General features: G+C 72.4%; 51 protein-coding genes (2 of these 51 running past the window's edge). 27 read left to right on the top strand and 24 right to left on the bottom strand.

The window, feature by feature from the left end; genetic code table 11:
• The 6 genes from ABTY04_RS02985 to paaA all read right to left on the bottom strand — a co-directional run.
• Nucleotides 1-820, bottom strand: partial view of an acyl-CoA dehydrogenase family protein gene (locus tag ABTY04_RS02985; RefSeq protein WP_352211521.1) — the 5' portion only. The gene continues 323 nt to the left of window position 1, outside the view; the window shows 820 of its 1,143 coding nt (coding positions 1-820); the start codon lies at nt 818-820; its stop codon lies off the left edge, out of view.
• Nucleotides 821-926: 106 nt separating this feature from the next.
• Nucleotides 927-2,054, bottom strand: a complete 1,128-nt coding sequence (locus tag ABTY04_RS02990) for a 2Fe-2S iron-sulfur cluster-binding protein (protein ID WP_352211522.1) — start codon at nt 2,052-2,054, stop codon at nt 927-929.
• Nucleotides 2,055-2,588, bottom strand: a complete 534-nt coding sequence (gene paaD / locus ABTY04_RS02995; RefSeq protein ID WP_502996537.1) for a 1,2-phenylacetyl-CoA epoxidase subunit PaaD — start codon at nt 2,586-2,588, stop codon at nt 2,055-2,057. It abuts the gene before it with no gap.
• Nucleotides 2,582-3,322, bottom strand: a complete 741-nt coding sequence (gene paaC / locus ABTY04_RS03000) for a 1,2-phenylacetyl-CoA epoxidase subunit PaaC (protein ID WP_352211523.1) — start codon at nt 3,320-3,322, stop codon at nt 2,582-2,584. The genes paaD and paaC overlap by 7 nt, the downstream gene beginning before the upstream one ends.
• Nucleotides 3,319-3,603 (bottom strand): 1,2-phenylacetyl-CoA epoxidase subunit PaaB, encoded by a 285-nt coding sequence (gene paaB, locus ABTY04_RS03005; RefSeq protein ID WP_030292728.1) that lies wholly within the window; start codon nt 3,601-3,603, stop codon nt 3,319-3,321. Before paaB ends, paaC begins: the two co-directional genes overlap by 4 nt.
• Nucleotides 3,600-4,631 carry a 1,2-phenylacetyl-CoA epoxidase subunit PaaA gene (gene paaA / locus ABTY04_RS03010; protein ID WP_352211524.1) on the bottom strand — a complete coding sequence of 344 codons (1,032 nt, stop codon included), beginning with the start codon at nt 4,629-4,631 and terminating at the stop codon, nt 3,600-3,602. Before paaA ends, paaB begins: the two co-directional genes overlap by 4 nt.
• A 135-nt stretch (nt 4,632-4,766) precedes the next feature.
• Here paaA and ABTY04_RS03015 point away from each other — a divergent pair, with 135 nt between their 5' ends.
• From ABTY04_RS03015 to ABTY04_RS03025, 3 genes are all read left to right on the top strand, one after another.
• Nucleotides 4,767-5,492 (top strand): DUF5819 family protein, encoded by a 726-nt coding sequence (locus ABTY04_RS03015; RefSeq protein ID WP_502996538.1) that lies wholly within the window; start codon nt 4,767-4,769, stop codon nt 5,490-5,492.
• Nucleotides 5,480-6,661, top strand: coding sequence for an HTTM domain-containing protein (locus tag ABTY04_RS03020; protein WP_502996539.1), 1,182 nt, complete (start codon nt 5,480-5,482; stop codon nt 6,659-6,661). Before ABTY04_RS03015 ends, ABTY04_RS03020 begins: the two co-directional genes overlap by 13 nt.
• A gap of 432 nt (nt 6,662-7,093) precedes the next feature.
• Nucleotides 7,094-7,834, top strand: coding sequence for a TrmH family RNA methyltransferase (locus tag ABTY04_RS03025; RefSeq protein ID WP_352211526.1), 741 nt, complete (start codon nt 7,094-7,096; stop codon nt 7,832-7,834).
• Between the two features lie 4 nt (nt 7,835-7,838).
• Here ABTY04_RS03025 and paaN read toward each other — a convergent pair whose 3' ends face one another.
• Nucleotides 7,839-9,521: a phenylacetic acid degradation protein PaaN gene (paaN, locus tag ABTY04_RS03030; RefSeq protein WP_352211527.1), complete on the bottom strand. Its 1,683-nt coding sequence runs from the start codon at nt 9,519-9,521 to the stop codon at nt 7,839-7,841.
• A 167-nt stretch (nt 9,522-9,688) separates the two neighbouring features.
• Between paaN and ABTY04_RS03035 the strand changes: the two genes are divergently transcribed.
• The 3 genes from ABTY04_RS03035 (at nt 9,689) to ABTY04_RS03045 (ending at nt 13,643) form a co-directional block, all read left to right on the top strand.
• Nucleotides 9,689-11,245: a 3-hydroxyacyl-CoA dehydrogenase gene (locus ABTY04_RS03035; protein ID WP_352211528.1), complete on the top strand. Its 1,557-nt coding sequence runs from the start codon at nt 9,689-9,691 to the stop codon at nt 11,243-11,245.
• Nucleotides 11,242-11,832, top strand: a complete 591-nt coding sequence (locus tag ABTY04_RS03040; RefSeq protein ID WP_352211529.1) for a TetR/AcrR family transcriptional regulator — start codon at nt 11,242-11,244, stop codon at nt 11,830-11,832. Before ABTY04_RS03035 ends, ABTY04_RS03040 begins: the two co-directional genes overlap by 4 nt.
• Nucleotides 11,833-11,948: 116 nt before the next feature.
• On the top strand, nt 11,949-13,643 hold the full coding sequence (locus tag ABTY04_RS03045) for a PKD domain-containing protein (protein WP_352211530.1): 1,695 nt from the start codon (nt 11,949-11,951) through the stop codon (nt 13,641-13,643).
• 72 nt (nt 13,644-13,715) lie between these two features.
• Here ABTY04_RS03045 and ABTY04_RS03050 read toward each other — a convergent pair whose 3' ends face one another.
• Complete coding sequence (locus tag ABTY04_RS03050) at nt 13,716-14,300, bottom strand: Lrp/AsnC family transcriptional regulator (RefSeq protein ID WP_502996540.1); 585 nt, start codon at nt 14,298-14,300, stop codon at nt 13,716-13,718.
• Between the two features lie 201 nt (nt 14,301-14,501).
• Between ABTY04_RS03050 and pdhA (ABTY04_RS03055) the strand changes: the two genes are divergently transcribed.
• The 3 genes from pdhA (ABTY04_RS03055) to ABTY04_RS03065 are packed head-to-tail and all read left to right on the top strand — an operon-like array spanning nt 14,502 to nt 17,955.
• Entirely contained in the window at nt 14,502-15,638 is a 1,137-nt protein-coding gene (gene pdhA, locus ABTY04_RS03055; RefSeq protein ID WP_352211531.1) for a pyruvate dehydrogenase (acetyl-transferring) E1 component subunit alpha, read from the top strand.
• Nucleotides 15,639-15,676: 38 nt separating this feature from the next.
• Nucleotides 15,677-16,645: an alpha-ketoacid dehydrogenase subunit beta gene (locus tag ABTY04_RS03060; RefSeq protein ID WP_352211599.1), complete on the top strand. Its 969-nt coding sequence runs from the start codon at nt 15,677-15,679 to the stop codon at nt 16,643-16,645.
• The gene (locus ABTY04_RS03065) at nt 16,645-17,955 is read left to right on the top strand and encodes a dihydrolipoamide acetyltransferase family protein (protein WP_352211532.1); all 1,311 of its coding nucleotides are present in this window, start codon (nt 16,645-16,647) and stop codon (nt 17,953-17,955) included. Before ABTY04_RS03060 ends, ABTY04_RS03065 begins: the two co-directional genes overlap by 1 nt.
• 93 nt (nt 17,956-18,048) lie before the next feature.
• Here ABTY04_RS03065 and ABTY04_RS03070 read toward each other — a convergent pair whose 3' ends face one another.
• The 9 genes from ABTY04_RS03070 to ABTY04_RS03110 form a co-directional block, all read right to left on the bottom strand.
• Entirely contained in the window at nt 18,049-19,026 is a 978-nt protein-coding gene (locus ABTY04_RS03070) for an NAD(P)H-quinone oxidoreductase (protein WP_352211533.1), read from the bottom strand.
• A gap of 129 nt (nt 19,027-19,155) precedes the next feature.
• Nucleotides 19,156-20,457, bottom strand: a complete 1,302-nt coding sequence (locus ABTY04_RS03075; protein WP_352211534.1) for a molybdopterin molybdotransferase MoeA — start codon at nt 20,455-20,457, stop codon at nt 19,156-19,158.
• The gene (locus tag ABTY04_RS03080) at nt 20,454-21,323 is read right to left on the bottom strand and encodes an NTP transferase domain-containing protein (RefSeq protein ID WP_352211535.1); all 870 of its coding nucleotides are present in this window, start codon (nt 21,321-21,323) and stop codon (nt 20,454-20,456) included. The genes ABTY04_RS03075 and ABTY04_RS03080 overlap by 4 nt, the downstream gene beginning before the upstream one ends.
• Before the next feature lie 121 nt (nt 21,324-21,444).
• Nucleotides 21,445-21,978, bottom strand: a complete 534-nt coding sequence (locus ABTY04_RS03085) for a bacterial proteasome activator family protein (RefSeq protein ID WP_352211536.1) — start codon at nt 21,976-21,978, stop codon at nt 21,445-21,447.
• 94 nt (nt 21,979-22,072) lie between these two features.
• Nucleotides 22,073-24,895 carry an FtsX-like permease family protein gene (locus ABTY04_RS03090; protein ID WP_352211537.1) on the bottom strand — a complete coding sequence of 941 codons (2,823 nt, stop codon included), beginning with the start codon at nt 24,893-24,895 and terminating at the stop codon, nt 22,073-22,075.
• Nucleotides 24,892-25,674, bottom strand: a complete 783-nt coding sequence (locus tag ABTY04_RS03095) for an ABC transporter ATP-binding protein (RefSeq protein ID WP_352211538.1) — start codon at nt 25,672-25,674, stop codon at nt 24,892-24,894. The genes ABTY04_RS03090 and ABTY04_RS03095 overlap by 4 nt, the downstream gene beginning before the upstream one ends.
• A 27-nt stretch (nt 25,675-25,701) precedes the next feature.
• Nucleotides 25,702-26,349 carry a PadR family transcriptional regulator gene (locus tag ABTY04_RS03100; RefSeq protein WP_352211539.1) on the bottom strand — a complete coding sequence of 216 codons (648 nt, stop codon included), beginning with the start codon at nt 26,347-26,349 and terminating at the stop codon, nt 25,702-25,704.
• Nucleotides 26,350-26,445: 96 nt separating this feature from the next.
• Entirely contained in the window at nt 26,446-27,129 is a 684-nt protein-coding gene (locus ABTY04_RS03105) for a hypothetical protein (RefSeq protein WP_352211540.1), read from the bottom strand.
• Nucleotides 27,130-27,320: 191 nt separating this feature from the next.
• Nucleotides 27,321-28,997 carry a protein kinase domain-containing protein gene (locus ABTY04_RS03110; RefSeq protein WP_352211541.1) on the bottom strand — a complete coding sequence of 559 codons (1,677 nt, stop codon included), beginning with the start codon at nt 28,995-28,997 and terminating at the stop codon, nt 27,321-27,323.
• Between the two features lie 230 nt (nt 28,998-29,227).
• Here ABTY04_RS03110 and ABTY04_RS03115 point away from each other — a divergent pair, with 230 nt between their 5' ends.
• Complete coding sequence (locus ABTY04_RS03115; protein WP_352211542.1) at nt 29,228-30,820, top strand: protein kinase domain-containing protein; 1,593 nt, start codon at nt 29,228-29,230, stop codon at nt 30,818-30,820.
• Between the two features lie 211 nt (nt 30,821-31,031).
• On the opposite strand, the gene ABTY04_RS03120 is transcribed toward ABTY04_RS03115, so the two are convergent.
• Nucleotides 31,032-31,694, bottom strand: coding sequence for a response regulator (locus ABTY04_RS03120; RefSeq protein WP_352211543.1), 663 nt, complete (start codon nt 31,692-31,694; stop codon nt 31,032-31,034).
• 325 nt (nt 31,695-32,019) lie between these two features.
• On the opposite strand from ABTY04_RS03120, the gene pdhA (ABTY04_RS03125) reads away from it, so the two are divergent.
• The 5 genes from pdhA (ABTY04_RS03125) (at nt 32,020) to ABTY04_RS03145 (ending at nt 37,554) form a co-directional block, all read left to right on the top strand.
• A complete protein-coding gene (gene pdhA, locus ABTY04_RS03125) occupies nt 32,020-33,222 on the top strand; it encodes a pyruvate dehydrogenase (acetyl-transferring) E1 component subunit alpha (protein ID WP_352211544.1) in 1,203 nt (400 codons plus the stop codon).
• Entirely contained in the window at nt 33,222-34,202 is a 981-nt protein-coding gene (locus tag ABTY04_RS03130; RefSeq protein WP_352211545.1) for an alpha-ketoacid dehydrogenase subunit beta, read from the top strand. The genes pdhA (ABTY04_RS03125) and ABTY04_RS03130 overlap by 1 nt, the downstream gene beginning before the upstream one ends.
• 31 nt (nt 34,203-34,233) lie before the next feature.
• On the top strand, nt 34,234-35,643 hold the full coding sequence (locus tag ABTY04_RS03135; protein WP_352211600.1) for a dihydrolipoamide acetyltransferase family protein: 1,410 nt from the start codon (nt 34,234-34,236) through the stop codon (nt 35,641-35,643).
• A gap of 142 nt (nt 35,644-35,785) precedes the next feature.
• On the top strand, nt 35,786-36,715 hold the full coding sequence (locus ABTY04_RS03140) for a GNAT family N-acetyltransferase (protein WP_352211546.1): 930 nt from the start codon (nt 35,786-35,788) through the stop codon (nt 36,713-36,715).
• A 74-nt stretch (nt 36,716-36,789) separates the two neighbouring features.
• The gene (locus ABTY04_RS03145; RefSeq protein ID WP_352211547.1) at nt 36,790-37,554 is read left to right on the top strand and encodes a hypothetical protein; all 765 of its coding nucleotides are present in this window, start codon (nt 36,790-36,792) and stop codon (nt 37,552-37,554) included.
• 23 nt (nt 37,555-37,577) lie between these two features.
• Here the strand turns inward: ABTY04_RS03145 and ABTY04_RS03150 are convergent, their stop codons facing one another.
• Both ABTY04_RS03150 and ABTY04_RS03155 read right to left on the bottom strand, forming a co-directional pair.
• Nucleotides 37,578-37,994: a PPOX class F420-dependent oxidoreductase gene (locus tag ABTY04_RS03150; RefSeq protein ID WP_352211548.1), complete on the bottom strand. Its 417-nt coding sequence runs from the start codon at nt 37,992-37,994 to the stop codon at nt 37,578-37,580.
• A 73-nt stretch (nt 37,995-38,067) separates the two neighbouring features.
• Nucleotides 38,068-39,270, bottom strand: coding sequence for a DUF1266 domain-containing protein (locus tag ABTY04_RS03155; RefSeq protein WP_352211549.1), 1,203 nt, complete (start codon nt 39,268-39,270; stop codon nt 38,068-38,070).
• Nucleotides 39,271-39,676: 406 nt separating this feature from the next.
• Here ABTY04_RS03155 and ABTY04_RS03160 point away from each other — a divergent pair, with 406 nt between their 5' ends.
• Complete coding sequence (locus tag ABTY04_RS03160) at nt 39,677-40,837, top strand: IS701 family transposase (RefSeq protein ID WP_352211550.1); 1,161 nt, start codon at nt 39,677-39,679, stop codon at nt 40,835-40,837.
• A gap of 9 nt (nt 40,838-40,846) precedes the next feature.
• Here ABTY04_RS03160 and ABTY04_RS03165 read toward each other — a convergent pair whose 3' ends face one another.
• Both ABTY04_RS03165 and ABTY04_RS03170 read right to left on the bottom strand, forming a co-directional pair.
• Nucleotides 40,847-42,778, bottom strand: a complete 1,932-nt coding sequence (locus ABTY04_RS03165; RefSeq protein WP_352211551.1) for a helix-turn-helix domain-containing protein — start codon at nt 42,776-42,778, stop codon at nt 40,847-40,849.
• A 102-nt stretch (nt 42,779-42,880) separates the two neighbouring features.
• A complete protein-coding gene (locus tag ABTY04_RS03170; protein WP_352211552.1) occupies nt 42,881-43,051 on the bottom strand; it encodes a hypothetical protein in 171 nt (56 codons plus the stop codon).
• A gap of 22 nt (nt 43,052-43,073) precedes the next feature.
• Here ABTY04_RS03170 and ABTY04_RS03175 point away from each other — a divergent pair, with 22 nt between their 5' ends.
• Together ABTY04_RS03175 and pabB are read left to right on the top strand one after the other, a co-directional pair.
• A complete protein-coding gene (locus ABTY04_RS03175) occupies nt 43,074-43,814 on the top strand; it encodes a methyltransferase domain-containing protein (protein ID WP_352211553.1) in 741 nt (246 codons plus the stop codon).
• A 24-nt stretch (nt 43,815-43,838) separates the two neighbouring features.
• Nucleotides 43,839-46,040, top strand: a complete 2,202-nt coding sequence (gene pabB, locus ABTY04_RS03180; protein ID WP_352211554.1) for an aminodeoxychorismate synthase component I — start codon at nt 43,839-43,841, stop codon at nt 46,038-46,040.
• On the opposite strand, the gene ABTY04_RS03185 is transcribed toward pabB, so the two are convergent.
• Nucleotides 45,967-46,995, bottom strand: coding sequence for a transaldolase family protein (locus tag ABTY04_RS03185; RefSeq protein WP_352211555.1), 1,029 nt, complete (start codon nt 46,993-46,995; stop codon nt 45,967-45,969). The two genes, pabB and ABTY04_RS03185, sit on opposite strands and share 74 nt — an antisense overlap.
• A 302-nt stretch (nt 46,996-47,297) precedes the next feature.
• Between ABTY04_RS03185 and ABTY04_RS03190 the strand changes: the two genes are divergently transcribed.
• From ABTY04_RS03190 to ABTY04_RS03210, 5 genes are read left to right on the top strand one after another with little or no spacing between them, the layout of a single operon-like run.
• A complete protein-coding gene (locus ABTY04_RS03190; RefSeq protein WP_352211556.1) occupies nt 47,298-48,467 on the top strand; it encodes a 3-deoxy-7-phosphoheptulonate synthase in 1,170 nt (389 codons plus the stop codon).
• Nucleotides 48,468-48,496: 29 nt separating this feature from the next.
• Nucleotides 48,497-49,267 carry a 2,3-dihydro-2,3-dihydroxybenzoate dehydrogenase gene (locus ABTY04_RS03195; protein ID WP_352211557.1) on the top strand — a complete coding sequence of 257 codons (771 nt, stop codon included), beginning with the start codon at nt 48,497-48,499 and terminating at the stop codon, nt 49,265-49,267.
• A gap of 58 nt (nt 49,268-49,325) precedes the next feature.
• Entirely contained in the window at nt 49,326-50,006 is a 681-nt protein-coding gene (locus ABTY04_RS03200; RefSeq protein WP_352211558.1) for an isochorismatase family protein, read from the top strand.
• Complete coding sequence (locus tag ABTY04_RS03205; protein WP_352211559.1) at nt 50,003-51,886, top strand: anthranilate synthase family protein; 1,884 nt, start codon at nt 50,003-50,005, stop codon at nt 51,884-51,886. The genes ABTY04_RS03200 and ABTY04_RS03205 overlap by 4 nt, the downstream gene beginning before the upstream one ends.
• The gene (locus tag ABTY04_RS03210; protein ID WP_352211560.1) at nt 51,883-52,230 is read left to right on the top strand and encodes a hypothetical protein; all 348 of its coding nucleotides are present in this window, start codon (nt 51,883-51,885) and stop codon (nt 52,228-52,230) included. Before ABTY04_RS03205 ends, ABTY04_RS03210 begins: the two co-directional genes overlap by 4 nt.
• 105 nt (nt 52,231-52,335) lie before the next feature.
• Here ABTY04_RS03210 and ABTY04_RS03215 read toward each other — a convergent pair whose 3' ends face one another.
• Entirely contained in the window at nt 52,336-52,803 is a 468-nt protein-coding gene (locus tag ABTY04_RS03215; RefSeq protein ID WP_352211561.1) for an AtaL-like protein, read from the bottom strand.
• 222 nt (nt 52,804-53,025) lie between these two features.
• Between ABTY04_RS03215 and ABTY04_RS03220 the strand changes: the two genes are divergently transcribed.
• The 4 genes in view from ABTY04_RS03220 to ABTY04_RS03235 are tightly spaced (at most 25 nt apart) and all read left to right on the top strand, a layout consistent with a single transcriptional unit that may run on beyond the window.
• On the top strand, nt 53,026-53,727 hold the full coding sequence (locus ABTY04_RS03220; RefSeq protein ID WP_352211562.1) for an SDR family oxidoreductase: 702 nt from the start codon (nt 53,026-53,028) through the stop codon (nt 53,725-53,727).
• A gap of 16 nt (nt 53,728-53,743) precedes the next feature.
• Nucleotides 53,744-54,220: a transketolase-like TK C-terminal-containing protein gene (locus ABTY04_RS03225; RefSeq protein ID WP_352211563.1), complete on the top strand. Its 477-nt coding sequence runs from the start codon at nt 53,744-53,746 to the stop codon at nt 54,218-54,220.
• On the top strand, nt 54,217-55,482 hold the full coding sequence (gene aroA / locus ABTY04_RS03230) for a 3-phosphoshikimate 1-carboxyvinyltransferase (RefSeq protein WP_352211564.1): 1,266 nt from the start codon (nt 54,217-54,219) through the stop codon (nt 55,480-55,482). Before ABTY04_RS03225 ends, aroA begins: the two co-directional genes overlap by 4 nt.
• A 25-nt stretch (nt 55,483-55,507) precedes the next feature.
• Nucleotides 55,508-56,116, top strand: the 5' portion of a protein-coding gene (locus tag ABTY04_RS03235; protein ID WP_352211565.1) for a 3-hydroxybenzoate 6-monooxygenase. Its footprint extends 582 nt past the window's final position; only the first 609 of its 1,191 coding nucleotides appear in the window; the start codon lies at nt 55,508-55,510; the stop codon falls past the right edge of the window.

The raw sequence follows: 56,116 nt of genomic DNA on the forward strand, positions 1-56,116 counted from the left end.
GGACGGCGACGGCCTGGAAGGTGGCCACCGGGAAGCCGAACTGTTCGCGCTTGCCGGTGTATTGGCTGGTCATGGCGAGGACGCCTGCGCCGAGACCGAGTGCCAGGGCACAGGTCCCGGTGGCGAGGAGCTGGCGGAGCCGCTCCCCGGCACCCGGGGCGTCGATGACGTGCGTCGCGGGCACCCGCACGCCGTCCAGGGCGAGTTCGGCGAGCCGTTCCCCGCTGGTGGAGACCTGGTCGGCCAGGGTGAGGCCGGTGGCGGCGCGCGGGACGAGCGCGAGGACGGCCCCGGCGTCGCCGGTGTGGGCCGGTACGGCGATCCAGTCGGCGCCGTGCGCCCACGGGACGGCCGTCTGCAGCCCGTCGAGGGTCCACTGCGCGCCCTCGCGGCGGGCGGTGACGGCGAGTTCCGCGGGATCGTGGCCGCTGCGGCCGTGGGCGGCGGCGGTGAGGACGAGTGTCCCGCGCCCGGCTCCGGGCAGCAGGGCGGCGGCCAGTTCGGGGCTGCCGTGGGCCTGGACGGCCATGGCGGTGGCGCAGTGCTCCAGCAGCGGTACCCGGGCCAGCACCTTCGCCGCTTCGCGCAGCACCAGGCACAGGGCGATCGCGTCGAGACCCGCCCCGCCGTACTCCTCGGCAAGGACCAGGCTCAGCAGGTCCGATGAGGCGAGCCTGGCCCACAGCGGCCGGTCGAAGTCCTCGGCGACGGCCCCCGGGGTCAGCGCGGGGCTGGGCACGCCGTCCGGGGCGACGTCCGCGAAGACGGCCTTCGCCGCCTCGACGGCGGCCTGCTGCTCCTCGGTGAAGGTGAAGTCCACTGCCTGTCCTCCCGCGCGCACCGGATCCCGGTCAGGCCCGGTCCGGACCTGACGGTGCGTCAAGATAGAGCAGGCCGTCGAAAAAGCACAGCCTGAGGGCGCCGCATCAGCGGTCGAAGTCGATCTCCACTTCCTCGGTCACCGCGTGCGACTGGCAGGCCAGCACGAACCCGGCCTCCGTCTCCTCCGCCTCCAGGGCGAAGTTCCGGTCCATCCGCACCTCGCCGGTGACCAGGAAGGCCCGGCAGGTGCCGCACACCCCGCCCTTGCAGGCGTAGGGGGCGTCCGCGCGGTTGCGCAGCACGGCGTCCAGCAGGGACTCCCCGTCCTGGACCGGCCAGGTCCCGGAACGGCCGTCGAGCCGGGCCGTGACCCGTACGTGGGAGGGGGTCGCGGCAGGGGCCGGCGGAGCCGTGTCCTCGACGTGGAAGATCTCCTGGTGGATCCGGGTCCGGACGACGCCGAGCGTGCCGAGTGCCCGCTCCGCGCCCATGACCAGCCCGTACGGGCCGCACAGGAACCAGCCCGTCACGTCCGTGACCGGCAGCAGCGCGGGCAGCAGGGCCTTGATCCGCTCCTCGTCGAGGCGGCCGGACGGCAGCCCGGCCTCCTGTTCCTCCCGGGACAGGACCGTCACCAGCTGGAACCGGTCGGGGAAGCGGTCCTTGAGGTCGGCCACCTCGTCCAGGAACATCGTCGACGCCGCCGTGCGGTCGCTGCGGACCAGGCAGAACCGGGCGTCGGGCCGGGCCGCCAGCAGCGAGGCGGCGATCGACAGCACCGGGGTGATCCCGCTGCCGCCGACGATCGCCGCGTAGTGCCCGGCGGCGGGGGCGGCGGCCGGCTCCAGGACGAAGCGCCCGGCCGGGACCATCACGTCCAGCACGTCCCCGGCGGCGATCTCCTTGTGGGCGAACGTGGAGAACTCGCCGCCCTCGACCAGCCGCACGCCCACCCGCAGCGACGCCGGACCCGGGCCCGCGGGGTCCGGGGCGGGCGAGCAGATCGAGTACGTACGGCGGATCTCGGCGCCCTCGGGGGTGCTGCGGCGCAGCGTGAGGTGCTGGCCGGGGGCGTGCAGGTACTCGCCGCACAGCTCCTCGGGGACGCGCAGGGTCAGCGCCACGGAGTCGTCGGTGAGCCGGTCGACCGCCGCCACCGTCAGGGGGTGGAAGGCGCCGTGGCGCGCAGGGCGCCCGGAGCCCGACGTGGGCGACGGCGTGGACGCGGCCATCTACAGCTCCTTGAAGTGGTCGAACGGTTCACGGCAGGCGGTGCAGCGGCGCAGCGCCTTGCAAGCGGTGGAGGAGAACCGGCTGAGCAGTTCGGTGTCGGTCGATCCGCAGTGCGGGCAGCGGACCGAGAGGGTGAGCGGGACCGGCCCGCCGGCCGCGTGGGGACGCGGCGGGGCGATGCCGAACTCGGCGAGCTTGCGCCGCCCCTCGGCGCTGATGTCGTCGGTCGACCAGGCCGGGGCCAGGACGGTGCGCACCCGCACGTCCGGGATGCCGTGGCCGGTCAGGGCCCGCTCGATGTCGGCGGACATGGCCTCGATGGCGGGGCAGCCGGTGTAGGTCGGGGTCAGGGTGACCTCGACGTGGCCGTCCTCGTGCATCCGCACCCCGCGCATCACGCCGAGCTCGGCGAGGGTGAGCACGGGCAGCTCGGGGTCGGGGACGGAGCCGGCGACCTCGGCCAGCTCCGCCTCCAGGCGGGTCATGGCCTCGGTGGCCGTCGGGGCCGCGGCGCGGGGCGTGTCCGTCACCATGACGCCCCCGGATGGCTGCGGTGCAGGTGCTGCATCTCGGCGAGCATCCTGCCGAACGACTCGGTGTGCAGGCCCTGTCGGCCGGCCCCGGCCGCCCAGGCGCCGGTGCGCGGGCCCTCGGGGAGCGCGAGCCCGGCCCGCTCCAGGACGCCGCCCACGGAGGCCAGCCAGCGGCCCTCCAGGGCGGCCCAGTCCACGCCGCCGATCCCGTCCACCGGCTGGAACATCTCGCCGGTGTACTTCCACAGCGCGTCCAGGGCGGCCCGCATGCGGGCGCGGCTCTCCTGCGTGCCGTCGCCGAGCCGCAGGGTCCACTGCTCGGCGTGGTCGCGGTGGTAGGCGGTCTCCTTGACGGCCTTGGCCGCGAGCGGTGCGAACGGGCCGTCGCCGGCGGCCAGTTCCGCGTAGAGCTCGTGCTGGTGGAAGGAGAAGTAGAGCTGGCGGGCGATGGTGTGGGCGAAGTCCCCGTTCGGCTGCTCGACCAGCTGGAGGTTGCGGAAGGACCGCTCCTCGCGCAGGAAGGCCAGCTCGTCCTCGTCGCCGGCCATGGACAGCAGGACGCGGGCCTGGCCGAGCAGGTCGAGCGCGATGTTCGCGAGGGCGACCTCCTCCTCCAGGACGGGGGCGTGACCCGCCCACTCGCCGAGGCGGTGGGAGAGGATCAGCGCGTCGTCCCCCAGCGTGAGGGCTGCGGACGCGGTGACATCGGAAGACGTGACATCAGTGCTGGTCACAGGTGGTGCACCCCCTCGGGGATCTCGTAGAAGGTCGGGTGCCGGTACGGCTTGTCGGCCGAGGGGGCGAAGAACGGGTCCCGCTCGTCCGGCGAGGACGCGGTGATCTCGGTGGAGGGCACCACCCAGATCGAGATGCCCTCTCCGCGCCGGGTGTAGAGGTCGCGGGCATTGCGCAGGGCCATCTCCGCGTCGGGCGCGTGCAGGCTGCCGGCGTGCGTGTGCGAGAGACCGCGGCGCGAGCGCACGAACACCTCCCACAGTGGCCAGTTCTGCGTCATACCCCTGCCTCCTCGTTCATTGCCGTGCTCTGCACGGCGGTCTGTGCGGCGGTCGCTGCGGTGTGCTTCTCCGCGTAGGCCGCGGCCGCCTCGCGCACCCAGGCGCCTTCCTCGTGGGCCCGGCGCCGCTGGCCGATCCGCTGTTCGTTGCACGGTCCGTTGCCCTTGAGCACGTCCCAGAACTCCGCCCAGTCGATCGCGCCGAAGTCGTGGTGCCCGCGCTCCTCGTTCCACTTCAGGTCCGGGTCGGGCAGCGTCAGGCCCAGCGCCTCGGCCTGCGGAACGGCGATGTCCACGAAGCGCTGGCGCAGCTCGTCGTTGGAGTGCCGCTTGATCCGCCATGCCATCGACTGCGCGGAGTGCGCCGATTCGTCGTCCGGCGGGCCGAACATCATCAGCGAGGGCCACCACCACCGGTTCACGGCGTCCTGCGCCATGGCGTGCTGCGCCTCGGTGCCCTTGGACAGGGCCATGAGGAGCTCGAAGCCCTGGCGCTGGTGGAAGGACTCCTCCTTGCAGATCCGGACCATCGCGCGGGCGTACGGCCCGTACGAGCAGCGGCAGATCGGCACCTGGTTGGTGATCGCCGCGCCATCCACGAGCCACCCGATCGCGCCGACGTCCGCCCAGGTCAGGGTGGGGTAGTTGAAGATCGACGAGTACTTCTGCTTGCCGGAGTGGAGCTTGTCGAGCAGCTCGTCGCGGCTGGTGCCGAGGGTCTCCGCGGCGCTGTACAGGTAGAGGCCGTGGCCGGCCTCGTCCTGGACCTTGGCCATCAGGATCGCCTTGCGGCGCAGCGAGGGCGCGCGAGTGATCCAGTTGGCCTCGGGCTGCATGCCGATGATCTCGGAGTGGGCGTGCTGGGCCATCTGGCGGACGAGCGAGGCGCGGTACGCCTCGGGCATCCAGTCGCGCGGCTCGACGCGCTCGTCGGCTGCCACCGCGGCGTCGAAGGCCGCCGCGAGCTGTGCCCCGAGGTCAGCCCCGAGGCCTGTGTCCTGCCCCGTTTCCGGGGTCACTGCCACCATCCCGGCCCCCTGCCAGAGATTGTTGACCGCCCGACCGACCGATCGTTCGGTTCGTACTCTTCAATGGTGGGTCGGCGGCCCGTAGGGTGTCAACCTCTGAGGTCAACCCTGTGGACGCCGGATGATCGGGGCGGGATGGATTCGAACGAGCGCGAGCCCGCGGAAGGGGCTGCTCCGCCGGCCGTTCCGCCGGTCGTCCCGTCGTCCCGTCCGCCTGCCGAGCCGCCCGCCGAACCGGCTCCGCCGCGGGCCCCCGGCATCGCGGGCCTGTCCGCCCCGTACCGGGTCGTCACGGCCCTCGCCCTGGCGGCGGTGGGCCTCGCCGCCTGCGCGCACCTGGCACTGGTCTTCCTGCACGTCGCCCCCTCCAACACGGTGAGCAAGCAGCACGCGCAGACGGTCGACGACTGGATCTACCCCGAGTTCGAGCAGAACTGGAAGCTCTTCGCGCCCAACCCGCTCCAGCAGAACATCGCGGTGGAGGTACGGGCGGAGGTCCGCACGCCCGGCGGGGAACCGGTCGCCGGCGACTGGCGCGACCTGTCCGCCGAGGACGGTGCGGCCATCCGGCACAGCCTGCTGCCGAGCCATGCGCGGCAGAACGAGCTGCGGCGGGCCTGGGACTTCTTCACCGGCTCGCACGACGACGACAACAAGCCGATCGGGGCGCGCGGAGAGCTGTCGGAGCAGTACCTGCGGCGGATCGCGCTGGACCGGCTCGCGGACGACGGGATCGATCGGGGCGGGATCGTACGGGTTCAGCTGCGCTCGGCGACGCGGGCGGTGGCGGCGCCGCCGTGGAGCGACGAGAAGACCGACACCCAGACCTACTACCGGGAGCTGCCGTGGTGGACGGTGTGAGGCGGGCGCGGGCCGCCGCCGGCCGCGTGGTGGCGCAGGTCAGCGGACAGGCCCTGGGCCCGTACCAGAGCGCCGTCGTCCGCATCGGCTTCTCGGCGACCTGGCTGTTCTTCCTGCTGCGGGAGATCCCGAACCGGAACGAGCTCTACGGGCCGGACGGGCCCTGGAGCTTCGGGCTGGCGGAACGCCTGATCGGCTCGAACCACGCCTTCACGGTGCTGATGTGGTCGGACTCGGAGCCGTGGTTCCAGACCGTCTACGCGGTGTCGGTGCTGTCGAGCCTGCTGCTGATGCTGGGCTGGCGCACGCGTGCGATGTCCGTGGTGTTCATGGTCGGGGTGCTGTCGCTCCAGAACCGCAGCGTGTTCATGGGCGACGGCGGGGACAACGTCATCCACCTGATGGCGATGTACCTGGTGCTGACGCGATGCGCGCAGGTGTGGTCGCTGGACGCGCGGCGCGCGCGGCGGCGGGGCTCCGCCTCGGCGGGGGCGGCCGGGCCGGCGCTGTGGGGCGTGCTGGGCGCCGTGTTCGCCTACGCGGCGGTGACCGCGCGGATCGGCTACGGCTGGCTCGCGGTCTTCGCGGCGCTGTGGGTGGTCTGCGCGGTGTGGTGGCTGGTGGACCGGTACGACCCGCAGGGCGAGGGCCGGGCGGTCCTGGACGTCCTGGCGAACCTGGTGCACAACGCAGGGTTGCTGGTGATCATGACGGAGGTCTGCCTGATCTACGCGACGGCCGGCTGGTACAAGATCCAGGGGTCGCGGTGGCAGGACGGCACCGCGCTGTACTACCCGCTCGGGCTCGACTACTTCACTCCGTGGCCGGGTCTGTCGTCGGTGCTGGCGGGGAGCGGGACGGTCGTGATGCTGCTCTCGTACGGGACGGTGGCGGTGCAGGTCGCGTTCCCGTTCACGGTGTTCAACCGGCGGATCAAGAACGTGCTGCTGGCGCTGATGATGCTGGAACACGCCGGGATCGCGGTGCTGCTCGGGCTGCCGTTCTTCTCGCTCGCGATGATCGCCGCCGATGCGGTGTTCCTGCCGACGGGGTTCCTGGTGTGGCTCGGCACCAGGGCCTCGGGCAGGGTGCGCGCGGCGGTTCCTGCGTCGGCTGCGGCGGATGTCGGGCCGGCCCCGGCGCCGGAGCCGAGCCCGAGCCTGCGCTAGGCCCTGTCGTCAAAGTCTCGCCTGGCCCGCGACGCCCGGCACCGCACCTCGTCCCCCAGCTACCGCTGGGAGGTGCCCCCAGCGTTGTCGGGGCACCCAAGTACGTCCAGTAATCGGGAGCCCCTCCGCCTTGCGATGCACGGCACCGGACGCCGCGGGCCGGACCGGCGCTACTTTGACGACAGGGCCTAGGGCCCGCTGCGCGGGGCTTTCTCCCCGCCCCGCCCTTTCACCGTTTCTCCCCCGGACTCCGTCCGGGGCGACCTCCAGGACTCTGCCCGGCCCCGGCCCGGGTGCGGCGCCGTTGCGGGGGCGCTGCCCCCGAGCCCCCGCGCCCCAAACGCCGGCAGGGCTGGATGGGGTCGGCTGGGTTGGTCGGGGTGGTGGGGCGGGAGGGAAAGGGGCAGGCCACGGGCCCGTAGGCTCGGCGGTATGAGTGAGAAGACCGGGCGGGAGTGGCAGGACGCGGCCGAGCGGGGGGACCTCGTACTCCTCGACGGGTTCCACGCGCTGAAGCACGCCCTGCGGTTCGGGGCCGACGTGCGGGCCGTCGTCGCCGACGACCCCGATGCCGTACGGGCGCTGGCCGACGGGCTGGCCCCGGACGTGGCGGCCGAGGTCGGGCGGCTGGTGCGCAAGGCCGAGCTGCGCACGCTGCTGCCCCGCGTCCACCCCACCGGGGTCGCGGCACTGGCGGTACGGCCCGATCGCGCCGAAGGCCGGGCCCGGCTGGAGCGGCAGCCCCGGACCGCACCCGTCGTCGTGCTCGACAACCCGCGCAACCTCGGCAACGTCGGCGCCGTGGTCCGGCTCGCCGCCGGCTTCGGGGCCACCGGGGTGGTGACCCGTGGCGACCTCGACCCCTGGCACCCCAACGTCGTACGGGCCGGAGCCGGGCTGCACTACGCGACCACCGTGGACCGGGTCACCCTGGAGACCCTCCCGGACGGGCCCTTGTACGCGCTCGACCCGGAGGGCGAGGACATCCGTGCCCTCACCCTCCCGGACGACGCGCTGCTGGCCTTCGGCTCGGAACGCCACGGCATCTCGCCCGAGCTCCGCGCCCGCGCCGACCACCTGGTGTCCCTGCCGATGCGCCCGCAGGTCTCCAGCTACAACCTGGCGACGAGCGTCGCCATGACGCTCTTCCACTGGGGCGGCCCGAAGGCCTGAGCCGTCAGGCCTGGCGGCGGACCTCCACCACGCGGAAGCGGTTCGAGACGAACGCGCCGTCGCACAGGGCCGCGTTCGCCGCCGGGTTGCCGCCCGAACCGTGGAAGTCCGAGAAGGCCGCGGTCTGGTTGACGTAGACCCCGCCCGTCAGGTTCAGCGACAGCTGCGCCGACTCTTCGAGGCAGACCTCCTCGATGGCCCGCTCGGTGTCCGCGGACGTCGTGTACGCGCCGACCGTCATCGCGCCCTTCTCCCGCACCGTGCGGCGCAGCAGCTCCAGCGCGTCCGCCGTGGAGTCCACGGCCACCGCGAAGGAGACCGGGCCGAAGCACTCCGAGAGGTACGGGGCCGAGTCGTCCGGCTTGCCGGCGTCCAGCTTCACCATCACCGGCGTGCGCACCACCGCGTCCGGGAACTCCGGGTTCACCACCTCGCGCGAGGCGAGCGCGACCTCGCCGAGGCCGGCCGCCGCCTCCAGCCGGGCCTTGACGTCCGGGTTGACCAGGGCGCCCAGCAGCGCGTTGGCCCGGGCGTCGTCGCCCAGCAGGCCCCCGACCGAGGCCGCGAGGTCGGCGACGACCTCGTCGTACGACTTGTGGCCGGCGTCCGTCTCGATGCCGTCCCGCGGGATCAGCAGGTTCTGCGGGGTGGTGCACATCTGGCCGCTGTACAGGGACAGCGAGAAGGCCAGGTTGGACAGCATGCCCTTGTAGTTGTCGGTGGAGTCCAGGACGACGGTGTTGACGCCGGCCTTCTCCGTGTAGACCTGGGCCTGGCGGGCGTTGGTCTCCAGCCAGTCGCCGAACTCCGTGGACCCGGTGTAGTCGATCAGCTTGATCTCGGGGCGGACGGCCAGGGTCTTGGCGATGCCCTCGCCCGGACGCTCGACGGCCAGCGCCGCCAGGTTCGGGTCGAACCCGGCCTCGGCGAGGACCTCCCGCGCCACCTTCACGGTCAGCGCGAGCGGGAGCACGGCGCGCGGGTGCGGCTTGACCAGCACCGCGTTGCCCGTGGCCAGCGAGGCGAACAGGCCCGGGTAGCCGTTCCACGTCGGGAAGGTGTTGCAGCCGATCATCAGCGAGATGCCGCGCGGCACCGCGGTGAAGCTCTTGCCGAGCTCCAGCGGGTCCTTCTTGCCCTGCGGCTTCGACCAGTCGGCCCGGCCCGGTACGCGGGTCTGCTCCTCGTACGCGTAGGCCACCGCCTCCAGGCCGCGGTCCTGCGCGTGCGGGCCGCCCGCCTGGAACGCCATCATGAAGGCCTGGCCGCTGGTGTGCATGACCGCGTGCGCGAACTCGTGCGTCCGCGCGCCGATCCGGGCCAGGATCTCGATGCAGACCAGGGCGCGGGCCTCGGGGCCGGCGTCGCGCCAGGCGCCCATGCCGGCCTTCATGGCGGGCAGCAGCACGTCGGGGTCGACGTGCGGGTACTCGACGCCCAGCTCGGGGCCGAACGGGGACACCTCGGAGCCGGTCCAGCCGTCCGTGCCGGGCTGGCCCAGGTCGAGCCGGGTGCCGCGGACGGCCTCGAAGGCGGCGAGGCCGTCGGCCGGCGCGGTCTCCCCGTAGGCCTTGGGGTGCTCCGGATGCGGGGACCAGTAGGCACGGCTGCGGATGGCCGCCAGGGCCTGGTCCAGGGTGGAGCGGTGCTTGTCGGACAGCTGGGGGACGGTGAGCTCGGCGGCCATCAGGGACCAACTCCTCGTTGAGCCGGGCAAGATCAGGCTGATTTGCAGACTGAGATCAGGCAGGGGCGGGTGAAGAAGAGCAGACTGGAGTTAGAGTAACCGAACGATCGGTCGGGACAAGAGGGCCCGGCAGGCCTGTGGATAACCCGGTGCGGGAGGATCAGGACATGACAGCAATCGAGCGGTCCCGCACTGTGGCGGTCGTCGGCGCCGGCACCATGGGGCAGGGCATCGCCCAGGTCGCCCTTCTCGCAGGTCACCGCGTTCTGATCTACGACATCAACGCCGACCTCGCCGCCGGCGGCGTCGGCATCGTGCAGGACCGCGTCGACCGCATGGCCGCGAAGGGCCGCCTCGACCGCGCCGAGGCAGAGGACGCGATCGGCCGAATCGACGCGGCCGTGGACCTCGCCGAGCTCGCCGGCTCCGCGCTCGTCATCGAGGCCGTCGTCGAGGACGCCGCTGTCAAGCGCGCACTCTTCGGAGCGCTCGAAGAGGTGGTTTCGCCGGACGCCCTGCTGGCCACCAACACTTCGTCCCTCTCCGTCACCGAGCTCGCCGCCGGCCTCGCGCACCCCGGCCGCTTCCTCGGCCTGCACTTCTTCAACCCGGCCCCGCTGCTCCCGCTCGTCGAGGTGGTCAGCGGTTTCGCGACCGACCCGGCCGCCGCCGAGCGCGCGTACGCCACCGTGCTGGGCTGGGGGAAGACGCCGGTCCGCTGCGCCGACACCCCCGGCTTCATCGTCAACCGGATCGCCCGCCCCTTCTACGCCGAGGCGTTCGCGGTGTACGAGGAGCAGGGCGCCGACCCGGCCACCATCGACGCCGTGCTCCGCGAGTGCGGCGGCTTCAAGATGGGCCCGTTCCAGCTGACCGACCTGATCGGGCAGGACGTCAACGAGGCCGTCACGCGCTCGGTGTGGGAGTCGTTCTTCCGCAGCCCCAAGTTCACCCCGTCCCTCGCGCAGCGCCGTCTGGTCCAGTCGGGCCGCCTCGGCCGCAAGACGGGCCACGGCTGGTTCCCGTACGGACCGGACGCCGAGGTTCCGGCCCCGCACACCGCCGGTTCCGAGGACGCCCCGGAGAAGGTCACCGTGGTCGGCGACCTTGGTCCCGCCGCGGGGCTGGTCGAGCTGCTGGAGGAGGCCGGGATCGCGGTCACGGCCGCCGAGCACGGGGGCCCGTACATCCAGCTGCCCGGAGAGGGCCAGCTGGTGCTCGCGGACGGCAAGACGTCGATCGAGTTCGCCGACGTCGTCTACTTCGACCTCGCGCTCGACTACCGCAGTGCCACCCGGATCGCGCTCTCCGCGGGCGAGGACACCAGCGAGCGGACCCTCGCCGAGGCGATCGGCCTGTTCCAGAAGCTCGGCAAGCAGGTCTCCGTCATCGGCGACGTGCCCGGCATGATCGTGGCCCGCACGGTCGCGATGCTGATCGACCTGACGGCCGACGCCGTCGCGCGCGGCGCGGCCACCGCCGAGGACATCGACACGGCGATGCGGCTCGGCGTGAACTACCCGCTGGGCCCGGCCGAATGGCACGACCGGCTCGGCCGCGACTGGGCGTACGACCTGCTGCACCACCTCGACGAGCGCTGCCCCGGCGGCCGCTACGCGCCCTCGCTGGCCCTGTTCAAGCTCGGCTACGCGGAAGGTGAAGAGGGAGAGGGCCACGACGCGGGCGACGGGTCCGGCGAGGACGCGGCGGAGGAGACTGCATGACCACCGCCAAGCGCGACACCTACACCCCCGAGACGCTGCTGTCCGTCGCCGTCCAGGTCTTCAACGAGCGGGGCTACGACGGCACCTCCATGGAGCACCTCTCCAAGGCGGCGGGCATCTCGAAGTCCTCGATCTACCACCACGTGGCGGGCAAGGAGGAGCTCCTGGAGCGGGCCGTCAGCCGCGCGCTCGACGGGCTCTTCGCCGTGCTGGAGGAGCCGGGTGCGGTACGCGGCCGGGCGGTCGAGCGGGTCGAGTACGTCACGCGGCGCACGGTCGAGGTCCTGGTCGCCGAGCTCCCGTACGTGACGCTGCTGCTGCGGGTGCGGGGCAACACCCGGACCGAGCGCTGGGCCCTGGAGCGCCGCCGCGAGTTCGACCACCAGGTCGCGGAGCTCCTCAAGGCCGCGGCGGCGGACGGGGACCTGCGGGCGGACGTGGACATCCGGCTGGCCACCCGCCTGCTGTTCGGCATGGTGAACTCGCTGGTGGAGTGGTACCGCCCGCACCCCGGCACGACCGTGGACCAGCTGGCCGACGCGGTCGTCCACATGGCCCTGGACGGACTGCGGACCGTCCGCAGCTAGTCCGGCCGCAATCCGTCAGATCTTGACGCTCATTTTCTGATTGATCGCTGTGCGAATTCTGTACGATGAGCAAGCTTTCGAACGTGTTCAAGCAGCAACAGAAAATGGGGGGGCCGGTGCGCAAACACCGTCTCGTACTTTCCGCCGCCGCAGTCGTCGCCGCGGCCGGCATCGGCGTGGGTCTGGTCCCGGGCATGGCCCAGGCGTCCGGCCCGGCCGCACCGGTGGCCAAGGGGGTGTCCGCTCCCGCGACGGACCTGGCCAAGCTCGGTGCATCCAACACCAAGACGTTCCACAGCCCCGCGGAGCACGGGGTCCGCAAGGCCCTTCCCGCGGCCAAGGGCAAGCCGGCCGCGACCGCGACCGCCCAGGGCGCGGACACCGTCGCCGCCGGAAACCCGGACCTCGGCGTCGTCCTCAACGCCCAGGCCGTCTCCGCGCACGGTGTCGAGCTGAAGGCCCAGGTCCTCAGCTCCCCGGGCGCCACGCTCCGCGTCACCTACGACTGGGGCGACGGCACGACCGACGGCGCCGACGCCACCCCCGGCCAGGAGGTGTCGCTCAAGCACAGCTACGCCAAGCTCGGCGAGTACAACGCCAAGGTCACCGTGACGGACGCCGCGAACTCGGCGGAGGTCGTCAACGAGCTCCCGCTCTCGACGGTCGGCTCGGACTTCACCCCGTACGCCCCGACCCGGCTCCTGGACACCCGGACGGGCACCGGGGCCCCGATGGGCATGGTCCAGGCGTACTCCTCGACCAAGGTGAAGATCGCCGGCAACGGCAAGATCCCGGCAGGCGTCACGGCCGTGGCCCTGAACGTCACCGTCACCAACACCTACACGCCCGGGCACATCACGGCGTTCCCGAGCGGTGCCACGCGTCCGACCACTTCGAACCTCAACTTCGAAGCCCGTCAGACCGTCCCGAACCTGGTGGTCGTGCCCGTCGGCAAGGACGGCTCCGTCGAGCTGTACAACGGCGGCTGGGAACCGGTCGACCTCATCGCCGACGTCACCGGCTACTTCACCCGCACGGCGGCCAGCGGCTACACGCCGATGGCCCCGGTCCGCGCCGTGGACACCCGCTCCGGCCAGGGCGCGCCCAAGGGCCAGGTCCCGGGCCGCGGCACGATCGGCGTCCAGCTCGGCGGCTCGTACGTGCCTGCGAACGCCACCGCCGTCGCGCTGAACATGACCGTCACCAACCCGCGCGAGGACGGCCACCTGACGGCCTACCCGAGCGGCCAGCAGGCCCCGAACACCTCGAACGTGAACTTCACGGCCAACCAGACCGTCGCCAACTCGGTGATCGTCCCGATCGGTCCCGACGGGAAGATCAACGTCTTCAACGGCGCCTGGGCGGGGGCCGACGTCATCGTCGACGTCGTCGGCTACTACAGCCCCGACAGCTCGGGCTCCTTCATGGCGGTCGACCCGCACCGGATGCTCGACACCCGTTCCTGGGGCTACGGGCCGATGTACGCCCGCGGCTACATCTGGATGCCGCTCTCCCACGGGGAGGAGGGCATCGCGGGATACGTCCTGAACACCACGGTGACCAACACCAAGGACGCGGGCTTCCTCTCGGTCGCCCCGGACACGAACACGCCGGACCAGTACCACAACCACACCGAGGTGCAGCTGACGCGTCCCACGGCGTCCACCCTGAACTGGACGGCCGGCAAGACCGTCCCGAACCTCGTCCAGGCGAGCTCCGGCGGCGTCAACGGGGTCGTCGACTTCTGGAACCAGAGCTGGGACACCACCGACCTGGTCGTCGACCTCTTCGGCTACTACGAGACCAAGTGACTTGCTCGTAGGCGCCTCGCGCAGCGCCCCGGGACCGGCCCTTCGGCCGCGCCCGGGGCGCTGTCGCGTTTCCTACTCCTCGGAGACCGTCGGGCCGCCGTTCGGGCCCGGGGCCAGCAGGTCGGTCTCCTCGAAGACCAGGAGGGTGCGGGTGGAGAGGACCTCCGGGATGGACTGGAGGCGGGTCAGGACCAGCTCGCGCAGGGTGCGGTTGTCCGGGGTGTGGACCAGCAGCAGCACGTCGAAATCACCGCTGACCAGGGCGATGTGGGCCGCGCCCGGGAGCTCGCGGAGCTTCTCGCGGACCGTGCGCCAGGAGTTCTGGACGATCTTCAGGGTGATGTAGGCGGAGGCGCCCTGGCCTGCCCTTTCGTGGTTGACGCGGGCCGTGAACCCGCGGATCACCCCGTCGTCGATCAGCCGGTTGATGCGGGCGTACGCGTTCGCGCGCGACACGTGGACCTGCTCGGCCACGGACCGTATCGACGCGCGGCCGTCCGCCTGGAGCAGGCGCATGATCGAACGGTCGATGGGGTCCAGGGGGCGCGGCGGGACCGGGGGCGTCTGGGGGGCCTGAGGGCCCGCGGAGGCACCCCCCGCGGGGGCCGGCACGGAACCCGGCACGGAACCCGATGCGGCCATTTGTTCATCCGGCATTGCCCACTGCCTCCCTCTCCTGGACGTCCTGCATCCATACGAGGGCCCCGGCGCCACTTTGTCCACAGCCTGCAGCCGCCTGTAGCCAAATTGCGCCATCGACCGAACAATCGGTTGGTGAGGCGCCTCACTCCCCGGCCACCGCCGGGGGGACCCCCAGGCACCGCCCTGCCCGCTTCCCACGAGGAGGTGTACGCCGCCATGACGGTCCAAGAGCTGCCCGGTGCCGGTGCGTCCTACCGATCCACCCCGCCGCCCGCCTGGAGGCCCCGTACGGATGCCGCCCCGCTGCTCCCGGACCCCGAGCCGTACCGGGTACTGGGCACGCCGGCCGCCGAGAAGCTCGACCCCGAGCTGATGCGCCGGTGCTACGCCGAGCTGGTGCGCGGCCGCCGTTACAACGCCCAGGCCACCGCCCTCACCCGGCAGGGCCGGCTCGCGGTCTACCCCTCCACCGTCGGACAGGAGGCCTGCGAGATCGCGGCCGCCCTCGTCCTGGAGGAGCAGGACTGGCTCTTCCCCAGCTACCGCGACACCCTCGCGGCCGTGGCGCGCGGACTCGACCCCGTCCAGGCGCTGACCCTGCTGCGCGGCGACTGGCACACCGGCTACGACCCGCGCGAGCACCGGATCGCCCCGCTCAGCACCCCGCTCGCCACCCAGCTGCCGCACGCGGTCGGCCTGGCGCACGCGGCCCGGCTGCGCGGCGACGACGTGGTCGCCCTCGCCCTGGTGGGCGACGGCGGCACCAGCGAGGGCGATTTCCACGAGGCGCTGAACTTCGCGGCCGTCTGGCAGGCCCCGGTCGTCTTCCTCGTCCAGAACAACGGCTTCGCGATATCCGTCCCGCTGGCCAAGCAGACCGCCGCCCCCACCCTGGCCCACAAGGCCGTCGGGTACGGCATGCCCGGCCGCCTCGTCGACGGCAACGACATCGCCGCGGTGCACGAGGTGCTGTCCGAGGCCGTCAGGCGGGCCCGGGTCGGCGGCGGACCGACGCTGATCGAGGCGGTCACGTACCGCATCGAGGCCCACACGAACGCCGACGACGCCACCCGCTACCGCGGTGACGCCGAGGTCGAGGCATGGAAGGCGCACGACCCGGTGGATCTGCTGGAGCGCGAGCTGACCGCGCGCGGACTGCTGGACGCGGCGGGCATCCAGGAGGCCAAGGACGCCGCCGAGGCGATGGCGGCGACGCTGCGCGAGCGGATGAACGCCGACCCCGTGCTCGACCCGATGGACCTGTTCGAAAACGTCTACGCGGAGCAGACCGGCCGGCTCCGCGAACAGGCGGAGATGCTGCGCGCCGAGCTTGAGGCGGAGGAGCAGTCGTGACCACGGTGGCGGCGAAGCCGGGCGTGAAGCCCGCGACGATGGCGCAGGCCCTGGGACGGGCCATGCGCGACGCCATGGCCGAGGACCCGACGGTCCACGTCATGGGTGAGGACGTCGGGACGCTGGGCGGGGTCTTCCGGATCACGGACGGCCTCGCGAAGGAGTTCGGCGAGGAGCGCTGCACGGACACGCCGCTCGCGGAGGCCGGGATCCTGGGCGCCGCGGTGGGCATGGCGATGTACGGGCTGCGGCCGGTCGTGGAGATGCAGTTCGATGCGTTCGCTTACCCGGCGTTCGAGCAGCTGATCTCGCACGTGGCGAAGATGCGCAACCGGACGCGCGGCGCGATGCCGCTGCCGATCACCATCCGGGTGCCGTACGGCGGCGGGATCGGCGGGGTGGAGCACCACAGCGACTCCTCCGAGGCGTACTACGTGGCCACCCCCGGCCTGCACGTGGTGACCCCGGCGACCGTCGAGGACGCGTACGGGCTGCTGCGCGCGTCGATCGCGAGCGACGACCCGGTGGTCTTCCTGGAGCCGAAGCGGCTGTACTGGTCGAAGGCGCAGTGGAACCCCGAGACGCCGACGGCCGTGCCGGGGATCGGGAAGGCACTCGTCCGGCGTACCGGCACGAGCGCGACGCTGATCACGTACGGGCCCTCGCTGCCGGTGTGCCTGGAGGCCGCCGAGGCGGCGCGCGAGGAGGGCTGGGACCTGGAGGTCGTCGACCTGCGCTCGCTCGTCCCCTTCGACGAGGAGACGGTCGTGGCGTCCGTACGCCGCACCGGGCGCGCGGTGGTGGTCCACGAGGCCAACGGCTTCGGCGGACCGGGCGCGGAGCTCGTCGCCCGCATCCAGGAGAAGTGCTTCCACCACCTGGAGGCGCCGGTGCTGCGGGTGACGGGCTTCGACATCCCGTACCCGCCGCCGATGCTGGAGAAGCACCATCTGCCCGGTGTGGACCGGATCCTGGACACCGTGGCCCGCCTGCAGTGGGAGAACTGATGGCGCAGGTAATGGAGTTCAAGCTCCCCGATCTCGGGGAGGGACTGACCGAGGCCGAGATCGTCCGCTGGCTGGTGGCGGTGGGCGACGTCGTCGCCGTCGACCAGCCGGTGGTCGAGGTCGAGACGGCCAAGGCGATGGTGGAGGTGCCGTGCCCGTACGGCGGTGTGGTCACCGCCAGGTTCGGGGAGGAGGGCACGGAACTCCCCGTCGGAGCACCGCTGATCACGGTGGCGGTGGGTGCGGGGGCGGACGAGACGGTGGAGCCCGAGGAATCCGGCTCGGGCAACGTCCTGGTGGGCTACGGGACGGACCACTCGCGCACGGCGCGTCGGAGGCGGGTGCGACCGGGCTCCGCAGCGCCGGCTCCTGCCGCCGTTCCCGTACCCGTTGCCGCTCCCGTGGCGGTGCCTGCAGCGGCGCCGGCCGCCACCGGTCCGGTGCCGGTGATCTCGCCGCTGGTGCGCAAGCTCGCCCGGGACCACGGGATCGACCTGCGCGCGCTGCGCGGGTCCGGGCCCGAGGGCCTGATCCTGCGGTCGGACGTCGAGGCGGCGCTCCGGGCACCGCAGCCGGCTCCCGTTCCCGTCACCGCCACCGCTCCGGCGGCCGCCGCGGCGGCCGGCGAGCGGGTGCCGCTGAAGGGCCTGCGGGGCGTGGTGGCCGAGAAGCTGTCGCGCAGCCGCCGGGAGATCCCGGACGCCACGTGCTGGGTCGACGCCGATGCGACCGAGCTGATGGCGGCGCGGGCCGCGATGAACGCCGCGGGCGGTCCGAAGATCTCGGTGCTCGCGCTGCTGGCCCGGATCTGCACGGCCGCGCTCGCGAAGTACCCGGAGCTCAACTCGACCGTGGACCTCGCGGCGAACGAGATCGTGCGGCTGCCGTCCGTGCACCTGGGCTTCGCCGCACAGACGGAGCGCGGTCTGGTGGTCCCGGTGGTCCGGGACGCCCAGACGCGCAACCCGGAGTCGCTGTCGGCCGAGTTCGCCCGGCTCACGGAGCTGGCCCGGACCGGGAAGCTGGCACCGGCGGACCTGACCGGCGGGACGTTCACCCTGAACAACTACGGGGTGTTCGGCGTCGACGGGTCCACGCCGATCATCAACCACCCGGAGGCGGCGATGCTCGGGGTGGGCCGGATCGTGGCGAAGCCGTGGGTGCACCGGGGTGAACTGGCCGTCCGCCAGGTCGTGCAGCTGTCGCTGACGTTCGACCACCGGGTGTGCGACGGCGGCACGGCCGGGGGCTTCCTCCGGTACGTCGCCGACTGCGTGGAGTCCCCGGCGGTGCTGCTCCGCTCTCTGTGACCGCGCGGCCGTGTCCTCACGGCGCCTGAAGCACCCGCTCCAGGGCCTCCCGGTGTCCCGGGAGGCCCTGGAGCGGTTCAACCGGTCAGACGGTCAACCGGTCAGCAGGAGCTTGCCCACGTGGGTGCTCGACTCCATGGTCCGGTGGGCCCCGGCCGCGTCCCGCATCGGGACGGTGGCGTGCACCACCGGGCGGACCCGGCCCGCCTCCACCAGCGGCCACACGTGCTCGCGCACGGCCGCGACGATGGCGGCCTTCTCCGCCGGCGGCCGTGCCCGCAGCGAGGTCGCCGTGATCGCCGCCCGCTTGGCCAGCAGGGCGCCCAGGTTGAGCTCGGCCTTCACCCCGCCCTGGAGCCCGATCACCGCGAGCCGCCCGTTGACGGCGAGGGCGTCCAGGTTCCGGGCCAGGTACTTGGCCCCCATGATGTCCAGGATCACGTCCGCCCCGGCGCCGCCCGTGGCGGCCCGCAGCTCCTCCACGAAGTCCTGCTCGCGGTAGTCGATCAGGATGTCCGCGCCCAGCTCCTTGCAGCGGGACAGCTTCTCCGGGCCGCCGGCGGTCACCGCCACCGTCGCGCCGACCGCCTTCGCCAGCTGGATCGCCATCGTGCCGATGCCGCTGGAGCCGCCGTGCACCAGCACGGTCTCGCCGGGGCGCAGATGGGCCACCATGAACACGTTCGACCACACGGTGCAGACCACCTCGGGCAGCGCCGCCGCCGTGATCAGGTCCACGCCGGCCGGGACCGGCAGCAGCTGCCCCGCCGGGACGGCGACCCGCTCCGCGTACCCGCCGCCGCTGAGCAGGGCGCACACCTCGTCGCCCGCCGCCCAGCCGGACACCCCCGGCCCGACGGCGGCGATCCGCCCCGAACACTCCAGGCCGGGGTAGCGGGAGGCGCCGGGCGGGGGATCGTAGAACCCCTGGCGCTGGAGGACGTCGGCGCGGTTCACGGCGCTCGCCGCGACGTCGACGAGGACCTCGCCCTCGCCGGCCACCGGATCGGGTACTTCGGCCCAGACGAGGGCCTCGGGGCCGCCGGGCTGTTCGATGGTGATCGCATGCATGGCCCGGAGGGTACGCCAGTCCCACCGGTCAGCCCGGCCGCCGGTCCGGAAGCGACGCTGGTCCGCAGGGCCGAGTGTCACCGGCGGTGAGGCGGCGGGGGCGGGCCATTGGGTCCTGGCCGCGCAGTTTCACGTGAAACATCCCCCGGAGACCCATGGCAGATCCAGGATCTCCAGGTCCTGCCCGTCGCGCGCGCCGTGCGGCGGTACGACGGCCAGCCCGTCGGCGGCGGCCACGCCGCGCAGCATCGCGGGACCGTGGTAGCGCAGCGGTACGGCGTGCTCGTCGGTCAGCAGGACGGGCACGAGCCGGGTGTCGTACGGGTGGCCGGGTACGTCGCCCTGCACCGGGACCGTGTACCGGGGGCGCTGGCGGCGGCCGGCGAGGGCCCGCAGCAGCGGTTCGGCGAGGGTCAGCAGCCCGGAGACGGCGGCGAGCGGGTTGCCGGGCAGGCCGACCAGGTGGCGGCCGCCCTCGCGGTCGCCGAGCCGGGCCAGCAGCATGGGGTGCCCGGGGCGTACGGCGACCCCGTCGACCAGCAGCTCGGCGCCGGCCTCGTGCAGGACGGGGTGGACGTGGTCGACGGGGCCGGAGGCCGTACCGCCGGTGGTGACGACCAGGTCGGCGTCGGAGCCGGTGACGGCGTCCAGCAGGGCCTTGGCCCCGGCGGGGTCGTCGCCGAGCCGCCGGGTGGCGGTGACCTCGGCGCCGAGCCGGGTGAGCCAGGGACCGAGCATGGGGCTGAGGGCGTCCCGGATCAGGCCGTCGTGCGGGCGGCCTTCGGTGAGCAGCTCGTCGCCGAGCACCATGATCTCGACGCGGGGCCGGGGCCGGGTGATGAGCTCGTCGTACCCGGCGGCCGCAGCGAGGCCCAGGACGGCCGGGGTGACGAGGGAGCCGGCGGGCAGCAGCAGGTCGCCGGATCGGCACTCCTGGCCCCGCGGGCGGATGTCCTGGCCGGTGAGGACGGCCCGGTCGGCGTGGAGCTGGGTGCCGGACTCGCGGGAGTGCTCGCTGCGGATCACCGCGGTGGTGTCGGCGGGGATCCGGGCGCCGGTGGCGATCCGTACCGCCTCGCCGTCGGCCAGCGGCTCGGGCCGGCCGGAGCCTGCAAGCACGCCGCCGCCGGGGCGGACGGTCCAGGGGCCGGGGCCGGCGACGGCCCAGCCGTCCATGGCGGAGGTGTCGAAGGACGGCAGGTCGGTGAGGGCGTCCAGGGACTGGGCCAGCACCTCGCCGAGCGCGTCCGCGAGGGGGATCCGGTGGGTGCGGGGCCGGATGCCGGATCCGGCTCGGGCGGCGGTCTCCCGGGCGTCCGGCCAGGAGACGGCGCGGTGGCCGGCGGCCGCGCCGGACCGGGGGTCGCGGCTGACGAGGGCCAGGGCCTCGTCGAGGGCCCGCAGGGCGTGGTCGGCGTCGGTGGGGGTCATCCTGAGCCGTTCTCTTCGGCCGCGGCCTCGGCTTCGGCGGCCCAGCGCAGGGCCAGGTCGGCGGCCTTGCGGGAGGCCTCGGCGACGGCGGTGGCGGGGTCGGTGCCGGTGGCTTCGGCCCGGGCGGCCGCGTATCCGACCAGGAAGGTGGTCAGGGGGGCGGCAGGCCGGGCGACGCCGTGCGCGGCGTCGCGGGCGAGGTCGAGCAGGGTCTTGGTGTCGACGGGGAGGTCGATGTCCAGCTCGGTCTTGACGGCGGTGATCCATTGGTCCAGCACGTTTCCATGCTCCCTGATCCGGGCGCGGGCGATTGCGAGATCATCCCAGGTGTCGCAGTCGAACGAGGCGAGGGGCGCGGTGTCCGTCACCTTGGCCAGCGCCAGCTCGGCGGTGAGGGTGCGCAGCGGGAGGCCGGAGAGGCTGCCGTGCTCGGTCGCCAGGAGGGCGATCTCGCGGCGCAGGGGTTCGGCGCGGTAGGCCGCGACGAGGGGCTGGTCGCGGCCGCCGGGGTCGCGCAGCAGGGCGCCGTCGCCGTCGGCGGCGGGGGCGCGCAGCAGGGCCTGGACCGTGGCCCGGTCGAGGAAGGGCAGATCGGCGGAGAGTACGAGGACCAGCTCGGCGGTGGTCGCGCGCAGACCGGCGTCCAGGGCGGCCACGGGGCCGGCGCCGGGCGGGTCCTCCAGGGTCCAGCGGACCGGGCGCGCGGTGGGGCGGCGGCCGCCGACCACGACGGTGGTCGCGGCGTCGGCGCAGGCGTCGAGGACGCGGTCGAGGAGGGCGCGGCCGCCGACGTGGAGGGCGGGTTTGTCCGCGCCTCCGAGGCGGCGGGCCGCTCCGCCGGCCAGGACGATTGCGTCGTAGCTCATGCCCCCGAGTATGCGCGGGCCATGTCTCCTGTGGGGAGCTGTACTTGCCCGGTCCCCACCCCGGGGCCGGGATGGGGACGCGGACCGGGGCCCGGACGGGTCCGGGCCCCGGGTTGCGCCGTTACAGGTACGGACCCGAGCGGATGGCTCCGTGGCCGTCTTCCTCGTCCGTCGGGGCGCCCGGGGGCAGGGCGCGGCGCATCTGCTCCAGCTGGGCCCGCGCGGCCATCTGCTGCGCGAACAGAGCCGTCTGGATGCCGTGGAACAGGCCCTCCAGCCAGCCAACCAACTGGGCCTGGGCGATGCGCAGTTCCGCTTCCGACGGAATGGCCTCCTCGGTGAACGGGAGGGAGAGGCGCTCCAGTTCCTCGACCAGCTCCGGAGCCAGACCGTCCTCCAGCTCCTTCACGGACGCTGCATGGATGTCCTTGAGACGGACCCGGCTGGCCTCGTCCAGAGGTGCGGCGCGGACCTCTTCCAGAAGTTGCTTGATCATGCTGCCGATCCGCATGACCTTGGCGGGCTGTTCGACCATCTCCGTCACCGGGACCTCGCGCGACTCGTCATCGGCGCCGCCGACCGCCGACCCGTCCTGTCCCACGATCAGGACGTGCGGGGGGCTGTCCTGCGACCGTTCACTCCTCGGCATCTCCATGCCGCTCATTCTCTCGCACACCGTCGTACTCACACGGTGTGCCCCCGTACAGACGTGATCCACCCTGTACGGGGGCGTGAACGCACCGTGACCGTCAGCCTGCCGCGCGCCGGGCCAGTGCGCCGCTCGACTTCGTGACGAGGGCCGCCAGCAGGGCCGCGCCCAGCGGGACCAGGACCAGCAGGCCGCCGAGGGTTTCCCACGGCACCGCGATCGGCACGTAGAGCACGTCGTCGGCGCCGCCGGCCATCTCCAGGAGGTGTTCCGTCTCGCGCCGCTGGACGAGCCGCAGGCCGACCGCCGGCAGGATGCCCGCCGCCGTGCCCAGGACCACGCCCATCAGGGCCACCACCCCGCACTGGAAGCCGCTGAGGGTGCGCCGTACCCGTGGCGGCGCACCGACCGCCGCCAGGGTCTTCAGATCGGCCTCGGCGTCGGCCTGGGCGAGTCCGGTGGCGATGCCGGCCGCGCCGATGGTGACCAGACCGGCGAAGACGGTGAGGGCCAGCATGCCCACGTCCGGCTTGGCCTGGTAGCCGGCCTCGATGGTGACGGGGGCCTCCACGCCGATCTGGTCGATCCGCGCGGCCACCCGCTGCTTCTGCCGGCTGTCGGCCGTGCCGTCCAGGGTGAAGTACGAGGCGAACGGCAGGGTGGTCAGCCCGGCGCTCTTGGCTGCGGCGGGCGGCAGGACGAGCTCGATGCCGTACCCCTCGGCGGTGTCGGCCGCCTGGTGGACGGCGAAGACCTTGTCCTCGCCCTTCGGGTCGACCCCCCGCTCGAAGGTGTCGCTCTTGTTGTCGATCAGCCGTACGGTGACCTTGCCGTCCTTGACGTTGTTCTTCTCGAACGAGACGCCCTTGCCCTCCTTCAGGGCGGCCACCGCGCCCGGATCGGTGACCGCGAGCGCCGTCAGCAGCTTCTCGTCGGCGACGACCACGACGAACTGCGCGGAGTGGCGCTTGAACCGGCACCTCGGGTCCTTGCGCAGGGCCTTCCTCTCCGCCTGGCTGAACGCGTCGGGCCCGTCCGCGCCCTCGTAGAGCGGGCAGCGCTGCTCCTTGGGCCGCATGATCTCGGCCCGGCCGCAGCCTTCGCGACCGGTGAACTTCTCGCAGCCGGGCTTGCCGTACGAGATGTAGTCCACGTCCGCCCGTACGGCCAGCGGGAGTTCCTGCGTCACCGCCTCGCGGACGGCGCCCATGTCCTTGCCGCGGCCGAGCTCGTGGATGGCCACCATTCCCGCGCCGTCCGGGAGATCGGCGACGTACTCGTGGCGGGCCTGCAGCTCCATGCTGTGCTCGTACGTGGCCACCGCGACGGTGCCGGCGACGGCGGCCAGGACGGCGGCCACGGCGGGGGCCGTACGGCCCCGGTTGCGGACGGCGTCGCGCAGTGCGAGCCGCGGCGACAGCGGCAGCCAGCGCCCGAGCCGCCCGAACAGGCCGACCAGCACCGGGGTGAGGGCGACGATGCCGAGCTCGGCGATGGCGCTGCCGCCCGCGACGACGGTGGCGCCCATCCGGGAGGCCGTGCCGTAGAGGGCGATCGCGGCGCCGACGGCGAGGGCGATCAGGCCGATGACGGGCAGCACCCGGTTGGCCCGGCGGACCCCGCGACGGCCGGTCAGCGAGGCCAGCACGGTCTGCCGGGAGGCGGTGACGGCCGGGGCGATCGCGGCCAGCAGACCGGTCACGACGGCGAGCAGGGCGATAGCGAGGATCTCCAGCGGGCGGAACGTGAATCCGCCGAAGCGCGCGCCGAGATACTCCTCCAGCACCGGCCGCAGCCCCACGGTGAGGGCGACGCCGAGGACGGTGCCGCTGACGGCGGCCGCGGCGCCGATGACGAGGCCGCCGGAGAGCACGATGGCCCGGATGTGGCGCCGGTCGCCGCCGTTGGCGCCGACCAGGCCGAGCTGGCGGCGCGAGCGCCGGGCGCCGACCGCGAAGGCGGGCCCGGCCAGCAGGCAGATCTCCAGCATCGCGAGGCCTACGACCGTGGCCAGGACGGCCAGTTCGGTGACCGGGAGCTTGTCCTTCGGGCTGTAGTAGCCCAGTTCCTTCTGCTGGGCGATGTACGGCACCTCGGACTCGGCCGGCGGGTCGAGCTGGACCGCGCGGGAGACGACCAGCACGCTCTTCGCGTTGAGCGCCTTGACCGTGTTCCACGTGAAACCATCGCCGCCGACCTTGACCAGGTAGGTGTCGGTGGCGACGACCCCGGGGACCCCGGCGGCCTGGAAGGCCTTGTCGAGCGGGGCCAGCAGGGTGCCGGGCGGGGCGAGGACCTCGGGCTTCTTGAGCTCGGAGGGCATCTCGTACGCGCCCACGATCCGGTACCAGGTGTCCGATCCGCGCGCGCGGAACTCGGAGCCCACGAAGAAGCCGGATTCCTGCAGGAAGGCGGCCGTGGCGACGACCTCGCCCGCTTCCTGCGGCAGCCGTCCGCGCTTCATCTCGATCATGCCCTTGACCAGCGGGCTGGCCGCGTCGATCTCCCGCAGATCGGTGTCCAGCAGGCCGTACCGGGTGCGGATCTTGGTGTGCGCCGTGCTGTCTTTGAGGGTCTGGGCGCCCGCCGGGATCACCGAGGGGACGAGGTTCGGCGTCGGCTCCGCGCCGGGGTTGTACTTGTCGAAGCCGCCGACGGGCATCGAGTTCCTGCCCGAGACGTCCTGGTAGACAGGCCCGGCGAGTTCCGATTGGCTCAACCGGGCGTCCGCCGCGCCGATCTGACGGGACACCGTCTGCTCGGGGGAGAGCTGGGCGCTGCGCGTGGTGAGGTCGGCGGCGCTCACGCCGACGATCGGCAGGGCGATCATCGCGAGGACGAGGGCACTGCGGCCCTTGGCGCGCCAGGCGTCGCGACGGGCGATCCGGATCGCTGCGATCCACCCGTGGTACGAGGACTTCACCAGCTGCCCGCCTGCCCCGAGAGCAGCGAGTCGGCGCCCTGGTGGCGCAGGGTCTCGTCGACCACGCTGCCGTCGCGCAGGAAGACCACGCGGTCCGCCCAGGCGGCGAACCGCGGTTCGTGGGTGACGAGGATCCCGGCCGCGCCCGCATCGCAGCGGGAGCGCAGCAGGGCGAGGACGGATTCGCCGGTCTCGGAGTCGAGGGCGCCCGTGGGCTCGTCGGCCAGGACCAGGCGGCGGTCGCCGACGAGGGCGCGGGCGATGGCCACGCGCTGCTGCTGGCCGCCGGACATCTCGTCGGGGAAGCGGTCGGCGAGCTGTCCGAGGCCCATCTCCTCCAGGGCGGCCAGGGCCGAGACGCGGGCCTTGCGGGCGGAGGTTCCGTCGAGTTCGCGGGGCAGGGCCACGTTCTCGGCGGCGGTGAGCGCCGGGATCAGGTTGTAGTCCTGGAAGACGTACCCGATGCTGCGGCGGCGCAGCGCGGCCAGTTGCTGGCGGCTCGCGGTGGTGATGTCGGTGCCCTCGACGACGACGCGGCCGCTGGTGGGCGTGTCGAGGCCGCCGGCCAGGGTGAGCAGCGTGGACTTGCCGGAGCCCGAGGGGCCCATGACGGCGACGAGTTCGCCGGGGTACACGGCCAGGTCGATGCCGCGCAGGGCGTGCACCTCGGTGGCGCCGCTGCCGTGCGTGCGGACGAGCTTGTCGAGCTGGAGGACGGGCCGTGCGGCCTGGGCGGGCGGTACGGGCCGTATGTGGGGTGTGGAGTGCTGGTCAGGCATGGGGTCCCCCCTGGGACGGTGGTGGCGTCAGCTCCGCGGCGTGCGGGAGGCGCGGGGCTGCGGTGCGGTGTCGGCGACTGCGTTGGTGTCGGCGGCCTGCGTCGGGTCGGGCTCGGCTCTCCGTTCGGCCGGCAGGGAGAGCCGTACGAGGCGTGCCTCGGAGTGGTCGAGCCAGCGGGCCTCGGCCTCGGTCTGGAAGATCAGCTGTTCCAGGACCAGCAGCCAGGCCACGTCGTCGCGTTCGCGGGACGTGCCGCTCTCGATCGAGGCGAGGGCCTGGGCCTTGAGCCGGGTGTAGTCCTGCATCGCCTTGATCGTGGCGTGCCGCTGGGCCTGGATGACGGCGCGGATGTCCACGCCGGGGGCGCCCACGGCCATGGCGAGCTTGATGGACAGCTCGTCGCGGGGCGGGTTGGTGCGGTCGACGGGGCGCTCGTACCACTGGTGCAGTTCGGCGCGTCCGGTGTCGGTGATGGCGTAGAGGGTGTGCCCGGCGGTGTCCTCGCCGCCGGGTGCGACGAGTCCGTCGCGTTCCAGGCGGGCGAGGGTGGTGTACACCTGCCCGACGTTGAGCGGCCAGGTGGAGCCGGTGCGGGATTCGAACTCGGTGCGCAGCTGAGAGCCGTACCGAGGACCCCTTTCCAGCAGGGCGAGAAGGCCGTGACGGATCGACATACTCAGTATGTATACCGAGTATGTTCGACAGCGCAACCGTCCTGAGGCGTAGGCCGGAAGGGGGAGGAGCGGCTTCGTGTCCGGCTCCGGGCGGGTTCACAGGCCCTTGCGCAGCCGCATCCCGAGGTAGCCCAGCCCCAGCCCCATCAGGGCGAATCCGGTGCCGAGCGGCAGTATCCGGGTGGCCAGGTCGGCGGCGCGCTCGTTCGGCCCGGTGCCGATCGCGGTGACCACGGGCGGCGGGCTCGGCGCGACCTGCGAGACCGGCGGGACCGGGACAGGGACCAGCGGGACCGGCTTCGGCTGCTGCGGGGTGACCGGCCGGGGGTGGTGCGGGCGCACGGGCAGGGGCCGGGCCGCGAGCACGGTCTCCGGGTTCGCGGGCTCGGCCGTCGGCCGCCCGGGCCGCTCCCGCCCGACCCCGGCGGCGCTTCCGGCGAGCTCCTCGTACGCCTCGTGGGGTACGGCGGCCGCCGGATCGGTCTCGGTGTCGTCGGTCTTCGGGGCCCTGCCGGGAGCGGCGACCGCGCCGGCCGGGGCGGCCCGCGCCGGCCGGCGGGCGGCCGTGCCGGGCCCGACCGGGGACGGGGCGGTGGCGGACCGGGCGAACCAGGCGGCGGCAGGCCCGGCAGGCCCGGCAGGCCCGGCAGGCCCGGCAGGCCCGGCGGGCCCGGTGGAAGCGGTGGAAGCGGCGGAAGCGGCGGACGCGGCGGGGGACAGTGCGGCGGCGGCCACTGCGGCCCCGGCCAGCCAGCGGTGCACGCGGAGGCGTTGTGTCACGGGGCCCCTCCCGTCCCGAGCTGCCGAGATGTTTCGCTCAGGTTGGCACAACGGGGCATAACCGGCATTTCGGGCACACCGTCAAGGTCGCCCGGGATGCCGGGTGTGTCGCGAAGGGCGGCGCCGGCGCCGCCCGGAGGCCGTTGCGAAGGCTCCGGAGCGGCTCCCGGACCGCTCCGGACCGCTCCGGACTACTCCGGATTGCCGGTCGACACGGTCAACGTGTACTCCGTGCCTTCCTTGTCGATCTTGTCCCCGGCCCGGGGGTTCTGTTCGAGCACCGTGTCCTTGCCGTACACGGCCTCGTCCTTCTCGACGATCTTGTACTTGCCGCCGGAGGCCTGGATGCACGCCTTGACCGAGAGCAGGTTCTTGTAGGTCAGGTCCGGCGCCGAGTACTTGTTGGCGTCGTTGTAGGACTTGACCGGGTCCTTGCACTTGGCCGCGTCGATCGTGCGTGAGGGGTCCGGACCCTTGAAGCCGCCCTTGGCCGGGGCGGAGGCCGAGGCCGAGGCCGAGTTCGCGGGCGACGCGCCGCCGCCCTTGTCCTCGTCGCCGCCCATCGAGATCGCCGCGATCAGACCGCCGACGGCCAGCAGCGCCACCGCGATCGCACCCACGATCACCCGCGTGTTCCGCTGGTCGCCGCCCGCGGAACCCCGGCCGGCCGGGGCCGTGGTCGTCGCAGGCGAGATGGTGAACGGCGGCGGGGTCTGCGGCGCGTACTGCTGCTGGTGCGAGACCGGCTGCTGCTGGGGCGGGTACGCGTACCCGGGCTGCGTCTGCGCCATCGGCGGCGGGGTCGGCGCGTACGGGGAGGGCGGCGGGGTCGGCGCGTACGGCTGCTGCACCGACTGGGCCGGCGCGGCCTGGAACCCGGAGTCCACCGGCGGGAACACGGCCGAGCCCACGCCCGCCCCGCTGCCGCCCGTGTGCGAGCCGGGAACGATGACCGGGGCGCCGGTCTGACCCGCCGACAGCACCCGCGCGACCTCGTCGCGCATGGCGGCGGCCGTGGGGAAGCGCTCGTTCGGGTTCTTCTTCAGGGCACGCGCCACCAGTGCGTCCATCGCCGGGGTGACCGACCGGTTGATGGCGGACGGCGCGACCGGCTCCTCCTGCACGTGTGCGTACGCGATGGCCAGCGGGGAGTCGGCGTCGAACGGGATCCGGCCCGTCAGCAGCTGGAACAGCATGATGCCGACCGAGTACAGGTCGGAACGGGCGTCCACGGCGCGCCCCAGCGCCTGCTCCGGCGAGAGGTACTGCGGAGTGCCGACGACCATGCCGGTCTGCGTCATCGAGGTGACCCCCGACTGCATGGCCCGGGCGATGCCGAAGTCCATCACCTTGACCACGCCGCGCTTGGTCATCATCACGTTGCCGGGCTTGATGTCGCGGTGGACCAGGCCCATCTCGTGGCTGGTCTCCAGCGCGGCCAGCACGTCGGCCGTCACCTTCAGTGCCTTGTCCGCCGGCATCGCCCCGTACTGGCGGACGTCGGCGTCGAGCACGGAGCCGAGCGGCTGGCCCTCCACGTACTCCATGACGATGTACGGCATCACCGCGGCGTCGCCCGCGCCTGAGGGGAACGTCACTTCGCCTTCGCCCGTATCGAAGACGGAGACGATGTTCGTGTGCGACAGTTTCGCTACAGCCTGAGCCTCGCGGCGGAACCGCTCCCGGAAGGACTGTTCGCGGCCGAGGTCGCTGTGCAGGGTCTTGATGGCGACCTGGCGGTCGAGCGCGGAGTCGTACGCCAGGTAGACGGATGCCATGCCGCCGGCACCGAGCAAGTCCCTTAGCTGGTAACGGCCACCGGCCAGAGAGCCGCCTGCGTACTGGCCCTGAGTGCCGTCCTGGCTCATGACTGTTGCTTCCCCTCGGGATGTGTCCCTACGCGTCTGGCTGAGCGCATGTCGCGCCCAGTCTGCCGGAGGGCAAGCACACGTCAAGCCAGGTGCCCGTTCCGTGACCACACGCGTACACACGTGGATGTCCGGACGGCGACCTGTTGCGAGGCTGTAGCGTTCATCGGAGCACACGGAAAAAGGACCTACCGCGAAGCGGCGGCCGAGAGAGACGACGGCGAGGACTGATGGCACCCGAACCCGAGGGAAACGGCGCCGGGATGGCCGATGGTCCTGAGCATTGGGGCGCCGGCGGACTGGTGGGCGACGGGCGATACCGGCTCACCCACCGGCTGGGCCGCGGCGGCATGGCCGAGGTGTTCGCGGCCGAGGACGTCCGGCTGGGCCGGACCGTGGCCGTGAAGCTGCTGCGCCCCGATCTCGCGGAGGACCCGGTCTCCAAGGCCCGCTTCACTCGTGAGGCACAGTCGGTCGCCGGGCTCAACCACCACGCCGTCGTCGCCGTGTACGACTCCGGCGAGGACAAGGTCGGCCCCAGCACGGTCCCCTACATCGTCATGGAGCTGGTCGAGGGCCGCACCATCCGCGATCTGCTGATCAGCGCCGAGGCCCCGGGCCCCGAGCAGGCGCTCATCATCACCTCGGGCGTGCTGGAAGCCCTCGCGTACTCGCACCAGCACGGCATCGTGCACCGCGACATCAAGCCCGCGAACGTCATCATCACCGAGACCGGCGCGGTCAAGGTGATGGACTTCGGCATCGCCCGCGCCCTGCACGGCGCCCAGTCGACGATGACCCAGACCGGCATGGTCATGGGAACCCCGCAGTACCTGTCGCCCGAGCAGGCGCTCGGCAAGGCCGTCGACCACCGCTCCGACCTGTACGCGACCGGCTGTCTGCTCTACGAACTGCTCGCGCTGCGCCCCCCGTTCACCGGCGAGACCCCCCTGTCGGTGGTCTACCAGCACGTCCAGGACGCGCCGGTGCCGCCGTCGCAGCTGCCCGAGGGCCACCACATCCCGCAGGAGCTCGACGGCCTGGTCATGCGCTCCCTCGCCAAGGACCCGGACGACCGGTTCCAGAGCGCCGAGGAGATGCGCGGGCTGGTCCAGTACGCGCTCCAGATGCTGCACGACCAGGGGCCGAACACGGGCACCTGGAACACCGGCCCGGTCACCATGGCCCTGCCGCACGGCCGCGGTGGCGCGGCACAGACCACGGCCATGCCGGTGGGCCCGGCCGGCGGGCAGCAGAACTACGGGGCGCACGCCACGACCTCGCAGTTCCAGCAGCCGATGGTGCCGCCGCTGAACCCGGACGACGGCTCGGCCTTCCCCGGCGGGGGCGGGTACGACAACCACGGCCACGGCGGACCGGGCGGCCACGACGGCTACGAGGGCTACGAGGCCTACGACGACCGCGGCAGCAGCCGTTGGAAGCTGTGGCTGTTCGCGGTGCTGGCGATCGTCGCGATCGCGGGAGGCGTCGCGTACGCCGTCAACACCGTGTCGCACAAGAACAACGACAACAAGACTCCGGCCACCGTCCAGAGTTCCCAGAGCAGCCAGTCGAGCGCCCCGTCCGCGTCGCAGGACACCCCGTCGCACGATGCCCCGTCCACGCGCCCGTCGGAGGAGTTCTCGACGCCGCCGCCCCGCACCAAGTTCACCCCGAGCACCAGCCCGTCGCCTTCGCCTTCGGCCAGTTCGTCGCCGTCGGCGTCGTCCAGCCCGTCGAAGTCGCCGTCGCCGAAGCCGTCGGCGTCGAAGATCACGACTCCGCCGGTGGAGCCGCCGAATCCGCAAGTGGACGGATTCTAGGGCGTACGAGAACGGGCCCGGCGGAATTCGATTCCGCCGGGCCCGCGTGCGCGCATCGGTGAATGCGCAGCTCAGAGGGCATGCTGATACGCCCGGTCCGGATTCCCGGACCACGGGTGCACGGTGACGAATTGGGGTTCGATTCGCATGTGGACGGGGTCGAAGACCGCTCCGTCCACGAAATGCGGGACCGGACCGAACAGTTCGCGGCTCAGACGCGGTTCTCGGCCTGGAGCCGGGCCACGTACGCGGCGGCCTGGGAGCGGCGCTCCATGCCCAGCTTGGACAGCAGGCTGGAGACGTAGTTCTTGATGGTCTTCTCGGCCAGGTGCAGGCGCTCGCCGATGACGCGGTTGGTCAGGCCTTCGCCGATCAGGTCGAGGATCTTCCGCTCCTGCTCGGTGAGGTTGGCCAGGCGGTCGTCGCCCCTGCCGTTCTTGCCGTCGCGCAGCCGCTCCAGCACCCGCGCCGTGGCGACCGGGTCCAGCAGCGACTTGCCGGCCGCGACGTCCCGTACGGCGTTCAGCAGCTCATTGCCGCGGATCGCCTTGAGCACGTAGCCCGAGGCCCCCGCCATGATCGCGTCGAACAGTGCCTCGTCGTCGGCGAACGAGGTCAGCATCAGGCATTTGACGTCCTCGCTGTGCGAGCGGACCTCGCGGCAGACCTCCACTCCGCTGCCGTCCGGCAGGCGCACGTCGAGAACGGCCACGTCGGGGCGGGTGGCGGGGATGCGCGCCAAGGCGTCCGCGGCGGTACCGGCCTCGCCGACGATCTCGATGTCCTCTTCGACCGAAAGAAGCTCATGGACACCGCGACGTACCACTTCGTGGTCGTCCAGGAGGAATACCTTGATTTTTCCGTCTTCGCGCACGAACTCAGTTTCACACACTCACCCCTTCCCTGCCGTCGTTACCCGGGATAACGTGCCGTTGTTCCGGCCCCCTGCAAGGCTGTGACCAGTGATTGTTCCCCGCACTGCGGATTTACTTGGAAATCCAAGCAAAAACGCAGGTCAAGTGGGGTTTCGCAGTTATGCGGCGTACTGGGTAACGTGCTGTGCGCAGGGCACTTGCCGGGGCACCTGTCACGCTCGGATCCGCACACGAAGCGCACCCACCCCGTGCGCTGGTACGGATCCGGGTGAGCCGCACTGGACCCCGGAGAACCCGGGAGCCGGACCGACGGAGGAGCAACACGTGACCGTGGAGAGCACTGCCGCGCGCAAGCCGCGACGCAGCAGCGGCACCAAGCGGGCGGCAGGCGCGGCGAGCGCCCGCAAGACCGCCGCTGCCACCGCGCAGAACGCCGAGCCCCAGCTCGTACAGCTGCTGACGCCCGAAGGGGAACGGGTCAGCGCCGCAGACAATCCCGACGCTGCGGAGTTCTTGTCCTTCGTCGAGGACATCACCACCGAGGACCTGCGCGGGCTCTACCGCGACATGGTCCTGACCCGCCGTTTCGACGGCGAGGCGACGGCCCTGCAGCGCCAGGGCGAGCTGGGCCTGTGGGCCTCGCTGCTCGGGCAGGAAGCCGCCCAGATCGGCTCCGGCCGCGCGCTGCGCGACGACGACTACGTGTTCCCGACCTACCGCGAGCACGGTGTGGCCTGGTGCCGGGGTGTCGACCCGACGAATCTGCTCGGCATGTTCCGTGGTGTGAACCACGGCGGCTGGGACCCGAACACCAACAACTTCCACCTGTACACGATCGTCATCGGCTCGCAGACGCTGCACGCGACCGGTTACGCGATGGGTGTGGCCAAGGACGGCGCGGACTCCGCGGTCATCGCCTACTTCGGCGACGGCGCGTCCAGCCAGGGCGATGTCGCCGAGGCGTTCACCTTCTCGGCCGTCTACAACTCCCCCGTGGTGTTCTTCTGCCAGAACAACCAGTGGGCGATCTCCGAGCCGACCGAGCGCCAGATGCGCGTGCCGCTGTACCAGCGCGCCCAGGGCTTCGGCTTCCCCGGCGTCCGCGTGGACGGCAACGACGTCCTGGCCTGCCTGGCGGTCACCCGCTGGGCGCTGGAGCGGGCGCGCCGCGGCGAGGGCCCGACCCTGGTCGAGGCGTTCACGTACCGCATGGGAGCGCACACCACCTCCGACGACCCGACGAAGTACCGCCGGGACGAGGAGACCCAGGCCTGGGAGGCGAAGGACCCGATCCTGCGCCTGAAGACCTACCTGCTGGCGAGCGGCGGGGCCGACGAGGCCTTCTTCGAGGCCCTGGAGGCCGAGAGCGAGGTGCTGGGCAAGCGGGTGCGCGAGGTCGTGCGCGCCATGCCCGACCCGGACACGATGGCGATCTTCGAGAACGTCTACGCGGACGGGCACGCGCTCGTCGACGAGGAGCGCGCCCAGTTCGCCGCCTACCTCGCGTCCTTCGAGGAGGGTCACTGATGGCTGTCGAGAAGATGTCGATCGCGAAGGCGCTCAACGAGTCCCTGCGCAAGGCCCTGGAGTCGGACCCGAAGGTCCTGATCATGGGCGAGGACGTCGGCAAGCTGGGCGGTGTCTTCCGGATCACCGACGGTCTGCAGAAGGACTTCGGCGAGGAGCGGGTCATCGACACCCCGCTCGCCGAGTCCGGCATCGTCGGCACGGCGATCGGCCTGGCACTGCGCGGCTACCGCCCGGTGGTGGAGATCCAGTTCGACGGATTCGTCTTCCCCGCGTACGACCAGATCGTCACGCAGCTCGCGAAGATGCACGCGCGGGCGCTGGGCAAGGTCAAGATGCCCGTCGTCGTGCGCATCCCGTACGCGGGCGGCATCGGCGCGGTGGAGCACCACTCGGAGTCCCCCGAGGCGCTGTTCGCGCACGTCCCGGGTCTGAAGGTGGTCTCCCCGTCGAACGCGAGCGACGCCTACTGGATGCTCCAGCAGGCGATCCTCAGCGACGACCCGGTGATCTTCTTCGAGCCGAAGCGGCGCTACTGGGACAAGGGTGAGGTCGACACCGACGCGATCCCGGACGCCCTGCACGCGGCGCGGGTGGCCCGGGAGGGCTCGGACATCACCCTGGCGGCCTACGGCCCGATGGTGAAGGTCTGCCTGGAGGCCGCGGCCGCGGCCGCCGAGGAGGGCAAGTCGGTGGAGGTCCTCGACCTGCGGTCGATGTCCCCCGTCGACTTCGACGGGATCCAGGCGTCGGTCGAGAAGACCCGCCGGCTCGTCGTCGTCCACGAGGCCCCGGTGTTCCTGGGGGTGGGCGCGGAGATCGCCGCCCGCCTCACGGAGCGGTGCTTCTACCACCTGGAGGCGCCGGTGCTGCGCGTGGGCGGATTCCACGCCCCGTACCCGCCGGCCCGCCTGGAGGACGAGTACCTGCCGGGCCTGGACAGGGTGCTCGACGCCGTCGACCGCTCGCTGGCGTACTGAGGAGAGCCCTGTGACCATCCGCGAATTCAAGATGCCCGATGTGGGCGAGGGCCTCACCGAGGCCGAGATCCTCAAGTGGTACGTCCAGCCGGGTGACACGGTCACCGACGGCCAGGTCGTCTGCGAGGTCGAGACGGCGAAGGCGGCCGTGGAGCTGCCGATCCCGTTCGACGGTGTCGTGCACGCGCTCCTCTTCGAGGAGGGCACCACGGTCGACGTCGGCCAGGTGATCATCTCCGTGCAGACGGGCCCGGCCGAGGCGGAGGCCCCGGCTGCCGCCGCCGTCGCCGCCCCCGCCGCCGCCGTCCCGGCCCCGGCCGAGGCCCCCGCCGAGGAGCCGGCGGCCCGCCAGCCCGTCCTGGTCGGCTACGGCGTCTCCCAGGCCTCCACGAAGCGCCGCCCGCGCAAGGCCGTGCCCGGTGCGCCCGCCGCGCCGGCCGCCCCCGCGGCCCTGCCCGCCGTACCGGCCCAGCCGCAGGCGGCCGCGCCCGCCGGGCTGAACGGCAACGGCCACGCCGGCGGGGAGCGCCCGCTGGCGAAGCCGCCGGTGCGCAAGCTGGCCAAGGACCTCGGGATCGACCTGGCCTCCGTGGTGCCCACCGGGGACGGCGGAACCGTGACCCGGGAGGACGTGCACGCCGCCGCGGCCGCGGTCACCCCGCAGGCCGTGGCCGCGCCGGCCGTGGCCGCAGCGGCTGTGGCCGCAGCCGTGCCCGTGCAGGCGCCGGCCGAGGCGAGCGCCCGGGAGACCCGTATCCCGGTCAAGGGCGTCCGCAAGGTCACCGCTCAGGCGATGGTCGGCTCGGCGTTCACCGCGCCGCACGTCACCGAGTTCATCACGTTCGACGTGACCCGCACGATGAAGCTTGTCCAGGAGCTCAAGGCCGATCCCGACCTGGCAGGGCTGCGCATCAACCCGCTGCTGCTCATCGCCAAGGCGGTGCTGGTGGCCGTCCGCCGCAACCCGGACGTCAACGCGTCCTGGGACGAGGCGGCCCAGGAGATCGTGCTCAAGCACTACGTCAACCTGGGCATCGCGGCGGCCACTCCCCGCGGGCTGATCGTCCCGAACATCAAGGACGCGCACGCCAAGACGCTGCCCGAGCTGTCGACGGCCCTGTCCGAGCTGGTCACCACGGCCCGCGACGGCAAGACCTCCCCGGCCGACATGCAGAACGGCACCATCACCATCACCAACGTCGGCGTCTTCGGCGTCGACACCGGTACGCCCATCCTGAACCCCGGCGAGTCCGCGATCCTCGCGGTCGGCGCGATCAAGCTCCAGCCGTGGGTCCACAAGGGCAAGGTGAAGCCGCGCCAGGTCACCACGCTGGCGCTGTCGTTCGACCACCGGCTCATCGACGGCGAGCTCGGCTCCCGCTTCCTGGCGGACATCGCGGCCGTCCTGGAGCACCCCCGCCGCCTCATCACCTGGTCGTAGGCATACCCGGTCGCAGCCGCGCATCCGAAGGCCCCCTCGCCACCGCACCGCGAGGGGGCCTTCGGCGTGCCGCCCCGGCTCGCCTTGGAGAAGCAGCGGAAATGCCTTGGCCAGGAGCTCCGTCCGGTGTGATCATCGCCGGATGATCTACCGCTCTGCGAGCGCAGACCCCGCCGACCTCGACCGCGCCGTCGCCTACCCGGCCGACGGGCCCGTCGAGGCCCTGTCCGCCGACACGATCCGCGAGGAGCTCGCCGCGAACCGGTTCCGTCCGGAGTGGACCTGGTTCGCCGAGGACGAGAACGGCGAGATCCAGGCCCGTGCACTGTGGTGGGGCCGGGCCGACAGCGAGCGGCCCATCGCGCTCGACTGCCTCCAGGTCCGCGCCGGCGTGGCCGACCCGGCGGGTGTCGCGGCGGCCCTGCTGGCCGCCGGGCACGAAGCCTTCGGGAACCTCCCGCTCTACAACGCCTCTCTGCCCGCGGACTGGCGTGACCTCCAGGACCTGGCCGAGGCCGTCGAGTGGCGGCGCGAGGCCGCGCAGCGGGCCGGCCTGACCCGCGAGATCGAGCGGCTGCGCTACGAGTGGACGCCGGCCGCCGGGACCGCCGAGCCCACCGGGAAGGTGGTCTTCCGGGAGGGCACGGACGAGGAGTTCCTCGAAGCCTTCGCCCGTCTGTCGGCCGGCAGCCTGGACGTGCACACGCAGGACGAGCTCCGCTCGATGGACGCCGAGCAGCTGGCCCGCGAGGACGTCGGGTTCTACCTCGACTGCCCCGGCGAGCGCTCCTGGTGGCGACTGGCCGAGCTGCCGGACGGGACCCTCGCCGGCCTGGCCGTCCCGTCGGCGACCCCGTACCACCGCAACGTCGGCTACCTGGGCGTCGTACCGGAGCAGCGCGGCCGGGGCCTGATCGACGAGATCCTGGCGGAGATCACCCGTTTCCACGCGGCCGCGGGCGCCGAGCGCATCACCGCGACCACGGACACCGTCAACACACCCATGGCCGCGGCCTTCGACCGCGCCGGCTACGAGGTCACGGAGATCCGCCTGATCCTGGAGGCGGCGTAGCGATGGGATGGGACTCAAAGGGGTGCTCTGACGCTTTCAGGAGGTAGCCTCCCGCCCGGGGAAGGGGGGCCGGGGTGGCCATCGCCGAGTTGCAGGTGTACTCCGTCGAGGAGGCCGACATCACGGGCGGAGTGTGCGTGGTCCGCTGCCTCGGCGGGGTCGCGCGCGCCGGCCAGGTCTACGCCGCAGGGGAACTGCGGCTCGGGCTGCGGCGGATCGAGCGGTACGGGCGCACGGTGGCCTTCTTCGACGCGGGGCACGTGGCCAAGGTCCACCTCACGGGCGCCCTGGTCGCGCTGCTCACCCGGGGGCAGGTGCTGACCGCGGTCCCGCCCGGCGGGCATGCGCTGGAGGACATCGAGGCCTGGCTGGCCACCGACCCGCCGCTGCTGGACGAACCGCATCCGCTGACCCTGCGGACGCTGGCCGTGGGCCGGATGCAGGGGGACTGGCTGCCCGAGGGGACCCGGCTGCGCTGGGGCCGGGTGGCGCTGGCCGCGACCCACCGCAAGGCGGAGTGGGCGGGGTCGCACGAGCTGGACCGCGCGGTCGAGGTGGCCGCCGTACGGGGTTACCTGATCCAGCAGTTCGGGCCCGGCCGCGGCGCCGACCCGGCGGTGCTGTGCCGGGATGCACTGGCCCTGATCGACCTGACCCCGGCGCAGGCGGCCGCGGAGGCCCGCACCTGGCGCGACCTGCCGCGACCGCGCATCCGGCACCTGCGGCGCATCAAGCTCCTGCTGCCCTGGATGGCCCTCGCGCGGCCACACCTCCCGGACGGCGACCCGCTCGCGGAGGCCGTGGACGCCTGGTCGCGGGTCCGCCCGGAGCTGCCCTAGCCGCTCTGGCCGCTCTGGCCGCGTCAGCCGGCCTTGGCGGCGTTGCCGAGCACCTTGGTCGGGGTGATGCGGACGACCACGCGGGAGCTGTCGTCCAGGGACTTCGTGAAGTCCTTGCCGCCCTCGGGGCCCAGGTACTCCTCGGCGATGCGGGCGGCGACCGTGCGGCCGGCGTCCTCGGTGAGGGTGGCCGTGCCGCGGATCTCGACGTAGAGGAAGGGATTGGCGGTGTCGAAGACGGTCAGTCCGACGCGCGCGTCACGGGCGATGTTCCGCTCCTTGCGGCGGCCCTGCTCGGTGGAGACCAGCAGCTCGCCGCCGTCCCGGGTCACCCAGACCACCGAACTCTGCGGGCTGCCGTCGGGGTTCAGGGTGGACAGCACCGCCGGGTGCGGGGAGTCGAGCAGCTTGCGTACCGTGTCGTTCAGCACAATGGTCATGCGGGCGAGGCTAGTTGCCGGTTCCGGCCCCGTCCAAGGATTCACCGGTACTGATCGAAGTCGGCTGTCCGTGCTACTTCCACGGGATGTTGAGCCAGGGGCTGGCCGGCTCGGTGGTCAGCGTCAGATGCGTGGCGAGGGAGCTGTCGTACCACTCGCCGAACTCCTCCTCGTCGAAGTGCAGGCACCGGCCGAGCAGGTATCCGGCGGAGAACTCCGCCCACGAGCGGTACGTCTCGCCGGCCGCCTCACCGGCGCGGAGCACGGCGTGCTCCGCCTCCTCCAGGGTGCCGTAGCGGGTACCGAGGCCCCAGCGGGCCATCTGGGAGGCCCGCCCTTGGTCCCAGCCCTCGACGGAGCGTACGTATCCCTCCTCGGGGAGCAGCCCGTCGGCCCGGAAGCGCTGCTCGTACCGGGCGATGCGGCCGATGAGGCGCTGCACGCCGGCGATCTCGCCCTCGACCTCGGCGGTGGGGCGCGGCTGAGCGACCGTGACCCCGTCGGGGGTGAGCTGCGGCTCGGCGGCCCGCTCGGCGCTGCGCCGCAGGCTCGCCTCGGCGGCGTGCCGCCAGTGCTCGACGTCGACGGGCCCGGCGAAGTCGGAGGCGAGGATCCGGCGGATGCGCAGGACGAACTCCCAGACGGGGCTGACGATCTCGGCGTTCAGCATGCGGTGCAGGACGTCGAGCCAGTCCTCGCGGGTGGTGATGCCCCAGGACTTGCGGAGGCGTTCGCGTTCGCGGGTGTAGCCGCCGCCGTGGTAGGCGAGCGCGTTCCAGAACTCCCCGTTGCTCACGGCGAGATGGGCACCGACGGCCAGTCCCCGGGCCACGGGCCCGTGCAGGGGCCCGCCGGTGTGCAGGGCGTGCACGGAGCCGGGGGCCAGGCCCCAGGTGGTGGCGGCGTCCCAGTGGGCGCGCCAGCGCACGCGGTCGGCGGGGCCGGTGGTGAGGTAGGCCTCGGCGGGGCTGCCGGGGTTCACGGCGAGGTAGGCGGGGTCGCGGTGGTCCCAGGCGTTGGCGAACCAGGCGAGGCTCTGGCGTACGAAGACGGTCTCGGGAGCGGGGACGGGCAGCATCCCGCGGGTGTAGACGGGCAGGCTGTGGCCGACGGGGTGGAAGCGGGCCTGCGTGGGCTCGGCGTCGACCTGGGTGCGGGGCTGGGGGAGGAACAGCTCGGCGCGGGCGAGTACGTCGAGATACCGGCCCCAGTCGCCGGCGTTCTTGGCTTCGTACAGCTCTCTCTCGATGGCGCTCGGCGCGATCCAGGTCCCCATACGGGCACACCCTAACGGGCCGGGGGCGAGCCGGTCCGGCCCGTCCGGCCGACTGCGCCGACCTGCGCGGGGACGGGCGGTGGTGGGCGGGCCACCCTGTGGGGGCGGCGCGGTGGTGGGCGGGCCACCTGTGCCCGGGAAGGCCTGGGGTTTGGTGCGGACGGGGCGGGTGGTCCAGTCCGTCTCCAGTGGGGCTCCACGAGTCTGCGAGCGGCTGCTGCCCTGGCCAAGGGCCTGTGGCGGACTCCGTCAAATGATCAACAGGCCGGCGTGGTCTGCCCGGGGCTGATGGTCTGCCGCGCACGCGGGGCCGAATGTGTGTGACCGGTCCACCTGGTTCTCGCGCCTCCCCCGGCCGCAGGGTTGAGGAGCTGGAGAGAACGCCGGGGGAAGGGATGGATCCATCATGAGCGCACCGAGTCTCGAACGCTTGGAGACCCTCAGCAGCCGGTTCGTACCGGACCTGGTCGTGGACGAGCTCTGTGCCGAGCTGTTCGCCTCGCTGCCGCGCAGTGACCAGCGGCGCAAGGGGGAGGTGTACCTGCGCGGTCTGCTGAAGGCCGAGGGCCGCAAGTCGATACGCAACATCGCGGCGCACGTCGGCGACCGGGCGGCCGAGCAGAGCCTGCACCACTTCGTCGTGTCGTCCACCTGGGACTGGGGTCCGGTACGGGCCGCCCTCGCCCGGTATCTGGAGCGTGCGATGCGCCCCCGCGCCTGGGTCGTACAGCCGGTGGTTATCTCCAAGGCCGGCACCGAGTCCGTCGGGGTGGCCCGCCGCTTCGTGCCCGAGCGCGGCCAGATGGTCAACAGCCAGGTGGCGTTCGGCGTGTGGTCCGTCGGCGAGGAGCAGAGCTGCCCGGTGAACTGGCGGCTCGCGCTCACCCAGAAGTGGCGCGACAGCGTCGGCCCGCTCTCCCCCAACGTCCACGAATCGGAGCTGGCCACCAGCCCCCTCGAATGCGCCGCCGGCGCCGTCGAGGAGCTGCGCGACTGGGTCGGGCAGTCCCGCCGCCCGGTGGTGTTCGACCTGCCGGACGTCGATCCGGCCGCGGTGGCCGGCCGGTTCGGCCCGGCCGGGATGCACTTCGTGGCGTCGGCCCGGGGCTCCATGCGGGTCCGCTGCGTGGACCCGGTCCTGCCGAGCAGCGGCAGCCGGGAACTCGCCGCGCACCAGCTGCTGCTGATGGCCCGCACGCTGCGCCGCCCGGTGACCTGGCTGGACCCGGTGACCCTCCAGCCGCGCACCACGCTGGTGGTCGGCGTACGGGTGGAGCTGCCACAGGCGCCCCGGCCGCTGCTGCTGTTCGGCGAGTGGAGCGATCCGCGCGGCTGGCCCGAGCAGTGCTGGATCAGCAACATGACGCAGGCTCCCCCCGGCGGGCTGCTGCGGCTCGCGAAGCGGGCGCAGAACGTCGAGGCGGACTTCGCGAACATCTCGCAGAAGGTGGGACTCACCGACTTCGGCGGCCGCTCCTTCGGCGGCTGGCACCGGCACACCACGCTGGCCTCCGCCGCGCACGCGGTCCGCATGCTGACCCAGCGCGCCGTCGAGCGCCAGGTGTGATGCGAAGCCCTAGCCGATGGTCTGCCGGGGCTGGCCGCCGCGGGTGCCCTTGTTCAGCGCCTGGCGGGTCCGCTGGAGCTGGAGGGCCAGCTGCACCTGGAGGGCCTGGGTCGGCTTCTGCCAGTCCTCGCCCAGGATCTCGGTGATGCGTTCCAGCCTGCGCGAGACCGTGTTGGGGTGGACGTGCAGGGACTCGGCGGCCCTGGAGGGGCTGTTGGCCGAGGCGAAGTACGCCTCCATGGTGCGGATCAGCTCGGTGTACTGCTGGTCGTCGTAGTCCAGGACGGGACCGATGGTGTCGTTGATGAATCCGGCTATGTTCGGCTTCTCGGAGAGCAGGACGCCGAGGAAGCCCAGTTCCTCGGGGGACGCGGTGCTGCCGGCGCCGGTGAGCGCCGCGACCGCGTCCAGGACCCGGCGGGCCTCCTGGTACATGTGGACGATCCCGGCCGGATCGTCGACGGGCCCGGCGGAGCCCGCCGTGACGGGCTTGCCGAGGACCTCGGAGAGTTCCCTGGACGCCGTACGGGCGATGGCCCCGGCGTCGGTGCCGGGCAGCAGCAGCACCACGACGTCGCCGTCCACGCTCTTGAGGCCGTGGTGGCGGTTGGCGTACGAGGCGGCCCAGGCGACCACGCGGCCCTGGACCCCCCCTTCGGGCCGGGCGATCACGATGACGTGGGGTTCGTCGAGGTTGAGGGCGAGGCGGCGGCTCTGCTCCGCGATCTGCACCGGGGACAGCGACGTGCCCCGCAGCAGGTCGTGGAAGAACTCGTCCCGCATGTGGCCCTCGGCAGCGGCCATGCCCTGCTCCATCAGCAGCACCACGGCGGTGACCTGGGCGGTGAGCGCGAGGAGCTGGACCTGGCGGTCGGTGACGGGTTCGCCGCAGGACAGGATGAGGGTGCCCAGCATCTCGTCGCCCGCGGCGACGGAGGCGACCCACACCCCGTCGCTCGTGCTGCGCGGCTGCCGGTCGGTGTGCGCGTCCAGCAGGACGGTGCGGATCTCCGCCTCGTTCAGCTCGGGGGGCTCGCCGCCGGGGCAGGCGAGGTTCCGGCCGGCCGCGTCCCGTACGAGGAGGGTGCCGTCGAGTCCCTTGACCGCCTCGGCGGCCAGGTTGCCGAGGCCGCCGCCCTGGAGCACCAGGTCGAGCAGGCGGCCGTGCGTCTCGCGGAGCTGGCGGGCGGTGGTGGAAGAGTCCAGGGCGCGGGAGGTGTCCTGTTCCAGTTCCACGACCTCGTACCGGGTCTGCTCCAGCAGCCGGGCCTTTTCGATTGCAACGGTTGCGAGGTCGGCGAGCGAACTCATCAGCGACACTTCGTCCGGGGTGAAGTGCCGGACGTTGCGGTCCGCGACGTACAGCGCTCCGAGGGTGGTGCCGGCGTGCCGCAGCGGGACGGCCATCACGGCGTGCAGGCCCTCGGCCTGCACCACCTCGTCGATGACGGGGCTGTGCTGGAAGGTCTTGTCGTGCATGTAGTCGGCCGACCAGAACGGGGCCGATCCGTCCGCGGCCCGCTTGCCGACGCCCCCGCCGGTCAGCGGGATGGCGAACCCGATGGTGAGCGCGGAGGCGTGGCCGTCGGCCGAACGCACGCGGGAGCACTGCTCGTCCAGGTCGTCGAAGCTCACCCAGGCCATGTCGAGCCCGAGCAGCAGCCGGGCCCGGCGGGTGATCACCTTCAGCAGTTCGTCGAGGTCGTACGGCAGGGTCAGGTCGCGCGCGGTGTCCACGAGGGCGGCGAGCCCCGCCTCGCGCTGCTGGCGGCGCACGAAGAGCGCCCGGATGCCGAGGCTCTGGTCCCGGGCCCTGGTCAGCTGGGCGAGGGCATCCCCTGACAGGCCGGACTCACGTGCTTTTCGGACCACGTCGTCGAAGGCAGCCGCAGGCGCCTCTCTGTTCAGCAGTTCCAGCATTTCGTAAGCGTGGTCAACCACGGCTTCTCCCCCGACCCCCATAAAAGCCGTTCACGTTTGCACCAAACGTGGAGCAAGCATTCCCCCGGCCTGCCTGAAAGTATCTCTTGGGGCAAGAACCGGTCAAGAATCACTTGAGATGTGATCCAGGTCAGCGACGCGGAGGGTGATCGGATCACCACGCTCCAGGAGGGATGCTGTCACCTGACCACCTTCTGGTCGAGGCTCACTCAAGGGCAGGCTGATCACCGAGCGTTCCGGTGCCGACACCACCATCGGCACCACCACAGCCATACGTTTCCTTGGGGGGATTCGCGTGTCTCAGCTGTCTCAGCTGTCCCAGCTCCAGAGTTACGAGCGGTCGCTGCTCCGCAGCCGACTGTCCCTGACCAGGCAGGACCGGCCGCGGGTGTTCACCCTCGGCGACCGCGAGTGGGACCTGTTCGACGAGGTCTTCGCCCCCGTCTACTCCCCGTCCACGGGTGTGGCCCTAGAACTGCTCGGCCTCAACCACCGCGCGCCGGGACCCCGTTCGGGTTCGTTCCTGGAGATCGGGTGCGGCACCGGCGTGATAGCCGTGACGGCCGCCCTGGCCGGGTACGACCGGGTCGTGGCCGCCGACATCAGCCCCTCCGCCGTGGAGAACGCCTCCGTCAACGCGGAGCGGCACGGGGTGTCGGACCGCCTCCAGGCCCTGCACAGCGACCTGTTCTCCGGACTGCGCGAGGACGAGCGGTTCGACGTGGTCTTCTGGAGCTCCAACTACGTGATGGGGCCCGAGAGCTACGAGTACAAGTCGGTGCACGAGCGGGCGTACGTGGACACCGGCTACCAGGCGCACCGCCGGTACCTGGAGCAGGCCGTGCACTGGACCGCCCCGGGCGGCCGGGTGCTCCTCCACTTCAGCGACCGCGGAGACCTGGCGGCGCTGCACGAGCTGGCGGACGCCGGGGGGCGCGAGCTGTCGACGGTGGCGAGCTGCCGGGTGCGCGAGGGGGAGTACGGAGAGGACATGGTCGAGCACATGCTGCTCGAAATCAAGCCAATCCCGGCTTGATTCGGACCGGGGGGATATTTCAGCGTGCGTACGCTTCTTGTAGACAATTACGACTCGTTTACCTATAACCTCTTCCACTATCTGGCCGAGGTCAATGGCCGGGAGCCGGAAGTCGTTCAAAATGACGACCCAAACTGGAAGATCGCACAACTCGGCGCGTTCGACAACGTCGTGGTCTCACCGGGTCCCGGCACCCCGGGCCGGGCGTCCGACTTCGGCATCTGTGCCGAGATCGTCGGGCACGCGCAGCTGCCGCTGCTGGGGATCTGCCTCGGCCACCAGGGGATCGGGCACGTGCACGGCGCCACGGTCGACCGCGCGCCGGAGCCCCGGCACGGCCGCACCTCGCCCGTCCTGCACGACGGCACCGGCCTGTTCGCCGGGCTGCCCTCCCCGATGGAGGTGGTCCGGTACCACTCCCTCGCCGTGACGGACCTGCCGGACGAGCTCGAAGCCACCGCATGGACGCCGGACGGCATCCTGATGGGGCTGCGCCACCGGTCGCGGCCGATGTGGGGGGTGCAGTTCCACCCCGAGTCGATTTGCAGTCAGTACGGGATGGAGCTGCTTGCAAACTTCGCCGCGCTGACGCGTGAGCACCAGGCGGAGCAGGCGAAGCGGACGCCCCGGCGCGCCGCCGCGCCGGCACCCGCGCCCGCCGCGTCCGCGCCCGCCGCGTCCGCGCCCGCCGCGTCCGCGCCCGCCGCGTCCGCGCCCGCCGCGTCCGCGCCGACGCCGGCTGTATCCGCCGTGCCCGCCGACGGGGCCCCGGCCCGCCGGCTGCGGCTCGTCGCGAGCAAGCTGCCCACCCGCTGGTGCCCCGAGACCGTCTACGACCAGCTCTTCCGCGGAAACGATCACGCCTACTGGCTGGACAGCAGCCTGCCCGGCGGCGACCGCGGCCGGTTCTCGGTCATGGGGGACGCCACCGGGCCGCTCGCCCGGGTCGCCACGGCCGACGTGTGGAGCGGATGCGTCACCGTCGAGTCGGCGGGCGGCGGGAGCGAGCTGGTCGCCGCTCCCTTCCTGGAGTGGATCGACCGCGACCTGCGCTCCCTGCACACCGAACTCCCCGAGCTGCCCTTCGGCTTCACCCTCGGCTGGGTGGGCTACCTCGGCTACGAGCTGAAGGCCGAATGCGGCGGCGATCTCGTGCACCGCTCCCCGGTGGCCGACGCCGCCATGGTGTTCGCCGACCGCGCCCTGGTCTTCGACCACGTCGAGCAGACCACCCACCTCCTGGCCCTGGCGGAGGGGACCGCAGAGGAGTCCGCCGCCGCGGCCGACGCCTGGCTGATCGGCACGGCGGAGCGGCTCGCGCCGCTCGCGGGCCTGAGCCTGCCGGCCCCCCGCCCGACCGCCCCGAGCGGCGAGATCCGGCTGCGCCACGACCGCGGCGCCTACCTGGACCTCATCGACACCTGCCTGGAGGAGATAGCCGCCGGCGAGACGTACGAGGTCTGCCTCACCAACATGGCTGAGGCCGAAGTCCGCCTCGACCCCTGGGCCGCGTACCGCACCCTGCGCCGCACCAGCCCGGCGCCGTTCGCCGCGCTGCTCCAGTTCGGCGAGCTGTCCGTGCTCAGCACCTCGCCCGAGCGGTTCCTGCAGGTCTCGCGCGACGGGTTCGTCGAGTCCTCGCCCATCAAGGGCACCCGGCCGCGCGGCGCCACCCCGCAGGAGGAGGCGGCGCTGATCGCGGACCTCCTGACCGACGAGAAGGACCGCTCCGAGAACCTCATGATCGTCGACCTGGTGCGCAACGACCTCGGCCGGTGCGCGGTCCCGGGCTCGGTGGAGGCCGAGGAGCTGTTCCGGGTCGAGACGTACGCCACCGTCCACCAGCTGGTGAGCACCGTACGGGCGCGCCTGCGGCCGGAGTCGTCGGCCGTGGACTGCGTACGGGCCGCCTTCCCGGGCGGCTCCATGACCGGTGCCCCCAAGCTCCGCACGATGCAGATCATCGACCGGCTGGAGGCGGGGCCGCGCGGGGTGTACTCGGGTGCCATCGGCTACTTCTCGCTGTCCGGTGCCGCGGACCTGAGCATCGTGATCCGTACGGCCACGGTCACGGCCGACCGCGTCCGGTACGGGGTGGGCGGTGCCGTGGTGGCCCTGTCCGACCCGGCCGCCGAGTACGAGGAGACCGCCGTCAAGGCAGCTCCGCTGCTGGCCCTGACGCACACCCGGTTCCCGGAGCGGCAGCCGGCACGGATCCCGTCCTGACGCCCCAGCTGTGCTGGAGGCGGGCGAGTTCCGTCGTCTCCAGCACGGCCGCGACCTGACGGGCGGGGACGCCGAGCCGTTCCAGGGCCCGGAGGGCGCAGGCCGCCTCCCCGTCGGCGTTGAGGAGGGTGTCGCCGGTCAGCTCCGGCTTCTGCGCGGCGGCCTCCAGGGTGTCCACGGACAGGGCGAGCGCGGTGTTCCAGCCCACCAGGGCGCCGACGCCGCCGTCCGCGCCGGTGCCCCACAGCAGCCGCGGCTGCGGTGCGCCGTTGGCCCGCAGCACCCGCCACCAGTCCCCGGACAGCCGTTCCTCGCGCAGCCGGTACATGCGGCGGGCCACGGCCAGTCCGGCGGCGCCGCGCACCTCGTGGCGGGGGCCGACGCCCAGCTCGTCCAGCCGGGCGTCGACCGCCGCGTCGAACAGGCCCACCGGGAACGAGGCCACCATCGGGGCGTCGCCCAGGGGCCGGCCGCAGGAGAGGGACCGCTCCAGCCCGTCGACGTAGGCGTCTAGCACCTCGGCGTACCGCTCGTCGGAGAAGACCATCGCGGCGTGCACCCCGATCCCGTCGGCGAGGCAGTCGGACAGCGCCTCCAGGCCCGCCGGGGTCATGGGGATGCGCACGAGCGCGTTGGAGCGGGCCACCGTGCGGTGCAGTGCGCGGGCCGCCGTGATCAGGGCCTTCGCGTCATGGGCCCAGCGCGGGGACACGGGCACGGAGACCTGGCCCACCGTGCCCCTGCTGGCCTCGTACACGGGCAGCAGCAGGTCGCAGGCCCGCCGGAGCTGGGCCAGGCTGCTGCCCGCGGGCGCGAGGGCGTTGTGGAAGTGGGCGCCCAGGGTCGGATACCGGACTCCGGCGTCGAACTCCCCTGGATCCTGCGCGCTCAGCCACGGCGAGACCCCCTCGGACACCAGTTGCTTCAGCAGTGCTCCCGCTCCTTGACTCACCACGACCCCGACCTTAGAACGTCATGACATCTGCCCGAAATGAATCCGGTGATGGTGTGTCAAGTGCGGGGCCGCCGGCGGTCCCGTGCCCCATCACGTGTGCGGACCTTAAAGGGTTCACCGGCCGCCCGGCCCTGCCGTCCGGGGCAGTGCGTCAGGTTTATTTCGCAATCCTGCTTTCGACCTGACCGAATGCGCCCCCACCTGACGGAGTGGCGAATCTCTGGTGGTTCCCTCGAATGGCTCTTTCACAGACTTCTGGCTGCATCTGATGTCACGGCAGGTTCAGCACTGGGAGGTGCCACATGTACGGTGTTGCACGCTGGAAATCATTGCCCGCGGGCCAGCAGCCCGTTTGGCCGGATGAAGACGCCCTGGAGAATGCCAGGGCCGAACTCGCGGACTCGCCCGCACTCGTCCGCCGGGAGGACGTCGAAGCCCTTCGCGCCCTGCTCGCCGCGGCCGCACGGGGCGAGGTGCAGGTCGTCCAGGGCGGGGACTGCGCAGAGGACCCCGCGGAGTGCACTCCCGGCTATGTGGCGCGCAAGGCGGCGCTCCTCGATGTGCTGGCCGGTGTCATGAAGACGCGTTCGCTCAAGCCCGTCATACGGGTGGGCCGGCTGGCCGGCCAGTTCGGCAAGCCCCGCTCCAACCCGACCGAGACGGTGGGCGGGGTCGAGCTGCCCGTCTACCGCGGGCACATGGTCAACAGCCCGGAGCCGGACCCCGAGCTGCGCCGCCCCGACCCGAAGCGCCTGGTCGCGGGCTATCAGGCGGCCTCGGGGGCCATGGCCTTCCTCGGCTGGCACGGCGAGGGGCGCCCCTCCTCCGCCGAGGCTCCGGTGTGGACCAGCCACGAGGCGCTGCTCCTCGACTACGAGGGCCCGATGCTGCGCACCCAGCCGGACGGCTCGGTGCTGCTGGCCTCGACGCACTGGCCGTGGATCGGGGAGCGCACCCGCGAGCCGGACGGCGCCCACGTCGAGCTCTTCGCGTCGATCGCCAACCCGATCGCCACCAAGGTCGGGCCGAAGATGACCCCGGCCGAGCTGGTGGATCTGTGCGGCCGGCTCGACCCGCGGCGCGAGCCGGGGCGGCTCACGCTGATCTCCCGGATGGGCCAGGGAACGGCAGCCGAGAAGCTGCCGGAGCTGGTCCGCGCGGTCAAGGAGGCCGGGCACCCGGTGCTGTGGATGTGCGACCCGATGCACGGGAATACCGTCAGCGCGCCCGGTGGCATCAAGACCCGTTACGTCGAAACGGTCGTGCGCGAGGTCGAGGAATTCCAGAAGGCCGTTGTCGACAACGGCGGAGTGGCGGCCGGCCTCCACCTGGAAACGACCCCGGAGCAGGTCCACGAATGCGTTTCCGACGAATACCACATCGACGAGCTGGGTGAGAAGTACACCTCGTTCTGCGACCCGCGCCTCAATTCCGACCAGGCCATCGAAGTCGCCTCCGCCTGGCGCGGCTGAGGCTGAAGAAAAAAGGGGGTTACTCCATCATGGAAGGAAAGATCGCTCTGGTCACCGGAGCGGCCGGCGGCATCGGGGAAGCCATCGTGCGCGCCCTGGCCGCCCGGGGCGTCAGGGTGGCCGCGGTCGACCGGGACGCCGACCGCCTGCGCGACGTGGCCAAGTCCGTCGGCGAGGAGGGCGGCCGGGTCGACCCGTTCCCGGCCGACGTCACCTCCAGCGCCGACGTCGAATCGCTGGTCGACGACGTCGAGGCGCTCGTCGGGCCGCTCGACTTCCTCGTCAACGCCGCCGGCGTGCTGCGGCTCGCCGAGGCGCGCACGCTGACCGACCAGGAGTGGAGCACGACGTTCGCGGTCAACACCACGGGGGTCTTCTTCGTCTCCCGGGCCGTCGTCAACCGCATGGTGCCGCGCCGCCGGGGCGCGATCGTCACGATCGCCTCCAACGCCGCGGGCACCGCCCGTACCGAGATGTCCGCGTACGCCGCCTCCAAGGCCGCCGCGACGATGTTCACCAAGTGCCTGGGGCTGGAGGTCGCCAAGTTCGGCATCCGCGCGAACCTCGTGGCGCCGGGCTCCACGGACACTCCGATGCTCAACTCCATGTGGCAGGACGAGAGCAGCGCGCGCGCCTCCATCGACGGGGTCCCGGACGCGTACCGCGTCGGCATCCCGCTGGGCAAGCTCGCGCGTCCCGAGGACGTCGCCGAGGCAGTGGTCTTCCTGCTCTCCGACAAGGCCGCCCACATCACCATGCACGACCTCACCGTGGACGGCGGGGCGGCGCTCGGTGCCTGAGACCGGTGCAACCAGTCAGCGAACCGTGAACGAGAGCGTGAACGAGAGGGAGAAACGCATGGCAGGCATACCTGCGATCAGCCCCTACCCGATGCCGTCGGCGGCCGACCTGCCCGCCTCCGCCGTCGACTGGGAGGTCGATCCGGACCGCGCCGTCCTGCTGGTGCACGACCTGCAGAAGTACTTCCTGGCCGCGTTCCCGGCGGGTGAGCAGCCCGTCGTGGACCTGGCCCGCAACGCCGGCGAGCTGCGGGTTCGCGCAGCCGAGCTCGGCATCCCGGTCGCGTACACGGCGCAGCCGGGCGGTATGACCCCCGAGGAGCGCGGACTGCTCAAGGACTTCTGGGGTCCGGGCATGCAGCCCAGCCCGGAGCACCGCCAGGTCGTGGACCCGGTGGCGCCCGCCGTCGGCGACTGGATGCTCACCAAGTGGCGCTACAGCGCCTTCTTCAAGACCGACCTGCTGGAGCGCATGCGCGCCCAGGGCCGCGACCAGTTGATCATTTGCGGCGTGTACGCGCACGTGGGTGTCCTGATGACCGCGGTCGACGCGTTCACCAACGACATCCAGCCCTTCCTGGTCGCCGACGCCATCGCCGACTTCAGCTGGGAGGAGCACCGGATGTCCCTCGAATACGCGGCCGGCCGCTGTGCCCGGCTGACCACCACCAAGGAGCTCCTCACGGCCCTCCCGGACCGGGTGGCCGCGTACGCGGGAGCGGGAGGGGAATCCGCATGACCGTGGACCTGCTGGGCCGGATCCTGACCGGCCGGCCGCCGGCCTTCGCACTGATCCACCGCCCGGAGACCACCGTCACCCGGCAACTCGACCTCTTCCTCGGCGAGTTCGCCGAGGCGGCCACACTCGCGGACATCCCGCTGCGGGACGTCGAGGCGGGCGCAGGCGCCCGCCAGGACGTGCTCACCCTGGTCCCGTACCGGCAGCTCGCCGAGCGCGGCTTCGAGGCGCCCGACGACGGCACCCCACTGCTCGCCATGGTGATCGAGGAGCAGGCGCAGGTGCCGCTCGACACCGTCCTGGCCCGGATCCCCGACGCCCCCGTCCACCTCGCGGCGGGCGGCGACTTCGACATCGACGACGACGCGTACGCGGAGACGGTCCGCCGTGTCATCGCGGACGAGATCGGCACCGGCGCGGGCGCCAACTTCGTGATGAAGCGGTCCTTCGTGGCCGACATCAGCGAGTACTCCGTCGCCGCGGCGCTGCGCTTCTTCCGCCGGCTGCTGGAGCGGGAGACCGGCGCGTACTGGACGTTCATCGTGCACACGGGCGAGCGCACCCTCATCGGCGCCTCGCCCGAGCGCCATGTGAGCCTCTCCGGCGGCCGGGCCGTGATGAACCCCATCAGCGGCACCTACCGGTTCCCCGCCTCGGGGCCCGAACTGCCGGGCGTCATGGACTTCCTCGCCGACCGCAAGGAGGCCGACGAGCTGTACATGGTCGTCGACGAGGAACTGAAGATGATGGCCCGGATCTGCGAATCCGGCGGCCGGGTCGTCGGGCCGTACCTCAAGGAGATGGCCCGCCTCGCCCACACCGAGTACTTCATCGAGGGCCGCACCTCCCGCGACCCCCGGGAGATCCTGCACGAGACCCTGTTCGCACCGACGGTCACCGGGTCCCCGCTGGAGAGCGCGGGCCGGGTCATCAAGAAGTACGAGCCCCAGGGCCGCGGCTACTACAGCGGTGTGCTGGCCCTGATGGGCCAGGACGAGAACAGCGAGCGGACGCTGGACTCGGCGATCCTGATCCGCACCGCCGACATCGACGGCGGCGGCCGGATGCGCATCGGCGTCGGCGCCACCCTCGTGCGCCACTCGGACCCGCTGTCCGAGGTCGCCGAGACCCGGGCGAAGGCGGCCGGCCTGCTGGCGATGTTCGAGAAGTCGGGGCCGCGCCGCTTCGGCGACCACCCGGACGTACGGGAGGCCCTGAGCCGGCGCAATGCCACGATCGCCGGGTTCTGGCTGGACGACGACGCCTCCCGGGCCCGGCCGGTACCGCTGCTGGTGGGCCGCAAGGTGCTGGTGGTCGACGCGGAGGACACCTTCACCGCGATGATCGAGCACCAGCTGCGGGCCATGGAGGCCGACGTCACCGTCTGCCGGTTCGACGAGCCGTACAGCTTCGCCCCGTACGACCTGGTCGTGATGGGGCCGGGGCCGGGCGACCCGCGGGACGTGGACCACCCGAAGATCGCGCACCTGCGGTCAGCGGTGGACACCCTCCTGGCGGAGGGGCGGCCGTTCCTCGCGGTCTGCCTCAGCCACCAGGTGCTCAGCACGAAGCTGGGCTTCGCGCTCAAGCGCCGGGAGCAGCCCAACCAGGGCGTGCAGCGGGAGATCGAGCTGTTCGGGCGGCGCGAGCGCGTCGGCTTCTACAACACCTTCGCCGCGCAGAGCGCCTCGGACTCCGTCGAGGTGCCCGGGATCGGCACGGTCGAGGTGTGCCGGGAGCCGGGGACCCGGGAGGTGCACGCCCTGCGCGGGCCGGGCTTCCGCTCGATGCAGTTCCACGCCGAGTCGGTGCTCACCGAGGACGGCATCCGCATCGTCGCCGAGGCCCTGTCCGGGCTGCTCAGGGAGCAGGCCGTATGAAGGCGACGGTGGCCTGGTGGGACCTGAAGGGCTCGGGGCACAGCATCGCCTCGCTGCGGGCGTACCTGCGCGATGAGGCGGTCGACCGGTTCGCCTCGGTCGAGGGGCTGCGGCTGAAGTTCTGGATCGCGGACCCGGAGACGGAGCGCTGGGGCGCGGTGCTGCTGTGGGAGTCCGCGGAGGCGGCGGCGCGGCCGCTGGCCCCGCGGGCGGCCGAGCTGATCGGTCGGGCGCCGGTGCAGTACACGGTGTTCGACGTGGAGGCGACGGTCGAGGGCGTCCACACGCTGCCCGGGCTGCCCGCGCCCGGCCTGATCGGCGAGGAGCCGGCCGGGCGGGTGTGAACACGAGAACGCCTGCGGCCCCTCACGTCCCCTCGGGGGCGCGGGGGCCGTGGGCGTGCCGTCATGCCGCCTCTGCGGCCGTGCCCCTCGTGCTCCTCCCGCCTCTCATGTCCCTGTGGTCATCACCCGGTGCAGGACCTCCGTCATGGCGTCCAGCGTGCCGTGGAAATCGCTGTCCAGGTCCCGCAGATAGGTGTTCTGCGCCAGGATCGCGGCCGCCGGCCGGTCGGTCAGGGTGATGCTCAGGGTGAGCGTGAGACGGCCGTCCGCGTCCTCGCCGATCTCATTGCGTATCTCCGCGATGTCGGTGTCGTCCAGATGCCGGTAGGTAATGCGCCCGGCACTCTCCTGCGGGGTGACGCGTTGCAGGAACGTCAGCTCGCCGCGCCGGATTTCTCGTAGAAATCCATCCGCGTACCGTTCTTCGATCCGGCATTTCGTAATGGCCGGAACATATCCCGTGGGGAACTCCGCCTTGTGTAGCAGAGCCTGCCACAGACTCGCCCGTGTGGGAGCCGGACAACCCTCCTGAGCTGCGCCGACGACCAGCCGGGTCCACGAAAGCGTCAGCATTGATCTCCCTTTTCCGCCGCTGGGCCGGCGTGCAGCATCGGCCGGGAGAACGGCGGTGTCAAAGCCGGACGGGGCATTACGTCAGATGCCCCCAGGACCTGACGAAGTGACCGAAGTCCACTGCCTCACCGGCCCTTGTCTCTTGCAGGGTGACGGTTGGTTGGCGGCGTTCCACAGAGCGCCTTCCCGTTAAATCCGACGCGGAGAATCAGGAGAACGCTGATGTCTGAACGGTTCGACGGCCAGGTCGTCCTCGTCACCGGAGGAGGCGAAGGCATCGGCCGGGCAGCGGCGGTTGCCTTCGCCCGGCTCGGCGCACTGGTGGTGGTCGCGGGCCGCCACCCGGAGACGCTCGAAGGAACGGTCAAACTGATCCACGACGAGGGCGGACGGGCCGACAGCGTCGTCGCCGACGTGTCGGACACGACGGCCGGCCCCGGCACGGGCGCCGCCCACGTCGTCGCCGAGACCGTGCGCCGGCACGGCGCCCTGAACGTGGCCTTCAACAACACCACGGAACTGGGCCCCCACCAGTCCGTCGCGGACATCGACGAGACGGTCTGGGCCCACACCCTGACCGCCAACCTCACCGGCGTCTGGCTGTCCATGAAGCACGAGATCGCCCACATGGGGACGGCCGGCGGCGGCGTCATCGTCAACACGGCCAGCAACATCGGCTCCCAGGGCATGCTCCCCGGCCTCGGCGCCTACGCCGCCTCCACGGCCGCCGTCAGCGCCCTGACCCGGACCGCGGCCCGCGAGTACGTCGCCCAGTCCATCCGCATCAACGCCATCAGCCCCTGCCCCCTCGGCCGGGGAGCCAGCGTCGAGGAGATCGCGGACACCGTGGTCTGGCTCTGCTCCGACGCGGCCGCGTACATCGTCGGGCACGACCTCGTGCTCGACCGCAAGACCAGCGAGTAGAGCGGTGACCAGTCCCATGCAGAGAACCTCCCGTCCCTTCGGGCGCGCCCTCGCCACGGGTGAGGCCGGTGCCGCCAGTGCCGTCCGTGCCGTCGGCGATCCGGGCGAGCCCGGCTGGTCCAACCGGGACAGCGTGGCGGCCGACGCCGAGTGCGCCGTCCCCGACGTGGTGCTGCTCGCCACCGGCAGCGAGGTGCGCGTCGCCCTCGACGCCCGCGCCATCCTGGGCCGCGAGGGCATCGCCGCCCGGGTGGTGCCGGTGCCCGGCCCCGAGGGGCCGAGCGGCGTCCGCACCCGGGTGTCCGTGGAGGCCGGCTCCGCCCTCGGCTGGTACGAGCTGCTCGGCGACGCCGGGATCCCGGTCGGGCTCGACCAGTTCCGCGCGAGCGGCCCGTACACCGCGCTCTACGAGCAGCACGGCTTCTGCGCCGAGCGGGTCGCCGCCTCCGCCCGGGCCGGCCTGGCCCGCGCCGGACACCGGGAGATCGCGTGAACAGCGCCGTACTGACCGCCCGGATCCCGGGCTCCAAGAGCATCACCAACCGGGCGCTGCTGCTGGCCGCCGCGGCCGACGGGGTCTCGCTGCTGCGGGCCCCCCTGCTCAGCGAGGACACGGCGGCCTTCCGGGAGGCCCTGGCCGGCCTCGGCGCCCCCGTCGAGGCGGGCGACGACGGCTGGAAGGTCACCGGTATCGGGCGGGCCCCGGCCGCCGGCGCCGCCGTGTGGTGCGAGGACGCGGGCACTGCCGCCCGGTTCCTGCCGCCGTTCGCGGCGGCCGGCGCGGGCGCGTTCACCTTCGACGGCACCGGCCAGCTGCGCGCCCGGCCGCTGCGCCCCCTCGCCGAGGCGCTGGGCCGGCTCGGCGCGGACACCCGGGTCACCGAGCCCGTCGGCGGACTGCCGATGACGGTGGCCGCCCGGGGCCTGGCCGGCGGCGAGCTGACCGTGGACGCCTCGCTCAGCAGCCAGTACCTCACCGGGCTGCTGATGGCGGGACCGCTGATGAAGCAGCCGCTGACCGTACGGGGCGCGGGGCTGGTCAGCCGCCCGTACATCACCATGACCCAGGCGCTCATGCGCCACTTCGGGGCGTACGTCGACGAGTTCGAGGGCGGCGCCATCCAGGTGCTGCCCGGCGGCTACCGGGCCGCCGAGCTCGACGTCGAACCCGACGCCTCCACCGCCTCGTACTTCTTCGCGGCGGCCGCGGTCACCGGGACGAGCGTCACCGTGCCCGGGCTCGGCCGCGGCAGCGTCCAGGGCGACCTCGGCTTCGTGGAGGTGCTGCGCCGGGCGGGCGCCCGGGTGGAGATCGCCGACGGGGCGACCACCGTCACCGGCACCGGCCCGCTGCGCGGCGGCTTCACCGTCGACATGGGCGACATCTCCGACACCTTCATGACGCTCGCCGCGGTGGCCCCGCTCGCCGATGCGCCGATCACCGTGCACGGCATCGGCCACGCACGGCTGAAGGAGTCCGACCGGATCGCCGCGGTCGAGGAGAACCTGCGGGCCCTCGGGATCCGCACCGAGTCCGGACCGGACCGGCTCACCGTTCACCCGGGCCGCCCCACGGCGGCCCGGATCGCCTGCCGCCGGGACCACCGGATCGCCATGGCGTTCTCGGTACTGGGCCTGCGCGTCCCCGGCATCACGCTCGACGACCCGTCCTGTGTCGGCAAGACCTTCCCCGGCTTCCACGCCGAACTGGAACGGCTTTTCCCGGCCCACCACTTGAGCACCAACAGTCACTGACAACGAATAGGGATGTGAGACACCCATGGCCGACATACTCATCGCCGGCGGTGGCATCGGCGGCCTCGCCGCGGCGATCGGGCTCGCGAAGCGTGGACACCGGGTCACCGTCCTGGAGCGCAGGGACGTCTTCACGGAGGTCGGCGCCGGCATCCAGCTCGGTCCGAACGCCTTCCACGCGCTCGACCTGCTGGGCGTGGGCCAGGCGGTCCGCGACCGCGCCGTCTTCATCGACGAGCTGCGCTTCATGGACGGCACGACCGGCGAGAAGGTCGCCGCGATGCCGGTGAAGGAGAAGTACCGGGGCCGGTTCGGCAACCCGTACGCCGTCGTCCACCGCGTGGACGCCTACCTGCCGCTCCTCGAAGCCGCCCGCCGCCACCCCGGCGTCGAGCTGCTGGGCCGCCACCACGTGGTCGCGTACGAGCAGAAGGCGGGCGAGGTCAGCGCCGTCCTCGCCGACGGGCGGCGCATCACCGGTGACGCCCTCATCGGCGCGGACGGCCTGCACTCCGCGATCCGCGGGCAGATGGTCGGCGACGGGGCCCCGCGGGTCTCCGGCCACACCATCTACCGGTCGGTGATCCCGATGGAGGAGGTGCCCGAGGAGCTGCGGTGGAACACCGTCACCCTG

This window comes from Streptomyces sp. NPDC097981, from assembly GCF_040302565.1.
Taxonomy (GTDB): domain Bacteria; phylum Actinomycetota; class Actinomycetes; order Streptomycetales; family Streptomycetaceae; genus Streptomyces.

Coding starts and splice junctions, on each gene's coding strand:
- ABTY04_RS02990 (WP_352211522.1), bottom strand. CDS start 2,054: ATGGCCGCGTCCACGCCGTCGCCCACGTCGGGCTCCGGGCGCCCTGCG.
- paaD (WP_502996537.1), bottom strand. CDS start 2,588: ATGGTGACGGACACGCCCCGCGCCGCGGCCCCGACGGCCACCGAGGCC.
- paaB (WP_030292728.1), bottom strand. CDS start 3,603: ATGACGCAGAACTGGCCACTGTGGGAGGTGTTCGTGCGCTCGCGCCGC.
- paaA (WP_352211524.1), bottom strand. CDS start 4,631: ATGGTGGCAGTGACCCCGGAAACGGGGCAGGACACAGGCCTCGGGGCT.
- ABTY04_RS03015 (WP_502996538.1), top strand. CDS start 4,767: ATGGATTCGAACGAGCGCGAGCCCGCGGAAGGGGCTGCTCCGCCGGCC.
- ABTY04_RS03025 (WP_352211526.1), top strand. CDS start 7,094: ATGAGTGAGAAGACCGGGCGGGAGTGGCAGGACGCGGCCGAGCGGGGG.
- paaN (WP_352211527.1), bottom strand. CDS start 9,521: ATGGCCGCCGAGCTCACCGTCCCCCAGCTGTCCGACAAGCACCGCTCC.
- ABTY04_RS03035 (WP_352211528.1), top strand. CDS start 9,689: ATGACAGCAATCGAGCGGTCCCGCACTGTGGCGGTCGTCGGCGCCGGC.
- ABTY04_RS03040 (WP_352211529.1), top strand. CDS start 11,242: ATGACCACCGCCAAGCGCGACACCTACACCCCCGAGACGCTGCTGTCC.
- ABTY04_RS03050 (WP_502996540.1), bottom strand. CDS start 14,300: ATGCCGGATGAACAAATGGCCGCATCGGGTTCCGTGCCGGGTTCCGTG.
- pdhA (WP_352211531.1), top strand. CDS start 14,502: ATGACGGTCCAAGAGCTGCCCGGTGCCGGTGCGTCCTACCGATCCACC.
- ABTY04_RS03060 (WP_352211599.1), top strand. CDS start 15,677: ATGGCGCAGGCCCTGGGACGGGCCATGCGCGACGCCATGGCCGAGGAC.
- ABTY04_RS03065 (WP_352211532.1), top strand. CDS start 16,645: ATGGCGCAGGTAATGGAGTTCAAGCTCCCCGATCTCGGGGAGGGACTG.
- ABTY04_RS03070 (WP_352211533.1), bottom strand. CDS start 19,026: ATGCATGCGATCACCATCGAACAGCCCGGCGGCCCCGAGGCCCTCGTC.
- ABTY04_RS03075 (WP_352211534.1), bottom strand. CDS start 20,457: ATGACCCCCACCGACGCCGACCACGCCCTGCGGGCCCTCGACGAGGCC.
- ABTY04_RS03080 (WP_352211535.1), bottom strand. CDS start 21,323: ATGAGCTACGACGCAATCGTCCTGGCCGGCGGAGCGGCCCGCCGCCTC.
- ABTY04_RS03085 (WP_352211536.1), bottom strand. CDS start 21,978: ATGGAGATGCCGAGGAGTGAACGGTCGCAGGACAGCCCCCCGCACGTC.
- ABTY04_RS03095 (WP_352211538.1), bottom strand. CDS start 25,674: ATGCCTGACCAGCACTCCACACCCCACATACGGCCCGTACCGCCCGCC.
- ABTY04_RS03100 (WP_352211539.1), bottom strand. CDS start 26,349: ATGTCGATCCGTCACGGCCTTCTCGCCCTGCTGGAAAGGGGTCCTCGG.
- ABTY04_RS03110 (WP_352211541.1), bottom strand. CDS start 28,997: ATGAGCCAGGACGGCACTCAGGGCCAGTACGCAGGCGGCTCTCTGGCC.
- ABTY04_RS03115 (WP_352211542.1), top strand. CDS start 29,228: ATGGCACCCGAACCCGAGGGAAACGGCGCCGGGATGGCCGATGGTCCT.
- ABTY04_RS03130 (WP_352211545.1), top strand. CDS start 33,222: ATGGCTGTCGAGAAGATGTCGATCGCGAAGGCGCTCAACGAGTCCCTG.
- ABTY04_RS03135 (WP_352211600.1), top strand. CDS start 34,234: ATGCCCGATGTGGGCGAGGGCCTCACCGAGGCCGAGATCCTCAAGTGG.
- ABTY04_RS03140 (WP_352211546.1), top strand. CDS start 35,786: ATGATCTACCGCTCTGCGAGCGCAGACCCCGCCGACCTCGACCGCGCC.
- ABTY04_RS03150 (WP_352211548.1), bottom strand. CDS start 37,994: ATGACCATTGTGCTGAACGACACGGTACGCAAGCTGCTCGACTCCCCG.
- ABTY04_RS03155 (WP_352211549.1), bottom strand. CDS start 39,270: ATGGGGACCTGGATCGCGCCGAGCGCCATCGAGAGAGAGCTGTACGAA.
- ABTY04_RS03160 (WP_352211550.1), top strand. CDS start 39,677: ATGAGCGCACCGAGTCTCGAACGCTTGGAGACCCTCAGCAGCCGGTTC.
- ABTY04_RS03170 (WP_352211552.1), bottom strand. CDS start 43,051: ATGGCTGTGGTGGTGCCGATGGTGGTGTCGGCACCGGAACGCTCGGTG.
- ABTY04_RS03190 (WP_352211556.1), top strand. CDS start 47,298: ATGTACGGTGTTGCACGCTGGAAATCATTGCCCGCGGGCCAGCAGCCC.
- ABTY04_RS03195 (WP_352211557.1), top strand. CDS start 48,497: ATGGAAGGAAAGATCGCTCTGGTCACCGGAGCGGCCGGCGGCATCGGG.
- ABTY04_RS03200 (WP_352211558.1), top strand. CDS start 49,326: ATGGCAGGCATACCTGCGATCAGCCCCTACCCGATGCCGTCGGCGGCC.
- ABTY04_RS03205 (WP_352211559.1), top strand. CDS start 50,003: ATGACCGTGGACCTGCTGGGCCGGATCCTGACCGGCCGGCCGCCGGCC.
- ABTY04_RS03210 (WP_352211560.1), top strand. CDS start 51,883: ATGAAGGCGACGGTGGCCTGGTGGGACCTGAAGGGCTCGGGGCACAGC.
- ABTY04_RS03215 (WP_352211561.1), bottom strand. CDS start 52,803: ATGCTGACGCTTTCGTGGACCCGGCTGGTCGTCGGCGCAGCTCAGGAG.
- ABTY04_RS03220 (WP_352211562.1), top strand. CDS start 53,026: ATGTCTGAACGGTTCGACGGCCAGGTCGTCCTCGTCACCGGAGGAGGC.
- ABTY04_RS03225 (WP_352211563.1), top strand. CDS start 53,744: ATGCAGAGAACCTCCCGTCCCTTCGGGCGCGCCCTCGCCACGGGTGAG.